This window comes from Kangiella sp. M94 (assembly GCF_054926195.1).
Map to the genome: position 1 here is coordinate 2,703,323 of NZ_CM142903.1, position 57,671 is coordinate 2,760,993.

55 protein-coding genes and 1 riboswitch (2 of these 56 running past the window's edge) are annotated in these 57,671 nt (G+C 43.4%); of the genes, 51 read left to right on the plus strand and 4 right to left on the minus strand.

The features are described 5' to 3' along the window. The 20 genes from ACYTXU_RS12580 to ACYTXU_RS12675 form a co-directional block, all read left to right on the plus strand. Window positions 1-89, plus strand: the 3' portion of a protein-coding gene (locus tag ACYTXU_RS12580; RefSeq protein ID WP_462207127.1) for a hypothetical protein. Its footprint begins 250 nt before the window's first position; 89 of the gene's 339 nt are visible here — the last part of the coding sequence; its start codon lies off the left edge, out of view; it ends in the stop codon at window positions 87-89. Window positions 90-262: 173 nt separating this feature from the next. Beyond that, on the plus strand, window positions 263-649 hold the full coding sequence (locus tag ACYTXU_RS12585; protein ID WP_462207128.1) for a hypothetical protein: 387 nt from the start codon (window positions 263-265) through the stop codon (window positions 647-649). 67 nt (window positions 650-716) lie between these two features. Continuing rightward, on the plus strand, window positions 717-1,190 hold the full coding sequence (locus ACYTXU_RS12590; protein ID WP_462207129.1) for a DUF2269 family protein: 474 nt from the start codon (window positions 717-719) through the stop codon (window positions 1,188-1,190). A 157-nt stretch (window positions 1,191-1,347) separates the two neighbouring features. Then, window positions 1,348-2,472 carry a serine hydrolase domain-containing protein gene (locus ACYTXU_RS12595; RefSeq protein WP_462207130.1) on the plus strand — a complete coding sequence of 375 codons (1,125 nt, stop codon included), beginning with the start codon at window positions 1,348-1,350 and terminating at the stop codon, window positions 2,470-2,472. Window positions 2,473-2,528: 56 nt separating this feature from the next. Further along, complete coding sequence (locus tag ACYTXU_RS12600) at window positions 2,529-3,173, plus strand: DUF2975 domain-containing protein (protein ID WP_462207131.1); 645 nt, start codon at window positions 2,529-2,531, stop codon at window positions 3,171-3,173. Next, the gene (locus ACYTXU_RS12605) at window positions 3,173-3,385 is read left to right on the plus strand and encodes a helix-turn-helix domain-containing protein (RefSeq protein WP_462207132.1); all 213 of its coding nucleotides are present in this window, start codon (window positions 3,173-3,175) and stop codon (window positions 3,383-3,385) included. The genes ACYTXU_RS12600 and ACYTXU_RS12605 overlap by 1 nt, the downstream gene beginning before the upstream one ends. Further along, window positions 3,382-4,689, plus strand: coding sequence for a serine hydrolase domain-containing protein (locus tag ACYTXU_RS12610; protein ID WP_462207133.1), 1,308 nt, complete (start codon window positions 3,382-3,384; stop codon window positions 4,687-4,689). Before ACYTXU_RS12605 ends, ACYTXU_RS12610 begins: the two co-directional genes overlap by 4 nt. 139 nt (window positions 4,690-4,828) lie before the next feature. After that, window positions 4,829-5,890: a serine hydrolase domain-containing protein gene (locus ACYTXU_RS12615; protein ID WP_462207134.1), complete on the plus strand. Its 1,062-nt coding sequence runs from the start codon at window positions 4,829-4,831 to the stop codon at window positions 5,888-5,890. Between the two features lie 71 nt (window positions 5,891-5,961). Next, a complete protein-coding gene (locus ACYTXU_RS12620) occupies window positions 5,962-7,440 on the plus strand; it encodes a serine hydrolase domain-containing protein (protein WP_462207135.1) in 1,479 nt (492 codons plus the stop codon). Next, entirely contained in the window at window positions 7,403-8,527 is a 1,125-nt protein-coding gene (locus ACYTXU_RS12625) for a serine hydrolase domain-containing protein (protein ID WP_462207136.1), read from the plus strand. Before ACYTXU_RS12620 ends, ACYTXU_RS12625 begins: the two co-directional genes overlap by 38 nt. Window positions 8,528-8,883: 356 nt before the next feature. Then, window positions 8,884-9,621 (plus strand): lysostaphin resistance A-like protein, encoded by a 738-nt coding sequence (locus ACYTXU_RS12630; RefSeq protein WP_462207137.1) that lies wholly within the window; start codon window positions 8,884-8,886, stop codon window positions 9,619-9,621. Continuing rightward, complete coding sequence (locus ACYTXU_RS12635; protein ID WP_462207138.1) at window positions 9,618-9,836, plus strand: DUF6500 family protein; 219 nt, start codon at window positions 9,618-9,620, stop codon at window positions 9,834-9,836. Before ACYTXU_RS12630 ends, ACYTXU_RS12635 begins: the two co-directional genes overlap by 4 nt. 143 nt (window positions 9,837-9,979) lie before the next feature. Further along, window positions 9,980-12,136: a catalase/peroxidase HPI gene (katG, locus tag ACYTXU_RS12640; RefSeq protein WP_462207139.1), complete on the plus strand. Its 2,157-nt coding sequence runs from the start codon at window positions 9,980-9,982 to the stop codon at window positions 12,134-12,136. A gap of 164 nt (window positions 12,137-12,300) precedes the next feature. Next, window positions 12,301-12,675, plus strand: a complete 375-nt coding sequence (locus tag ACYTXU_RS12645) for a hypothetical protein (protein ID WP_462207140.1) — start codon at window positions 12,301-12,303, stop codon at window positions 12,673-12,675. Window positions 12,676-12,800: 125 nt separating this feature from the next. Beyond that, on the plus strand, window positions 12,801-14,021 hold the full coding sequence (locus ACYTXU_RS12650; RefSeq protein WP_462207141.1) for a winged helix-turn-helix domain-containing protein: 1,221 nt from the start codon (window positions 12,801-12,803) through the stop codon (window positions 14,019-14,021). Window positions 14,022-14,223: 202 nt separating this feature from the next. Further along, complete coding sequence (locus ACYTXU_RS12655) at window positions 14,224-15,057, plus strand: hypothetical protein (protein WP_462207142.1); 834 nt, start codon at window positions 14,224-14,226, stop codon at window positions 15,055-15,057. A 37-nt stretch (window positions 15,058-15,094) separates the two neighbouring features. Next, a complete protein-coding gene (locus ACYTXU_RS12660; protein WP_462207143.1) occupies window positions 15,095-15,550 on the plus strand; it encodes a cupin domain-containing protein in 456 nt (151 codons plus the stop codon). 65 nt (window positions 15,551-15,615) lie between these two features. Then, a complete protein-coding gene (locus ACYTXU_RS12665) occupies window positions 15,616-16,143 on the plus strand; it encodes a cytochrome b (protein WP_462207144.1) in 528 nt (175 codons plus the stop codon). 13 nt (window positions 16,144-16,156) lie between these two features. Beyond that, window positions 16,157-16,705, plus strand: a complete 549-nt coding sequence (locus ACYTXU_RS12670; RefSeq protein ID WP_462207145.1) for a hypothetical protein — start codon at window positions 16,157-16,159, stop codon at window positions 16,703-16,705. Continuing rightward, window positions 16,698-17,237 carry a hypothetical protein gene (locus tag ACYTXU_RS12675; protein ID WP_462207146.1) on the plus strand — a complete coding sequence of 180 codons (540 nt, stop codon included), beginning with the start codon at window positions 16,698-16,700 and terminating at the stop codon, window positions 17,235-17,237. The genes ACYTXU_RS12670 and ACYTXU_RS12675 overlap by 8 nt, the downstream gene beginning before the upstream one ends. Before the next feature lie 51 nt (window positions 17,238-17,288). Here the strand turns inward: ACYTXU_RS12675 and ACYTXU_RS12680 are convergent, their stop codons facing one another. Beyond that, window positions 17,289-17,933: a hypothetical protein gene (locus ACYTXU_RS12680; protein ID WP_462207147.1), complete on the minus strand. Its 645-nt coding sequence runs from the start codon at window positions 17,931-17,933 to the stop codon at window positions 17,289-17,291. Between the two features lie 561 nt (window positions 17,934-18,494). Between ACYTXU_RS12680 and ACYTXU_RS12685 the strand changes: the two genes are divergently transcribed. The 3 genes from ACYTXU_RS12685 (at window position 18,495) to ACYTXU_RS12695 (ending at window position 21,957) form a co-directional block, all read left to right on the plus strand. Next, window positions 18,495-20,156 carry an RHS repeat domain-containing protein gene (locus ACYTXU_RS12685; protein WP_462207148.1) on the plus strand — a complete coding sequence of 554 codons (1,662 nt, stop codon included), beginning with the start codon at window positions 18,495-18,497 and terminating at the stop codon, window positions 20,154-20,156. Window positions 20,157-20,301: 145 nt separating this feature from the next. Further along, the gene (locus ACYTXU_RS12690) at window positions 20,302-21,291 is read left to right on the plus strand and encodes an OmpA family protein (RefSeq protein WP_462207149.1); all 990 of its coding nucleotides are present in this window, start codon (window positions 20,302-20,304) and stop codon (window positions 21,289-21,291) included. 126 nt (window positions 21,292-21,417) lie between these two features. Beyond that, window positions 21,418-21,957 (plus strand): NADPH-dependent FMN reductase, encoded by a 540-nt coding sequence (locus ACYTXU_RS12695; RefSeq protein ID WP_462207150.1) that lies wholly within the window; start codon window positions 21,418-21,420, stop codon window positions 21,955-21,957. Between the two features lie 71 nt (window positions 21,958-22,028). On the opposite strand, the gene ACYTXU_RS12700 is transcribed toward ACYTXU_RS12695, so the two are convergent. Beyond that, complete coding sequence (locus tag ACYTXU_RS12700) at window positions 22,029-23,510, minus strand: OmpA family protein (protein WP_462207151.1); 1,482 nt, start codon at window positions 23,508-23,510, stop codon at window positions 22,029-22,031. Window positions 23,511-23,551: 41 nt separating this feature from the next. Continuing rightward, on the minus strand, window positions 23,552-25,846 hold the full coding sequence (locus ACYTXU_RS12705; RefSeq protein WP_462207152.1) for an Ig-like domain-containing protein: 2,295 nt from the start codon (window positions 25,844-25,846) through the stop codon (window positions 23,552-23,554). 651 nt (window positions 25,847-26,497) lie between these two features. Here ACYTXU_RS12705 and ACYTXU_RS12710 point away from each other — a divergent pair. The 16 genes from ACYTXU_RS12710 to ACYTXU_RS12785 all read left to right on the plus strand — a co-directional run bounded on the left by ACYTXU_RS12710 (window position 26,498) and on the right by ACYTXU_RS12785 (window position 45,103). Then, window positions 26,498-26,953: a VOC family protein gene (locus ACYTXU_RS12710; protein WP_462207153.1), complete on the plus strand. Its 456-nt coding sequence runs from the start codon at window positions 26,498-26,500 to the stop codon at window positions 26,951-26,953. Between the two features lie 249 nt (window positions 26,954-27,202). Then, entirely contained in the window at window positions 27,203-27,778 is a 576-nt protein-coding gene (locus tag ACYTXU_RS12715) for a DUF1287 domain-containing protein (protein WP_462209433.1), read from the plus strand. Between the two features lie 50 nt (window positions 27,779-27,828). Beyond that, window positions 27,829-28,548: a DUF6920 family protein gene (locus ACYTXU_RS12720; RefSeq protein ID WP_462207154.1), complete on the plus strand. Its 720-nt coding sequence runs from the start codon at window positions 27,829-27,831 to the stop codon at window positions 28,546-28,548. Window positions 28,549-28,633: 85 nt separating this feature from the next. Further along, a complete protein-coding gene (locus tag ACYTXU_RS12725; RefSeq protein WP_462207155.1) occupies window positions 28,634-28,918 on the plus strand; it encodes an encapsulin-associated ferritin-like protein in 285 nt (94 codons plus the stop codon). Window positions 28,919-28,987: 69 nt separating this feature from the next. Next, window positions 28,988-30,163: a GGDEF domain-containing protein gene (locus ACYTXU_RS12730; protein ID WP_462207156.1), complete on the plus strand. Its 1,176-nt coding sequence runs from the start codon at window positions 28,988-28,990 to the stop codon at window positions 30,161-30,163. 24 nt (window positions 30,164-30,187) lie between these two features. Beyond that, a complete protein-coding gene (locus ACYTXU_RS12735; protein ID WP_462207157.1) occupies window positions 30,188-31,594 on the plus strand; it encodes a DUF4041 domain-containing protein in 1,407 nt (468 codons plus the stop codon). Between the two features lie 210 nt (window positions 31,595-31,804). Beyond that, on the plus strand, window positions 31,805-32,596 hold the full coding sequence (locus ACYTXU_RS12740) for a PhzF family phenazine biosynthesis protein (RefSeq protein ID WP_462207158.1): 792 nt from the start codon (window positions 31,805-31,807) through the stop codon (window positions 32,594-32,596). A gap of 197 nt (window positions 32,597-32,793) precedes the next feature. Further along, window positions 32,794-33,243 (plus strand): hypothetical protein, encoded by a 450-nt coding sequence (locus ACYTXU_RS12745; RefSeq protein ID WP_462207159.1) that lies wholly within the window; start codon window positions 32,794-32,796, stop codon window positions 33,241-33,243. Between the two features lie 17 nt (window positions 33,244-33,260). Further along, complete coding sequence (locus ACYTXU_RS12750; protein WP_462207161.1) at window positions 33,261-33,920, plus strand: NADPH-dependent FMN reductase; 660 nt, start codon at window positions 33,261-33,263, stop codon at window positions 33,918-33,920. 153 nt (window positions 33,921-34,073) lie between these two features. Next, entirely contained in the window at window positions 34,074-36,197 is a 2,124-nt protein-coding gene (locus tag ACYTXU_RS12755; RefSeq protein ID WP_462207162.1) for a diguanylate cyclase domain-containing protein, read from the plus strand. Window positions 36,198-36,206: 9 nt separating this feature from the next. Further along, entirely contained in the window at window positions 36,207-38,918 is a 2,712-nt protein-coding gene (locus ACYTXU_RS12760) for a cation-transporting P-type ATPase (RefSeq protein WP_462207164.1), read from the plus strand. Between the two features lie 58 nt (window positions 38,919-38,976). Beyond that, window positions 38,977-40,323 carry a diguanylate cyclase domain-containing protein gene (locus tag ACYTXU_RS12765; RefSeq protein ID WP_462207166.1) on the plus strand — a complete coding sequence of 449 codons (1,347 nt, stop codon included), beginning with the start codon at window positions 38,977-38,979 and terminating at the stop codon, window positions 40,321-40,323. Window positions 40,324-40,426: 103 nt separating this feature from the next. Next, complete coding sequence (locus tag ACYTXU_RS12770) at window positions 40,427-40,945, plus strand: TspO/MBR family protein (protein ID WP_462209435.1); 519 nt, start codon at window positions 40,427-40,429, stop codon at window positions 40,943-40,945. A 60-nt stretch (window positions 40,946-41,005) separates the two neighbouring features. Then, complete coding sequence (locus tag ACYTXU_RS12775; protein ID WP_462207168.1) at window positions 41,006-41,545, plus strand: manganese efflux pump MntP; 540 nt, start codon at window positions 41,006-41,008, stop codon at window positions 41,543-41,545. A gap of 13 nt (window positions 41,546-41,558) precedes the next feature. Next, the gene (locus tag ACYTXU_RS12780) at window positions 41,559-42,779 is read left to right on the plus strand and encodes a hemolysin family protein (protein WP_462207170.1); all 1,221 of its coding nucleotides are present in this window, start codon (window positions 41,559-41,561) and stop codon (window positions 42,777-42,779) included. A 263-nt stretch (window positions 42,780-43,042) separates the two neighbouring features. Continuing rightward, entirely contained in the window at window positions 43,043-45,103 is a 2,061-nt protein-coding gene (locus tag ACYTXU_RS12785; RefSeq protein WP_462207172.1) for a tetratricopeptide repeat-containing diguanylate cyclase, read from the plus strand. A gap of 21 nt (window positions 45,104-45,124) precedes the next feature. Here the strand turns inward: ACYTXU_RS12785 and ACYTXU_RS12790 are convergent, their stop codons facing one another. Then, window positions 45,125-45,781, minus strand: coding sequence for a 2OG-Fe(II) oxygenase (locus tag ACYTXU_RS12790; RefSeq protein WP_462207174.1), 657 nt, complete (start codon window positions 45,779-45,781; stop codon window positions 45,125-45,127). 145 nt (window positions 45,782-45,926) lie between these two features. Between ACYTXU_RS12790 and ACYTXU_RS12795 the strand changes: the two genes are divergently transcribed. From ACYTXU_RS12795 to ACYTXU_RS12850, 12 genes are all read left to right on the plus strand, one after another. Continuing rightward, the gene (locus ACYTXU_RS12795) at window positions 45,927-46,982 is read left to right on the plus strand and encodes a cysteine synthase A (RefSeq protein WP_462207175.1); all 1,056 of its coding nucleotides are present in this window, start codon (window positions 45,927-45,929) and stop codon (window positions 46,980-46,982) included. Beyond that, window positions 46,979-47,368 carry an ACT domain-containing protein gene (locus ACYTXU_RS12800; RefSeq protein ID WP_462207176.1) on the plus strand — a complete coding sequence of 130 codons (390 nt, stop codon included), beginning with the start codon at window positions 46,979-46,981 and terminating at the stop codon, window positions 47,366-47,368. Before ACYTXU_RS12795 ends, ACYTXU_RS12800 begins: the two co-directional genes overlap by 4 nt. 822 nt (window positions 47,369-48,190) lie before the next feature. Next, complete coding sequence (locus tag ACYTXU_RS12805) at window positions 48,191-48,655, plus strand: DUF4870 domain-containing protein (protein ID WP_462207178.1); 465 nt, start codon at window positions 48,191-48,193, stop codon at window positions 48,653-48,655. 174 nt (window positions 48,656-48,829) lie between these two features. Continuing rightward, a riboswitch (TPP riboswitch) is annotated at window positions 48,830-48,965 on the plus strand. A gap of 69 nt (window positions 48,966-49,034) precedes the next feature. Beyond that, window positions 49,035-50,882: a phosphomethylpyrimidine synthase ThiC gene (gene thiC / locus ACYTXU_RS12810; RefSeq protein ID WP_462207179.1), complete on the plus strand. Its 1,848-nt coding sequence runs from the start codon at window positions 49,035-49,037 to the stop codon at window positions 50,880-50,882. 33 nt (window positions 50,883-50,915) lie between these two features. After that, window positions 50,916-51,971 carry a glycine oxidase ThiO gene (gene thiO / locus ACYTXU_RS12815; protein ID WP_462207181.1) on the plus strand — a complete coding sequence of 352 codons (1,056 nt, stop codon included), beginning with the start codon at window positions 50,916-50,918 and terminating at the stop codon, window positions 51,969-51,971. Continuing rightward, entirely contained in the window at window positions 51,955-52,152 is a 198-nt protein-coding gene (thiS, locus tag ACYTXU_RS12820; RefSeq protein ID WP_462207183.1) for a sulfur carrier protein ThiS, read from the plus strand. The genes thiO and thiS overlap by 17 nt, the downstream gene beginning before the upstream one ends. A gap of 505 nt (window positions 52,153-52,657) precedes the next feature. Then, window positions 52,658-53,431, plus strand: coding sequence for a thiazole synthase (locus ACYTXU_RS12825; RefSeq protein ID WP_462207185.1), 774 nt, complete (start codon window positions 52,658-52,660; stop codon window positions 53,429-53,431). Continuing rightward, complete coding sequence (gene thiE, locus ACYTXU_RS12830; RefSeq protein ID WP_462207187.1) at window positions 53,428-54,909, plus strand: thiamine phosphate synthase; 1,482 nt, start codon at window positions 53,428-53,430, stop codon at window positions 54,907-54,909. The genes ACYTXU_RS12825 and thiE overlap by 4 nt, the downstream gene beginning before the upstream one ends. After that, on the plus strand, window positions 54,906-55,271 hold the full coding sequence (locus ACYTXU_RS12835; RefSeq protein ID WP_462207188.1) for a rhodanese-like domain-containing protein: 366 nt from the start codon (window positions 54,906-54,908) through the stop codon (window positions 55,269-55,271). The genes thiE and ACYTXU_RS12835 overlap by 4 nt, the downstream gene beginning before the upstream one ends. An 84-nt stretch (window positions 55,272-55,355) precedes the next feature. Next, window positions 55,356-55,910, plus strand: a complete 555-nt coding sequence (locus tag ACYTXU_RS12840; RefSeq protein ID WP_462207190.1) for a PH domain-containing protein — start codon at window positions 55,356-55,358, stop codon at window positions 55,908-55,910. Beyond that, a complete protein-coding gene (locus ACYTXU_RS12845) occupies window positions 55,900-57,390 on the plus strand; it encodes a PH domain-containing protein (protein ID WP_462207192.1) in 1,491 nt (496 codons plus the stop codon). The genes ACYTXU_RS12840 and ACYTXU_RS12845 overlap by 11 nt, the downstream gene beginning before the upstream one ends. A gap of 205 nt (window positions 57,391-57,595) precedes the next feature. Next, on the plus strand, window positions 57,596-57,671 hold the 5' end (the start) of the coding sequence (locus tag ACYTXU_RS12850; RefSeq protein WP_462207194.1) for a glycine C-acetyltransferase. Its footprint extends 1,121 nt past the window's final position; only the first 76 of its 1,197 coding nucleotides appear in the window; its start codon is at window positions 57,596-57,598; its stop codon lies off the right edge, out of view.

A 57,671-nucleotide genomic window follows, 5' to 3' on the forward strand; every position in this document is an offset into this window, starting at 1 on the left:
CTGCAGTCGTGCCAATAATCTGTTTGGCTATTTTTCATCGTGTGCTACAAGTCAGAGTACGAGTAAGGTTTAACGAGACGAACAACTAAGTATTAGGGTACTTTAAGTAGGATGAACTGGAAGTGCTAACTGGCTTTATGGTGACCATAAATAGAGGCTGGAAAAAAACTGATGCAAATTATTGTAGTGGGCTGTTCGTTAATTTAAATTCGATTGTTTGAGAAATCATACCCATAACTTTAATTAGAAAAAGGAGTCAACCTTGAATAACATATTAAACTCAAAGTACTTGAAAGTACTGCTTTCCTCCATCGTCATTTTTCAATTTTCCGCGTGCTCAGAATCCAGTAATGAGAATGAGGTTAGCGATTCGTCATCGTATGTTTCTTTGCCCACAAACTCATCAAATCCTGTGGAGATAGAAGGGGAAATCACTTTTTGGATGTGGGAAGGTGATGCTGGCTGCTATGGTGAGATAAATTCTGCTGGGAATGTGATTGAGTTATGGTCAGAGGCTGACCTTTGTGTTGATGAAAAAGTCACGGAAGGTGAAGTCAGAACCTTATCAATCATATTTGAACAAGATATGCAGCCTTATTTAAACGTCAATGATAAGCCGGTGTATAGTGTTGTAGGATATGACGGTTAGTTGCTAAATCTGCTCATCGCTACTCATAGAAACTCAAGACACGCGTTAGCCAACACTGAGGATCATCATGTACCTTACAATCAAGTTATTCCACGTTATAGCGGTAATTGCTTTCCTCGGCAATATTGCTACTGGTTTGTTTTGGCACGCTCACGCGGCGCGAACACGGGATCCGAAGTTGCTCGCCCACACCATGGAAGGGATTATCCGAAGTGACCGGTTTTTTACCATGCCCGGGGTCATTGGCATCATTATCACTGGTTTCGCTGCTGCTATATATGGTGGTTTGCCAATTTTAAGAACGGGATGGATCGCATGGGCACTGGCACTATTTGCAGTGTCAGGAGTTGTGTTTATGATTCGTGTCGCGCCATTGCAAAGGCAGCTGTTGGCTTTTGCAGTTGCCGGTGAGCAACTGGGCAGCTTCAATTATTCTCAATACCGAGTCCTTGCCATACGGTGGGAAGTCTGGGGGGCCGTGGCTTTGTTGACGCCTGTTGCCGGCCTGGTTCTTATGGTACTCAAACCAACATTGAGCTGACCCTGATTAAAGTGATACTGATATGATTTCTGTTTCAATCAAGGAACAATTCATTACAAATTAGCTAATAAATATTACGTAAAACATAATAAATCGTTTGAAAAACATACTTTGTTGTTCTAAAGTAGCTGCATGCTACTAGTTACTGAGTATGATAATGACCGCTCGAAGTTTGTATTTTGTTTTACTCTTGTTGTTAGTGTTAGTTGGCTGCACCCCCTCTGATCAAAGCCAGGCAACAGGCGATGAGTTAAGTGTTTCTGCCCCATACCTTTACAGCATTCCTCAGCAAACCGATGACGGATGGCGCACAGCCTCTCTTATCGATCATGGGATAGATCCTGCTCCCATCAATGAGATGATCGCGCGGATATCTGCCGGAGATTACACAGGGATAAGCAGTGTTTTGCTCGTTCATGAGGGCGATCTCTTGCTTGAAGAGTACTTCGGCGAGTTCAATCGCGACAACCTCCACTCAATGCGATCAGCATCAAAAACCATTACCTCAGCCTTAGTTGGAATTGCCATCGATCAAGGTTTTATCAAAAATGTTGATGAGCCGTTGCTGGCTTACTTCCCAGAATATGAGGGTAAGATTGAGAACTGGGATGAGCTGAAGCGGAATATCACACTCGCCCATGTGCTGACTATGACGTCAGGCATTAAGGGTAATGAAGATGCTATGTACCCCACCGATGACTGGATTAAGTTTTACTTTGATCAACCATTAGCCACAACCCCAGGTGAAAAATTCTCGTACGCAACGAGTGGGATAGTTGCGCTTGGCAGTGTCATTACCCGAGCATCAGATCTTCGTATACCTGCTTTTACTGACCTATACCTTTTTGGACCACTTGGTATTACGGATTATAAATGGCCCATAACCAATTCACGAGGAAACCAGGGGCTTGCTATGACCGGTGGCGGTCTTAACTTACGACCAAGGGATATGGCGAAGTTCGGACAACTTTATCTGAATAATGGTGTTTGGAATGGAGAGCGACTGATTTCTGAATCATGGATCCGAGCATCGACTGCTAAGCATGCTACCAGCAACCACCACGGCGAAGACTTTGGATATCTATGGCGGATGATTGATCGAAGCGTTGAAGGTCACAATGTCCGTTCAATAGAAGCCTGGGGCAATGGTGGGCAATTTATTATGGTGTTTCCATCGCTGGAACTGGTGGCAGTTTTCACCGGTGAGAACTATGGACTTTTCCCGGAGATGGAACAGCCATTTGAAATAATAGAGCGCTATGTGTTGCCTGCAATCTTATAGATGTTAAATCGTAACAGAGACAAAAATTTCAACCTTAACTCGAAGGTAATGATCAGATGATAATGACAGCCCGAAGTTTATATTTACTATTAACAATTGCCTTGATTATATCGATGGCAATAGCGATAGGTGCAACTGTGGTTGCCGTTGCCTTGCCTATTCTGAATGAATCACTATTGACGACATGGTCTGTGTATATTGATGTTACACCTACTCAGGTCTTTTCCTATCCGGCATCAAACACAACATGGACAATTGAACCAAGCCAGGGGGTGTTGTCTGTGGGAACCACTGCTTGGGAACTGGGTGTCAGCAGAGCCTTAAACATACTGGTGCTGTGGGGAGTTATAGTTACCATTATCTGCTATTTACGGCGCGTGGTTGGTGATGTTCGAAGTGAAAGACCTTTCAATTTGAATAGCGCTCAATATTTGAAAAAAGCGGGCTATTTATTAATTGCTTTACCGATTTGGTTATTCCTCGAAGTGTTTATTCGATTTTATGTGTTTATGCCTGACGCTACGGATGTTGCGGAGTTTCGGTTTACACATATTCAGGTTTTAACGGAAGGGGATGCGGGAATGAGCATTTATCCTGACTTTAATGTGGGTTTGTTAATAGCAGGTGTTTTCGTTTTGGTGATAGCAAGAGCATTTGAAATTGGGATCGAGCTGCAACGCGATAGTGATGAGATTATCTGATGGCGATTATTGTTAATTTAGACGTAATGATGGCTCGCCGCAAAATGAAGATGAAAGATCTGGCGGAAGCGGTTGGTGTATCGACGACTAACTTGTCGTTGTTAAAAAATGCTCATGTGCGAGGCATTCGATTCGCAACTCTGGAAGCGATATGCAAAGTGCTCGAATGCCAACCGGGTGATATTTTGGAATATAAGGAAGAAGAAGAATGAAATTTCTAGCAGCATTAATTGTAAGTTTAGCTTTGGCAGCTTGTGATCGGTATAAAGTAGAAGAGCTAACTGACATACCACAAGAAGCTAAAGACAGTATCCAAAAAGCAGTGGATGGTGGTCATCGGCCAGGAGTAGTGATTGCTTTAATAAATCCTAATGGCACTTACTTCTATAGTTATGGAAGCGTGGTTGCTGGCGAGAATAAAGAGCTGTCGGCGGACTCGCAGTTTGCCATTGGGTCACTGACTAAATTATTCACAGCCGAAGCTTTGCAACAAATGGTTGAGGATGAAACACTGAGTTATGCAACCAAAGTTAACGAAATCTGGCCTGCTGTAGTTGATGGAAGTGACACTCAGTTATGGCACTTAGCGAGTCATAAAGCGGCGTTACCCAGAAGGATTCCCTTTGAAGCATTAGCAAATAATGATGCGCAATTACTGTTGGCAACTTTGAATCGCAGCCAATCATTACCGGCAGAATACGAGTATTCTAATGCTGGGATGGCGATATTGGCATTATCGCTGGCGAAAGTGAAAGAGACGGATATTGCAACTCTAATGGCGGAGACAATTATCAAGCCATTGGATTTGAAACAAACCAGTTATCAGCCTGACGCGCAACGGTTAGTTGGCATGCATCGAGTCATGGAGCCGGTGAAGCAGTCGAACACGACTACCGTTGATGTCGCGCGAGGAGCAGGTGGACTTTATTCAACAGCGCGTGATTTAGCAAAGTTTATTGAACATCAGATCAACACATCAGAAAATTCGAAGCAGAACACTTATAACAATCTCGGATGGAAAAAATACGAAGATGAAAACTTTGTCAGTTATTACCATGGTGGAGATGGCAATGGTAATCAGGGGTTTGTCGGCTACCGTCCAGATAATAAAGTGGGCATTGTCTTATTAAGCAACTCAAGCGCCGATGATGCATTGCAACAAGTAGCACTGCATTTTCTCGATCCAACGATTGATTTACCCAAGTTTGATAGCCCACCAGCAAGACAATATACCGATGAAGAATTAGCACCTTTTGTCGGCGTGTATTACATAAAAGATGATCTCGAAGGCAATTCATTTACTTTCCAAAATCGTGACGGGCGCATGATTTACATTGAAGAAACTGGTGAGGGTGAGCTGGTTCGTAGAACACGAATGTATGGAATGAATGAGCACCAGTTCAAACTGGCAGAGATACCCTTAACCATTAACTTCTTAATGACCGAGTCAAAAGAATATGATGCAGTCATGAAGTTTCAGGATCAGGAATATTATTTAGTGAAGAAAAAGAAATAGTATCCGATCAACTAAACCTTATTGAGAAATAACGCATCTAACAATGAAGCACAGGGGGAAACTGTGTGGTTCAGGTCGGGGCAACTGAAGACCGGCGTAAAGCTGATGTGAATATTTAAGGTAATAAGGAACTCTAGGAATGAGAAGAATAATAAAATTTATCGGTATTGGGTTGTTGGTAGTGATTGTCATTGCAATGGTCATTGGGCTTCGTCCTTTTATTGACCGAGATGCAGCAGCAGCAAACCCTATTCCGCTCAAAGAAGCACCTTTGCCACAAGAACAAGCTGAAAAAATGAAAGCGTTTATTAAAAACGAAGCCGATGGCATCGATGCGTTTGTAGCTTTGCGTGGTGAAAAGGCCTTAATACAGCATGGAGAAGTGGGTACTCCCATGAATCTGGCTTCTGCCCGAAAGAGTGTGCTGAGTTTGTTGTTTGGCATCGCATCGGATCGCGACCTGATTGATATAGAGCAAACGCTTGCTGAACTGAGCATTGATGAAACTGGCAACCCACTGACAGAAATTGAAAAGCAGGCGACTATCGAACAGCTTTTACAGGCTCGCTCAGGGATTTACCTGCAGTCTGGTGCAGAAACGGTAGAGATAAAGGATGGTCGTCCGGGCCGTGGTCAATATGCTCCCGGAGAGCATTATTTTTATAACAATTGGGACTTTAATGTGTTGGGTACAGTTTTTGAAAAAGAGACTGGGCTGTCTATTGGGGAGGCATTGGAAGTCTGGTTGGCAATACCTTTGGGCATGCAAGATTATAATAAAGAACATGTTTTGTATGATAAGCAGGGTTCCGACTCGGATTTTCGAACCTATCGGATTCATATGAGCGCACGTGATCTTGCACGGTTAGGCGCTTTAGTCGCTCAAGATGGTGTATGGGACGGAAAACAGCTAATTTCAAAGGAATGGATCGAGAAAAGCGTCAAGCCATACTCAGAGACAAACACTTATTTCTATGACGGATTTGGCTATTCATGGTGGCTAAACTCTGAGCTTGATGCTGTGGCAGCCGATGGTTGGGGTGGTCAGTTCATGCTAGTCAATCGCGAGAAAAATCTAATACTGGTTACCCGTCGTGACACAGGCAATTCAATGTTGGGTTTTTTAATCTTTATTGGATTAAAAAAGCAGGGCCATCCAGCAGACATTCAAAAATTATATAAGCTGATGCTGGAAAAATAATTTTTGGATTAAGTTGTTAGAGATAACGAATTAACTTATTCATGATTTAGATTTTAGAAAGGTTAAAGCATATGTCAGGAAAAACTTTAGTGAAAGCAGTCGTTGTATTATTACTGGCAGTCGGAATGGATGCGATGGCTTCTAACACTGCCGAGAATATGACATCAAAAGATAAAATTGCTGAGACAATAGAAAGTAATCTTTTGCCAATACACTATCTGAAAGGTCATGTAACACAAAAATCAATTCCTCAGGTGATGTTACAAGATAAGATTGCGGGAGTAAGCATCGTTTTTATTGATGATGGAAAAATTGCATGGCGTAAAGTATACGGCTATGCGGACTTGGAAGAGGTGGAGAAGGTAACTGCTGCAACTGTTTTCACAGGAGCATCTTTGAGCAAACCGATAGCGGCAATCACAGCATTACAACTAGTAGACCAGAGGCAGCTAGATCTGGATGAGGATGTTAATCGTAAATTAGAGAGCTGGAAAGTTCCGGAAAGTGGATTAACAAAACTACAAAAAGTCACCTTGCGTCACTTGATTGGACATACGGCTGGTGTAATGAATCTCGTGGGGTCTTCATACAGTACCGAAGAGAAGGTTCCAACAGTAGCACAAATGTTGGCAGGAGAAGCGCCTTCTGTCGATCCTGCTATTACAATGAAGACGGAGCCTGGTGAACGATACAAGTATTCCAATCCCGGCTATTACATCATTGAACAACTGATACAAGATGTGACTGACAAGAGTTTCGAAGACGCTGTTGAAGAAGGCGTATTATCGCCAGCAAACATGAAAGACAGTTCTTTTGTACAGCCTATACCGGAGTACTTAAAAAAGAGAAAAGCAATTGGCTATTCGAATGAATTACAACCCTATCCATATAAAATATTTCCATGGAGAGCAGCCGGTGGAATATGGACCACGCCTGATGATTTAGCCAAATTCATAAGTGCGCTGATGAATGACTATCACGAAGGAAGTAACGTGTTGGTATCTAGGGAGATGGCAGAGCAAATATTTGCCAGAACAGACAACAGACTTGGCTTTACAAAGAAGTACAGTGATGAAGGGGAAGACTTAATTTTTGATCACTGGGGAAGCAATGCGGGATTTACTTCCTATATGGTCGGCTCTCTCGAGGATAAACAAGGGTTGGTAGTGATGACCAACAGTGATAATGGCTTTGCACTGATGGCAGCAATATCTAGAGCGGTAGCGCAAGAGTATGACTGGAAATTGCTTAAACCAAAAGTATATGAGCCTGTATCAATAGACGAAGATAGTTTAACAAGGTATATGGGTAAATTCGGCGATGGTAAAGAAGATGGTGAAGTAAGCCAGTTTTCAGTTAAGGGTGGAAAATTTTATCTATCGTCGAAAGGAAAGAACCTAGACCAAGAGTTAATACCAATCGCAAGCAATAAATTTATACTACCATCTGAATATACCACTTATGAATTCATACAAGGCAGAGACGGTTCCATTAAGTGGGTGCGCGTTACTCATGAAAGTGGCTGGAACTATGACCTTATTAAATACTGAGTATCGGCTATTAAAATATGGTCATTGGCTAGCGGTTAGCATGTTAATGATTGCTTTGACTGGGTGTCAAAGCAATCCGCCAGAAATGAAAAAAGAAACTGCTGCCACAGTTGAGGCAGCAAAGCTGGATAGGTTTATTGAAGAGCGAATGGAAACACTTAAGGTTCCGGGTGTTTCCGTTGTGGTTATTAGAGATGGTAACATTACTTACAGGGGAGCTTTTGGAGTAAAAAATACTTCGACTAGAGAAAAAATAACAAACAGAACGATATTTGAAGCGGCATCTCTCTCCAAACCTCTATTTGCTTATTTTGTAATGCTGCAAGTTAAAAAAGGACTGATCGAACTGGATGAACCTTTATATCAATACCATCCGAATAAACACCTTTTAATCGATAGTCGGCATAAACAGATAACGGCACGTATGTTACTAACGCATACTTCAGGATTAGTAAACTGGAGAAAGAATCCGGGTCATGAGTTAGAGGTACTGTTCACCCCAGGGACTCAGTTTCAGTATTCAGGTGAAGGATATGAATATTTAAGAAGAGTGCTTCAGGAGTTGTTGCAAGTCGATGATGATGGTTTGCAAGAATTAGTTGATAAAGAAGTCGTAGAACCAATCGAAGCAGACTTTATGAAGTACACGTGGGATGATGAAATTCTGTCACGAAAAGCATTTGGCCATCGAGAGGGCGTGCCAACGGATAATCACAAACATGACATGAACTTTGGAGCATCCTACAGCTTAAATACATCAGCAGAGGATTATGCGAAATTTCTGATTGCGGTAATGGATCCTCATACTTCTAATATTAAAATGGTAGATGAGTTTCTCGCGATTCAAAATCAGATGCCGAGTGAAGAGGGTGAGATGCATCGCAGCCTTGGCTTTCCCGTTAAGCAGACAGAGAATGGTGTAAGATATTATCACTCTGGAAATAATGGGGATTTCAGAGCTTATTGCCATTTCTATAAGGATAAAGGTTATGGCATCATTATGTTTGGAAATTCAGATAATTTATTCTCGTCCAATTTAGCACAGGAAATTGTAGAGTATCTTGATGATACCTGGTTTTACATGTAAGTCGGATTCATGACCAAAATAAGGACAAAATATGCCAATAAAAAAGTGGGTTATTCAATACTTGATTGCTGTGCCGGTACTGGCGTTAATATTAGGCGGGGTGCAAATGCTGAAAGGAAGAGAGTTCGAGTACGCCCTGGAGTTTGGATTATTGTGGGGTCTAATTACAGCAACGATATTTCTCGCCACTAGAGTCTACTATTATAGAAAGGGACTTTACTGTAAAGTTTGCAATGACTTACCTGAGCCAGACAAATCCCAGAGTGATAAGGAAAGTACATGATGAGGAAATGCGTGACGAGGGGAGTTAACTTTAAGAAATCGCCTGTTCCATAAACTCAGGATTAGCAAGAATCATGATTGGCATAATAATAATAACCATAACCTATTTTGTGCTACGACTAGAGAAACGTAGTTTAAGAGTCCTGGGTTTCAATAAACCACTTCAACGCACGTCAGAGTTTGTCACTGGATTCTTCCTTGCTGGATTTGTTGCAGCAACTCAATATCTGCTCATAGCACATTTCTCCGGTTTTAATTGGGTACTAAACTCCGACCTAAGTTGGAGTCAGATATTGGATAGTATTCGCTGGAATATCAACTCTGTTTTATTTGAAGAGTTACTGTTCAGAGGCTATTTGCTGTACAAGGCGATTGAATGGCTGGGTGCAAGAAAGGGCTGCTTTTTATCTGCTGCAGCATTTGGGATTTATCATTGGTTCTCGTATGGTGTAATTGGGAATCTAGTTCCGATGGTGTATGTTTTTTTGATGACCGGAATGATTGGCCTGATGTTGGCTTATGCCTTTGAACGAACAAAGTCAATTGCCTTACCGATTGCACTCCATTTCGGATGGAATCTGGTCACTATCTTTGTGTTCTCCAATGGACCAATCGGTAAACAATTACTCGTGCCGAGTGTAGAAAACCCAGAAGTAATAAGCGGATATGAACAAGCCCTAGTGAATGTTTTAATACCTATCATCTATGCAGTGATGGTGATTTGGATGCTGGTTTATGGAATGAAACGCTACCGTCATAATGGAAAAGGGATAAAAAGTTTTACAGACTATAAACCTGGAACAATACAATGAGACAGACTTTGAGAAATAAAATAATAGAAGTATGCGAGAAGAAAATACTGACTAAAGGAGATTCTGTTGGTGTTTCTTTTTATGCGTTCTTTGCCAACAAGAACGATGACCCTGAGCTTTTGATGGAGGCAGCAACCTGGTGGATCAGTAAGCACAAGCTGAATCATTTCGAGAAAGCTAAAAAGATTAAGCAGATGGTAGAGGCTGGACTTTAATAGGAACCTTTCTAATCCGATATAAAAAAATGACTAACATCATAGATCGAGTTAATAGATCCTCTGTCAGGTGAGAATAGTCATTTATCTGTGATATAACAAATTACTAAGAGAAATACAGATTGATGGATAAGGAGATAGGTATGTCAGAGAAAAAATGTCCGGTGATGCATGGTAGCGTCACAAAAAGCAATAAGTCCAACACAGAGTGGTGGCCGAATGCCATGAACCTCGATATTTTGCATCAGCATGATAAAAAGACCAATCCGATGGGTGAGGATTTTGATTATCGGGAAGAGGTCAAAAAGCTGGATTTTGCAGCCTTGAAAAAGGATTTGCACAAATTAATGACAAACAGCCAGGATTGGTGGCCAGCAGACTGGGGCCATTATGGTGGTTTGATGATTCGCTTAAGTTGGCACGCAGCAGGGACTTATCGAATTGCCGATGGACGTGGTGGCGCGGCAACTGGTAATCAACGTTTTGCTCCTATTAATTCCTGGCCAGATAACGTGAATCTCGACAAAGCACGTCGTCTGCTTTGGCCCATCAAGAAAAAATACGGTAACAAGCTCAGCTGGGCGGACTTAATCACTTATGCCGGTACCATTGCTTATGAGTCGATGGGGCTTAAAACCTACGGCTTTGCATTTGGTCGTGAGGATATCTGGCACCCGGAAAAAGATACTTATTGGGGTTCGGAGAAAGAATGGCTCGCGCCTAGCGATAATGAAAACAGTCGCTATTCGGGCGAACGCGATTTGGATAACCCATTGGCTGCGGTGATGATGGGTTTGATTTATGTGAATCCAGAGGGTGTGGATGGTAATCCTGATCCTCTTAAAACAGCCGAAGATATTCGCGTGACTTTTAAACGTATGGCCATGGATGATGAGGAAACGGTTGCGTTGACAGCTGGTGGCCATACGGTCGGTAAATGTCATGGTAATGGTGATGAGAAATTACTTAGCCCAGAGCCAGAAGGTGCCGATGTGGAAGATCAGGGTTTGGGCTGGATCAATAAAACCAAGCGCGGCATTGGTCGGGATACACTGACCAGCGGTATTGAAGGTGCCTGGACGACGCATCCGACCAAGTGGGATAACGGCTATTTCGAAATGCTGCTCAATCACGAATGGGAATTGAAGAAGAGCCCGGCTGGCGCATGGCAATGGCAGCCGGTTGATATTAAGGAAGAAGACAAGCCGGTAGATGTTGAAGACGCTTCCATCCGCACAACTCCAATCATGACTGATGCAGATATGGCAATGAAGAAAGATCCTACGTATCGGAAAATATCCGAACGTTTCTACAAGGATCCGGAGTATTTATCCGAAGTGTTCGCGCGCGCCTGGTTTAAACTGACGCACCGCGATATGGGACCAAAAGAGCGATACATAGGTCCGTACGCACCACAAGAAGATTTAATCTGGCAAGATCCTGTACCAGCGGGTAATAAAGATTACGATGTTGCAGTAGTAAAAGAGAAAATTAAATCCAGCGGATTGTCTGTTAGTGACATGGTGGCGACCGCTTGGGACAGCGCTAGAACATTCCGTGGCTCTGACCTTCGCGGTGGTGCCAATGGAGCGCGTATCCGTTTAGCACCACAAAAAGATTGGCAGGGTAATGAGCCTGAACGGTTAGCTAAAGTACTTTCAGTGCTTGAACCGATTGCAAAAGACAGCGGTGCCAGTATAGCCGATGTGATTGTTTTGGCAGGTAATGTTGGCGTTGAAATGGCTATCGAAAAAGCCGGCTTTAATATTGATGTTCCATTCTCGCCAGGACGCGGTGATGCGACTGACGAAATGACGGATGCTGAATCCTTTGAACCACTGGAACCACTTCATGATGGTTACCGCAACTGGGTGAAAAAAGATTATGTTGTCAGCCCAGAAGAGATGCTACTCGATCGGACTCAGCTGATGGGGTTGACTGCACCTGAAATGACGGTCTTAATTGGCGGCATGCGTGTGCTTGGAGTCAATTATGGTAATAGTAAACATGGCGTCTTCACCGAACAGGAAGGCGCTTTGACCAATGACTTCTTCATCAATTTAACTGATATGAATTACACCTGGAAGCCAACCGGAAATAATCTTTACGAGGTGTGCGACCGTAAAACAGGTAAGACAAAATGGACAGCAACTCGAGTAGACCTGGTGTTTGGTTCAAACTCAATCCTGCGTGCTCTAGCTGAAGTTTATGCACAAGACGATAATAAAGAAAGGTTTGTGAATGATTTCGTTAGCGCTTGGACTAAAGTCATGAACGCCGATCGATTTGATTTGGCTTAACAACTAATAGCGGCCCACTGATGTAAATGGTGGGGCGCTTTATTGTTAATCATTATTATAAAGATTCCCCAATTTCTGGAATGATAAAAAGATTCAGGTGCGATATATTCTGTCGTTAACCTATGCAATAACATATAAGAAAAATATCTAAGTAGGAGTAAATCATGAATCTTGATGAAGAACTAGAACAAACGTTCAGTCAATTTTTGTCGGGTGATCAGTCTGAAACTAATCTACGACGTCTTGTCGATAACATTGATGAAAGTGATTTTGAAACACTGATTAATGCCGTACAGGAGCTAGAGGACCCGAGTGAATACTGCAAGGATGACTATGATAATAACACCGTAACAGGTTTCTTTCTTTTTATTGATTTTATTAGCGCTGTAATTATCAATCTTGGTGAAGGGTCAATAGAATCAGTATCGAGATATGATAATTCGAGCCACCCCTATGTGCCTTGGGTTGTGAAGTATGTGCGTGAACCAAGATTTCATGATGAGATTATGGCTAAGTTCGACAAAATATTTGAAGCATGACTTTGATAATCATCTTGAATGCTGCACTATTAACTTGAAGAGTGATTTTAAAATAGCTAAGTAATAGTTAATGAAAATTTTACTATAAGCTGTATTCGTTTATACATTTATCTTATTGAGCAGTGATGACAAGGATTGAAATTAATAAGCCACAAGACTTGGCGCGTTTACGTCGCCTTGCTTTAGCTGCACAAGGGTTGCTTAATGCACGACCCTTTGGCAGCGGTTTAGCTGGAGCTCGTAAGGCGATTAATCACTTAGGGTATGTGCAGATTGATACCATATCAGTCGTTGAGCGGGCCCACCATCATGTATTTCATTCCCGGGTACCTAAGTTTGATCCAGCTATGACCAATCAGATGCTGCACGAAAGGGATATTTTCGAGTATTGGTCGCATGCAGCAGCTTTTTTACCCATGGCGGATTTCCGCTTCTCACTACCATATAAAAATGCTATTAAAAGTGGCCAAACTCATTGGTACAAAAACTGCGATAAGAAACTGATGGCTGAATTACTGGCGCGTATTCGTAGCGACGGGCCATTACGCTCCCGAGATGTAGAAACCAACACAAGGAAGCGTGCGGGTTGGTGGGATTGGAAACCGGCCAAAAAGGCGCTTGAACAGTTGTATATGGAAGGCGAACTGATGGTTAGCGATAGAGAAGGTTTCCAGAAGACTTATGATTTAACCGAACGTGTCCTACCTCCTAACGTTAATACCCAAACACCGAGTAATGAAGAGTTTGCTGTACATATAGTTGATCAACAGTTGCGATGCCATGGGTTTGCATCACTCAAAGGTATGACTTATCAGAGACGCAATACGGAGCTGCGAGAAGCTGTGAAAAAACTGGTAAGTAAAAGGTTAGCGCAAGGCACTTTGCAAGAAGTGCAAATAAGTAACGGTGAAATTTTTCTATTGGAAGCTGGGGCTCTTGATCGTCCTCTTCCCCGGTTGAGTAATCGATTGTTAATACTGTCGCCATTTGATAACAGCGTTATTCAGCGCGAACGGCTGAAGGCACTGTTTCACTATGACTATAAGATAGAATGTTATGTGCCTGAAGCTAAGCGTCAGTATGGTTATTTTAGTCTGCCACTACTTTTTCGTGACCAGTTTATTGGGCGGATGGATTGTAAAGCCCATCGGAAAAACAGTCACCTTGAGATTAAATCGCTACACTGGGAGTCGCATAATTTTTATGAGGATTTGGTAATAACTGCTTTTATAGATGCTATTAAACCATTTTGTCATTTTCAACAGTGCGACTCCGTGTCTTTGACTCAAGTCCAACCAAGCAATTTAAATAACCGATTGAGAAGTGCCTTGAAATCTCTAGAGTGATTGCACGGTTTAACACAAGTATCGCTTCGACTATAACTCTGCATAATCTACCCCCTCCATTTACTAAACTAGCTGTAGATGCATTTATCATTCAATTGGTAAAAAGTTACTCATACCATAAACCAAAAAGCCGATTGGTTATTAGTGCAAGAATAATTTATCTCTATAATGAACGTTAGGGCAGCTAAAGGAAGGAGAAAATATGCCGAAAAAAATTGCTCTGATAACCATTCATGGGATGGGGGATACCAAAAGGGAATACTACACGGGGTTTTACGACCGGATTGAAAAGGAGTTGGGCCCTGAGCTGTGGCAGCAGGTTATTTTCAAACCACTTTATTATCAGGATATTTTGCAAGAACAGCAGGAAACCATTCTGGGTAGAATGCGCGATCAGGTTGATTGGATAAAGCTAAGACGTTTTCTGTTGTATGGGTTTTCGGACGCAGCCAGCCTGGAGTACAAGAAGCGGGTTAAGAATAGTCCCTATTATTTAACGCAGAAAATGATCATGAATGCCATGGATGAGCTTTATGATGAAGTGGAGAATAAAGACATACCGATTATTGTCGCTGCGCAATCGCTCGGTTGTCAGGTGCTATCCAGTTATATTTGGGATGCACAGCGACTCGCCGCATCAGTCGGTATCTGGAGCATGTCTAGAGAGGATGGAATTGTCCGCGACTCACCAAGAGATAGATTCAGGAGAATGAAAAGCCTGCAAAGGTTTTATACTCTCGGTTGCAATATACCGATCTTTGTTGCGGGGCATCATCATATTGAGGCAATAAAAGCACCTAACAATACGTTCAAATGGTATAACTTTTTTGATAAAGATGATGTTCTGGGCTGGCCATTAAAACCATTAAGTCATTCCTATGAGCAAATCGTTGAGGATATGCAGATAAATATTGGCAGAAGCATTTGGTCAAAGCTATTCAGGTCATGGAATCCATTTAGCCATGGCGAATATTGGGAAGATAAGGCTGTTATTAGGCATATAGCTAATAACATTAGGCAGATAATCGAGCAATAATTAAGTATGAGCGATGAATATCGCAAGGAGAAGGGAAATGAATGCACGAAGAATGACAGTAATGGTTTTGACCATTGCGGCCTTAGGTATTGGTGGAGCTTATGCCTTGAGTAGTACAGTAGATAAAGCTACTGGATCAACACATGCAACTAGCTCAGAAATAGCATGGCAGCCAGTTGAGAGGGATGAAATACCGCCAGGCATGGAATTAAAGCGCCTGCACACCAATCCTCACAGCAAAGGTGGCGTTGTAAAACTACGATTTCCTGCTGATTATGTAGAGCCTCAGCATTATCACACCACTGCGGGCCATTCTGTCTATGTTGTCAGTGGGCGTATTGATTACATGGGAGTTATCGCGACAGCCGGAGACTTTATTTACTCGCCCCCCAATGTGGTTCATGGAGTTATTGTCCTGGAGCCAACGGAGATTCTACTTTGGAGTGATGGACCGATGGATTTTCAATTAAGTGAACAAAATAATGAAAAGTGAACTGTGCTATATTTCTACCCTGCAATATATTATGAATAGATAAATTGGGGGGGTAAGCAGTGTCAATGAAAGATAGTCGTGAGCATTATGGTAAGGTAAGTCGGATTTTGCATTGGGGCATGGCGCTGCTGTTGTTGTGGCAATTTTTAAGCGCTGCCTCGCATTTCTTTTTTGATGATACTTCCATCGAAGCCTTTTTCTGGCCAACCCATAAGCCACTGGGTTTTTTACTCTTCATGCTGATCATCATTCGAATCGTCTGGGCTTTGGTGAATGTATCGAGTCGTCCACCGTCAATCAATTGGTTTGCAAGGTTAGGCCATGCCGCACTGTATTTGCTGGTGCTAATAGTTCCTGTGCTAGCGCTTTTGCGTCAATATGGATCAGGGCGATCTTTTGAAGTCTTTGGTATAATAATCTTCAGCGGTTTTGGAGATGAAAAAATTCAGTGGACACTGGATCTTGGCGGTTTGTTGCATGGTGAACTTGGTTGGCTGCTATTAGCATTGACAGTTGGCCATATCCTGATGAGTAGCTATCACAAAAAATCAAAAACAACTAACAATGTAATGCCACGTATGTGGGGTAAGTAATAAGGAAAAAGGAATGAATATTTTTCTAAAGTTAAAGCACTGGCAACTGTTTATACTCTTGTTTGGCGTGATGATATTGAGCCAAGTAATGTTTATAGGGTCAATAAAGCCAGGAGAGCAACCCAATATGATACTGTTTATGGGGCTTTCATTATTTTTGATGCTAATATTTATGAGCTGGTTGTGGGCGATTGCAACAGCTTGTTATGAAGCACTACCAGAACACTTGGCTCAATCACCCAAGGTAATGAAAGTAGGGATTGTTTATGCAGTAATCTATATGACTAGCAGTAGTATGACATTTGAAGAAATGCAGCCCAATGGGATTATGGTAATCCTGCATTTATTAGCAATGGTAGCAATTTTTTATGCGTTAGGATTTACTGCAAAACAACTAATCAAGTTGGAGCAGCAGAAGGAAGTGACTTTTGTAGATTACTCAGGACCATTTTTCTTGTTTTGGTTTTTTCCGTTAGGGGTTTGGTTTATCCAGCCGAAAGTAAACAAGCTGCTTGCTAAAAACAATGAGGAATCTTACAAGAAGAGCGATAATAATGAGTAAAAAAATAAGTAAAGAATTAAAAGACACTGGCGAGTTGGATTTAAACGAGCCAAGCATTGAAGACCTTTATAAACAGCATAAACCTAAACAGTGGAGAGTTTACACGGTGGGGATGTGGTTACTGTTTGCAGCATTTGTAGGCACGTCAATTTTTAATTATTACAACAATGCAGCGCAGGCGAGAAGCATTCTAGAAAGTCATCAAGAGGTGAGTGCACAAGTAGTCGATGTCATTCAGATTCTTGAAGACGGAAGTTATACCGATTATTCTGTCGATTTAGAAGCTTCAATAGATGGAACAAAAAAAACGTTGAATCTGACTATTGCGGAAGATGTGTACGAAGACCAGTATGCCAGTGCGACAGAGATTCCAATTATTTTTGTCAATGACAGCGAATATAATTTAAAAAGTTACTACGAGCGTCGTTCAAATATGTTTTCCAATGTGTGGAGTATACTTTTCGGATATCTAATTGTTTTTATCCTATTGTATTTTGTCAGACACTTTATATTGAAGTTTACTTATAAGTAATCACAAAAACTAAAAAGCGAAAGGGGCAGATTCTGCCCCTTTTTTTATTGGCTAATAATGCTCGTTTAATGCGTCATTGACGATGTTAGCGATTTGGTTGTACTGAGCTTGAGTTAGATCCTCTTTGAGCCCACGGCCATCACTAATTCTGATAGCCCAACCTTTATCGGATTTCACACGAACTTCAATTCCAGAGGTAGAGGTTGAGGTTTCTTTTGAGAATGCTGGAAAATCTGGTATCTCGTAATCGGAATTGCTGTGAGCTGAAAAGCCAGTATTCATATCATCGTATGAGCTCTCAGCAAAGTAGACCGTAACCGACGGGCCATTCCAAGAACAGCCTACTTTAGGACCGTAGGAGGCATTAGCTCTTACGCTTGCCCCAGAAAGTTCTTTACCAAACACCTGGCCAACAGCTGCAATCTGATTACAGAATGCATCGGCATCCACTTCTATTGAAGATGGTTGTTGGGCGGGTTGTTTTACTGGCTGAGTAGCTGCTTGAGCTTGCGGACTAACATTTTCAGAAAGGTCGGTACTATTTTCCTGAACGGGCTGTTCGGTAGTATCTGCATCATTTTGATTGGCTGTATAAAATATGACGCCACCGATGACAATAACCGCAGCAATGATGCCAATAATTGCTGTTAGAGCTATTCCTGCTTGATAACCGGATAGGTTAGAAGATCGTCTCATGTCTAAACTCCTTGTATTTATAACGTCAGCAACCTTGAACATTGAGAATGTGCTGATGATTTATTTCATAGCAAACATTCACGCTAGAGCCATCCTGTGTGAAGCCGCTGTCTAGCCTAGATTGCACAGAAATAATTATTGAGTCAAATTTATGTGCTGCCGATGCATTTAAGGCAAATAGAGTAATTAACTCTGAGTGGCTCTAATGAAAAAGTTGTATTTGGATTGCTGGGTAAGCAACGTACGCTGGTTTGCGAAGCCAATGAGATATTACTAATTTCATTATTAGCTCGCGTAAACTTGCCGATTTAATAGCTAAAGTCGCAGTGACTATATAAAAAAACAGTCAACGCAAGTATGACGGAATACTCATTTTTTGGGGTTGGTCAAAGTTTAGCCATATGTTTTTTGATAGGGTACAGGGTTATTCGTGCTGTCTGATGGCTAATTTTGCTGGCTTTTTTTGGAGGGGAAAAGCTATGTAGTGAATAAGTTAGCGTCTAAGACTATAAGACAAGTCTGACAGAGGAAGTATGGAGAAAATGAAAACTATAGGAGTTTATGATGTTTATCAATCTAATGTCCAAACTATCAGGTTTGGTTTTAATCACTTTGTTATTAACCTCTTGCAGCGACTCTGGCAGCTCTCGCGACGATGGTATCCCAGATCCCGTTGCCCTGAAAGGTGTTTTTGTGGATGGGCCGGTGCAAAATTTACGTTATGAAACGAGCACTCAGTCGGGGTTTACGAATGCTGATGGTGAGTTTCTGTATCTTGAAGGTGAAACGGTTAGTTTTTATGTGGGCGATATTCTCATCGGGAATACAGCTTCTGCGGCGGTGGTGAGTCCTTTTGATTTGGTTGGCATAGAACCGCCAGTTACCGCATTAGAAACTTATCAGCAGCGAAGACAATTTGGTCGCGGTTCACCGTTTGAGCAGGTCGCAAACATTGCGGTATTTTTACAAACATTGGATGGCGATAATGATCTGAGTAACAACATTCAAATCCCTGACGAATTACATGCGCTGGCTACTAGCACAACGCTAGACTTTGAACAGCCTTCGATTGAATTTATCGACGATTTTAACTTACGCGAACTGTTAGCGGCTGGTCGGGCAGAAGACTTGTGGGGTGGTGCTAAGGTGATACGCCAGCCTGGAGCGGCGCTCGATAGCTTGTATGCCGGTTTAAATCTAACGCCCGAAGTCTTTATCATGGAGGATGTGGATCTGGATACCGATAACGATGGTATTGTTAATAGTTCTACCACATACACTTATGATGAGAGTGGAAATCAGATGTTGTGGGAGGACGATAGTAATGCAGACGGCACGATAGATCGGCTCACAACCCGTACCTACGATGCTAACGGCAATCTAACCATGTTGGAAAGAGACAACGATGGGGACGGTGTTGTCGATGATAGGGATACCTATACCTATGATGACAATGGAAACCGGATCATGTGGGAAGAGGACAGCGATGCTGACGGAGTGGCGGATCAGATTCGTAGTTATGACTACGATGCTAACGGCAGCCAAACTTTGATGGAAGTAGACAGCAATGGTGATGGAACATTAAATTACACTCGTAGTTACGAATATGACGACAGAGGTAATCTAGTACTACAAGAAACTGACAGTGGTGCCGATGGCACAGTAAGCCAGCGTATTTCCTACACTTATGACGATAATAATAACCTCATACTAGAAGAGTGGGATAATGAGCCTGATGGTGTGATTGATATTACTTATGCTTACACTCGGGATGATAATGGTAACGTGACATTAAGAGAGTGGGACAAGGATGGCGACGGAGTAGCAGATGATATCCGCGTTTATGAGTATGATTCGAATGGTAACGAAACACTAAGAGAGCTTGATACTGATGGAGATGGCTTTGTTGATTATCGTGTTACCTACGGCTATGACAGTAATGGCAATCGGATCTTGTGGGAGGCAGACACCAATGGCGATGGGGTGGTGAACATTCGCAATACTTATACCTATGATGATAACGGTAACCAAACATACTGGGAAAGAGACATAGATGGTGATGGTGTGGTGGATGAGAGGCGCAACTATAGCTACGATGATAATGGTAATTTGACTTTGAGGGAAGATGATACCAATGGAGATGGGGTGATCGACAACACTCGTACCTATACCTCGGTAATGACTACCTGGTACTTCTTCTGGCATTGGTGGTATGGAGATTAGGCAGTTGCCATTTGACGTGTTGGTATTAGCATCCCAAGAAAGAAACCCATACAGGATTTCCTGTATGGGCCAACTTAAAACTCACCGCGTCATACATAAATTGGTAGAGATTAAATAATGAAAAGTAATCATAAGGAGTAATGATATGAGTCGAATCATAGTAACCATACTCATGTTCTGTTGTGTAGCTACAGGCTTTGCATCAGATGTTGAAGGTGCCAAGGACCATCCGTTGACGGGACGCTTTGAAGGTTCCGACATTATTAAGTACAGCTACACGGATTTTGATGAATATAGTTTTATTGTTGAGCCTCTGACATCTAACAGTCAGCAAGAACATGCAAAGCATATGGATCGCAAGGAAGGAAAGTTAACACGTATTACATACCGAGCTCCGGCTGGGGCTAGTAGCCTGGCGGTGTTCAGAGCTTATCAGGATGTCCTTGCGGAGAATGATTTCACGATAGTTTTCGAATGTAGTGGCAACAGTGGTGAGGACTCTTGCTCTGTTAGGGGTAGCGGTAACAATTTTAAATACGCAGCTCCTGGCTATAGTGTGTTTAACCTTCTTTTTGGTAACGCGCAGAATGATCAAACGCGTTATCTAGTCGCTAAAAAAACACGCCCCGAAGGGAGTGTTTATGTGGTTCTGCATGTGATTCAGAACGGACGCACCAATAGTGCCGAAAATAGCGAACGTGTTTTTGCTCAGCTTGATGTGGTCGAAGAAAAAGCTCAGGAAAGCAAAGTTGTAATGATCAAAGCCAGCGAGATGGCTGAACAAATCGGCCAAACCGGTAAAGTGGCGCTTTATGGATTATTTTTCGACACCAATAAAGCCACGATCAAAACCGATTCGAAACCGACCCTGGATGAGATTGGTAAATTGTTAAAAGAGAATCCTGATCTGAAATTGTTGGTCGTCGGCCATACCGATAATCAAGGGGATTTTGATTACAATATTGATCTATCTAAACGTCGTGCTGAATCAGTGAAGCAAGCTTTAATTAATGATTACGGCATTGCTGCAACACGACTGAAATCTTGGGGTGTTGGCTATACTGCACCGGTGGCAACCAATAACAGCGATCAGGGTCGAGGTAAGAACCGGCGTGTAGAATTGGTAGAGCAGTAAAAGAAGGAATGGTAATGGATTCAATACTTCGAGATTAAGCACGAAAAAAAGGTAACACAAAAGGGGCAGATTCTGCCCCTTTTTTACAACAGAGATTTTGATTAATCGAAACATAAGGACTCGCAGTTGAAAATATTAGCTCTATCAGGAAGTCTGAGGAAATTGTCATACAACACTGCTTTGTTGAAAGCGATGAAAAAGCTGGCCCCGAGTGGAATGGAGGTTGATGTGTTTGAAGGTATGGGGAAGTTGCCACCTTTCAATCCAGATGTTCCTGAAGAAGAGGTTTCGCAAGTTATGGTGCTTAAAGCCGCGCTAGCGAATGCACAAGGATTGTTTATAGCCAGTCCTGAATATGCACATGGTATAAGTGGTGTTATGAAAAACGCACTAGACTGGTTGGTCAGTGGCGAGGAGTTTGTGTCAATGCCAGTGGCAATTCTCAATACTTCGCCGAGATCCAGTCATGCTATCGCAGCCTTACGTGAGGTCACGCAAACCATGTCAGGTGTGATTATAGAAGGCGCATCCATTTCCATTCCCTTGCTTGGCAGTAATCTTGATGAAGACGGTATTGTCAGGCATCCAGTTATTTCAAAATCACTAGTGGATGCGATGGCAAATTTTATGGTTGGAGTTGAGCAGTTATATGGAAAAAGCTGCTAATTAACAGAGTCAAAAAAAGGGAGCGAATGTCGCTCCCTTTTTAATTATCTACTGCTGTTTAGCGCTGTTACTTATTCATAGGTGAATAAGATATTGACGCGTTGGTTTTCCTGTTGCCCTTCGATGGTCGTGTTGTAGGCAACACGTCTGGTTTCACCGAAGCCTTCACTAGTAAAGCGTGAGCTTTCGATGCCGAAGTTGGTGACTAGATAATTAACAACATTCCGCGCTCTTTGACTTGAAAGCTGCATCGATTGTGTGGCTGTTGTGCTTTGTCGATTACTGGCATGACCTTCTACGGTTGCTTTGACATCAGGATGGTGACGCATGAACTGCGCAACCTTTTCGAGTTCGTCATGATATTGGGGTTTCACATTTGCCTGGTTTGTATCGAACTCCATTTGTAAAGCCATGGTCATTCTGTCACCTGCTGGCTCTAGCCCCTTAATATCTTGAGCGCAGGCAATGATGGCATGAATACGTCGATTCAGACGTTTACCTGCATCAGTGCTATTGCTGGCAAGCGGACGAGTAGCGCCTTTACCAATTGCTTTGAGTCGAGCACGTTCAATATTGTGCTCGGTCACCAAGTAATTGACGACATGCTGCGCGCGCTGTTGAGATAGCTCGAGATTTTTTGCCTCCGAGCCAACGCTATCAGTATGTCCCTCGATCACAGCAGTGGTATCAGGGTACTTATTCATAAAGGTACCAACGACGCTGAGTTTTTCTTGGTCATCCAGCTCTATCGAGTCTTGGTTAATATCGAACTGTATGTCGAGAATACTACAGTACTGCTCAGTTGCAGGAACTAAAACCAGAATAGGTTCTGCAACCGGTGTTGGTGGTGCTTTCACTATTTTAGCTGGTGCAGCCGTTTGTCCAAAGCGATACACCAAACCAAGTGAGAGCATATCAATGTCGCCGGTATTACCTACCGCATCGTCAATGCGATAGCGTTCGACCTCAAACCGCATATCAAGGGAGCGGGTCATAGCATATTGAAGACCAAGGCCTACTTTGTAGTTGGTGTCGCTCTCCTCGGGGTTAGGGTTAAGCACATTGACGAGTCCAGTGCCTCTAAACTGATCTTCAGCCTCAGCGTATTGTGCCCCGACTCGGCCAAATACTGAGAACCGTTCAGTAAAAGGTATGGTGCCGACAAGATCGAGATTATAGCCTTCAATCTCAATTGCGCCAGACAGGGTACCTGCCGGTTGTGTGGTTGCGATAAAGTCGTATCCACCCAGGTCAAATTTGCCGAACTCGACAGCTAAAAAGCTATTGAACTGATAGCCACCAAAGAGCTTGTAACCTGTGTCACGTTCATCAGCATCGAATGCTGTTGTGGTAAAGCCTGAACTGAGCAGGCTGCTGGTGATTTTTGCTTTATCGATGTCCGCATAGGACTGACCAATATTACCGCCGATATACCAGCCGGAGTCTTTCCGGTCGGTATGTTTCCAGTCTGAATCCTCTGCTGTAGCAACTTGGCTGGCGGCTGCCGTCAGCACAAACAGACTCAGGAGTCTCGAAATGTTCGAAAATTTCATGTTGTTCTCCAATATGTTCTTATTCATTGTCTCGGCTTTCATTACTGAGCCGGGACATTGATGATGGTGTTAACTACCGTCACCGAAGCATTGAGCGACATTGCTCGACCATCCAGGGTTACGATATCGACATTGCCTGAAGTGGAGAAAGAGACACCGGCAGAAGCTATAATCGTTCCTACCATAGTGCCACCGCCAGCTTCATTAATGGTTGCGGAGCTGCCAACCTGCCAGAAAACATTCTTCGCCTGTGCACCATTGATAAGAACGATGCTCTGAGGAAAGGCTGCGCCGGGGCCACCAACGGTTAGCGTAGTTGCCATTTGGAAAACCCACACAGCATTAGCATCGCCTTGTGCGTCTAGCGTCAGATCGCCACCTTCCATCAAGAAAGAACCACTTTCCGAGGTATAGACCCCAGGAGCGAGTACTTCATTGGCAAGGTTGCCTTTAGGACTGCCAAAAGCAGGATCAGGTCCGCCCGGTAAGCCTGCCAGTGCGTTGAATGCATCAATCGCGTCATTGCGAGCAATAGTGGCAGCGTTGCAATTATCAGCATTAACCGCGCCGGATGTTGGTCCGGTGGTGGAGGTGGTGCAGCTGAAGATGACACCGTTTACTGTGCCGTCATTAGACCCAGTAACGGTATAGACGTCATTGTTGGCGTCGCGGAACCCAGTAATCGAACCGGTGGCTGTTGTAGTAGAGCCAAGGTCACCATTAACGATTGTCAGGATACCTTCGTTAGTCATACCGGCTGTACCGGCAAGCATACCGAATGGTACGGCGCTGTTAAGGTCAACAGGCTGTAGGCATTCATTGGTGGCTGGGCCAACATGGAAATTCCAGACAAAATCTTCAACCATGATATTGGCAGGGACTGCAAGGTCCTTAACACCATTCTCACCACCTTTAACCGTGGCAGTATATTCAACGCCATCGAGCAGGTCGTTTTGGGGAGTAAAGGTTGCAATATCGTTAGCACCATCGAGCACGATAGATTGTGCGGTGATAGTGTTAAGCGGAGTATTGGTTTCGAACACTGTGAATGTCACTGAGTTGATGGTATCCGGATCCATTTGCAGGCCAGATGAAACGTCAAAGGTCACATTAACCGTTGCAGTAGGGCAAACACCAACGTCGCCCAGTATCGGGCTTACGGAATTAACCGTGATGTCCGAAGGTGGTAGAGCAGCGGCACTAGTGGTGAAAGTCCATATATAATCACTGGCAGCAGGCAAGGCGGCTTGATTACCTGCCAGGGCATTGCTTGCTAAGTCTGTCGCAGCAATGGTGATGGTCGCAGTATAGGTAGTGTCTGGTTCGAGCTCTGTGCCAACAGGAGTAAGACTGAAGGTTGCAGTTCTGGAGCCAACTGAGTAGCTGACCACGCCATCAGGGGATACGCAAGGTGCTTCGCAGGTTAGGGTGAAAGTACCCGCATCGGTAATCGAGGTAGGTGCCATGTCCTCTGTGAATGTTGCAGAGATGTTGCTATTAATCGGAACGTCGAGTGTCGGACCTGGATCGCTGGTTTCAGGTGCGGTTATAGTCACTCGTGGTCGTGTCACATCAGCCGTTAAACCGGTGGTAAATGACCAGACAAAAGGGTTAGCCATGGTAAGACCGGTTGATAGGCTCTGCCCTGCAGTGACCGTTGCCGTATAAAGAGTGCTTGGTTCAAGCACAGCATCGGGGCTGAAGGTGGCAATTTGATTGGTAGAATCGAGAGCAACAGAACCTGTTGGGCTGGTGCATGGGGCTTCACAAGTCACGACAAAACTGGCACTGCCAGTAAGCGCTACCATGGGTTCGGTAAAGTTAGCGGTAATACCTGTGATATTTACAGGCACGCCAGTAGCATTATTGATCGGAGCAACAGCAGTCACTCGGGGTCTTGCAGCCGTGGAAAAGGTCCAGACCGTTGCTTGCTCCAAGTTTAACCCTGTCTCAAGGCTTTCTGCCCCATCCACTGTGACAGTGTATAAAGTGTTTTCCTCAAGTTCGGAACCGACAGCTAAGGTGTAAGTTGCAATGGTATTTGATGCATCAAGAGACACAGTGCCATTAGGATTGGCACAGGGTGCAGCACAAGTGACCGTAAAGTTACCGGCAGCAAGAGCTGACATAGGTTCACTAAAAGTAACGGTGATACCAGGAGCAATAGGGGATACTAGGGTCGCATTGTCAGCTGGAGTGAAAGCCGTCACCATTGGGGGTAGGGCTGCAGCCGAGTCTGGTCCCAGGATTTCATCCCGGTCACTACAACCAGCCAGAAATACCAGTGTTAATATTGACCACAGCATATGCGTGGCATGTTTATGGAAAAAATTCATTTTTCACCTCCAAGGTGAAATTGCTGTGTGCAATAAGCACACAGGCGAAGTCTGTTATCCAGAGTCGGATAAGCAACAGTTAGGTCAGCAAAAAGAAAAAGTGGTAAATATGTTTCTGTGGATAAATTAGTCTGAGTCATAATTTTCACCTCCATGGCAAAAATCGACGCGCATAGGCGCAGGCACAACACCAATAACTGGGTCGTGGTAAGGTCTAATTAATCAAATGGTGGTGCTGGCTAGAATGAATAGTCAGAGTCATTGATCGCAAAGCGAAAATCAAACTTCTAACTCGTTGATCGAGTTGATAAAACTTAAGAACGGTAGCGCGTTAAATCTACGCTAGCCGAGGGAAAGATAGAGTCTCTCTTGCTTAGCTAATATCCTCTCATAGTGCTGTACAGTCAATAGCATAGTGGAAGAGTTTACATTTGATTTAGCAAGAAAATGATAACTGGCAAATTAGTAGAGGGCCATATTGATGATAGAAGGAAAGTTAGACTCAAATGGTGAGTAACTACCTTTAGAGTTACTGCTGAAATTTATAATTTAATGTAGTAAAACTTGTAAACTAGGCCTTATAAAAATAGTCTGTAACCAGACACCTCATTTTTATGAGGTAAGAAGTAAGCAAGAGCAAGCAAGGAGGTCATGATGAATCAACTTAACAATACCATTCACGGAGTGTACCCTTATCTAAGAGTAAAAGGCGCTGAGGCTGCTGTTGAGTTTTACACTAAAGTATTCGGCGCAAAGGAAAAGTTTCGACTGATTGATCCAAGCGGCAAGATCGGGCATGTGGAACTTGATTTAGGCAACATTGTTCTGATGGTTTCTGATGAGTTTCCGGAATATGATTGTTATGGCCCGGAAGCACCTGGCAAGACCGGTTTTCTATTACACATTCACTGTGATGATTGTGATGAATTAGCCGCGCGGGCTATTGCCGCTGGAGCTACAGTGATTCGAGAAGCAGCGGATCACTTTTATGGTGAGCGCTCTTGTACGATTCGAGATCCCTTTGGTCATGATTGGATGCTGGGACACGAAATCGAGAAAGTAGAACCGGAAGAAATGCAGCGACGTTATGACGCCATGTTTGAATAATAGTGATTGATAACGAACACCAGAATAAAAGGAGAATAGTATGACAAAGAACAGCAGACATATAACGGCATTTATTATTTCCTATTTCATTACGCGATTAGGGTTTTATCTTTTTGGTTATAATCCTTTTGAGCAAACATCATTCTGGATGGGACTTCTTGTGGACTTCGTTATCTGGGTAACGGTGTTTGTTTTAGTGAGTTGGTTATTAAGTAAATTATTTAAGAGTAAGAAAAGCTCATGAAAAAGATGATTCTTATCATCGGCATTGTAATGCCATGCGTCTTATGGGCAAGCACGCAGAGCAAAGAGTTAGTCGATGCAGCGATTGAGCGAACCCAATATGACATCACTTACGACGGTCGCTACCTGGCCATTGATTACCCTAATGGTGATGTGCCAGCCGACATTGGAGTCTGCACCGATGTCGTGATTCGCTCCTACCGCAAACTGGGAATCGATTTACAGCAGGCTGTGCATGAAGACATGCGTGATAGTTTTGATCAGTACCCATCGAAGCGAATTTGGGGATTGAACACTACGGACAAGAATATTGACCATAGGCGGGTACCAAACTTACAAACATTTTTTGCTCGTCATGGCGAAAGTCTTACGATCAGCCAAAGTGCCGATCATTACCAAGCCGGAGATATGGTTTCATGGATGTTGCCGGGAAATTTACCTCATATCGGCATTGTCACAGACCAAAAGGATGCCAAATCTGGAAACCCTCTGATTGTGCATAACATTGGTGCCGGCCCCAAGTTAGAAGACATGTTGTTCGATTATAAAATCACCGGGCACTACCGCTATTTTCCGGAATAAGAAGTAACGCAGTAAATTTTTAATAATAAAGTCAGCAAGGAGTGAGGAAGATGCAACAGAATCAAGCTTGTGTCGATTTTAGTAAACTGGAATCACTGCCTGCCCCTGTTCAACGATACTTCAGGCATGTATTAACCGATGGACAAACCTACATTAACCAGGTAACCATTAACCAAAGCGGTGTGCTTAGAACTAGTACCGACAAGAATAAATGGTTCTCCTTCCGTGCCCAACACAAAGTTTACCCCCCCAGCAAAAGTTTTGAATGGAACGCACGAGTAATATTGTTCCCTGCCTTATGGATTAGCATACGAGACCGCTATCTTGATGGTGTTGGTTCGGGTCAAATAAAACTATTCTCAATCATCCCAGTAGCCAGTGATGGCGGACACATGGAAATCAATTCAGGCGAGCTGCATCGTTATTTAGCGGAAGGTGTCTGGTATCCCACAGCCCTGTTGCCGGAATCAGGAGTAACCTGGACGGCGATTGACGATGAAAAAGCACTGGCCTCAATAACCGTGAACAACATAACCGTCGCACTGGAGTTTACCTTCAAACAAACAGGCGAAGTGGTGGCTGTTTATACCGATGCCCGTTATGGCCAATTTGAGGGCGGCTATCAACAGAAGCCGTGGGAGGGGCATTTCAAAGACTACCATGAGGTTAATGGCATGAAGGTGCCAAGGTATGGCGAGGTCGGTTGGTGGGTTGATGGGCAATATGAACTAGTCTGGAAAGGCGATATGGTCGGTTTAGAGTATCGATAGTCCTATTCTAAGTAGTATTGGGAAATACTCAGCTTTGTAGTATGGTTTAGCAAATTGGTTCAAATAATTGCTTAAGGAGTCAGTCATGGCGAACGAAGGTTATCACGAACCTTATGAAGAATTATCCGACACCACTAAAGATATGCACCGTGCGATTGTTTCCTTAATGGAAGAATTAGAAGCGGTAAATTGGTATAACCAGCGAATTGACTGCTGCAAAGATGACGAGTTAAAAAAAATATTAGAACATAATCGTGACGAAGAAAAAGAACACGCAGCTATGGTGCTTGAGTGGATTAGACGACGCGATCCTAAATTCGATCAACAGCTAAAAGATTATTTATTTACAGAAGAAGAAATTGGCCATTAATTGAAAAAATTAAGCTTAACCGCGAAGAATAATCTGTGACTTTGCGGCAATACATAAAAAGGCAGACCTTTGTCACAACAAAAAAACAATGACATACATTGGCTAACGGGACAATTTCGTTCCAATAGCGATGAGTTACAGTACCGGGATTCTATTGAGAAAAGTGTCCGCTTTGAAACTCGCTTTGCATTGATTGTGGTAGCGGTGTTGTTTGCTTTGTTTGGCATTACCGACTACAACCTGCTGGGCTTAACCCGCGAATATTATCTCTTGTTAACCATGCGCATCGTAGTGGTTAGCTCATGTTTGATTTTAGCATTTATCATTGGACGTAGTGGCGGTTATTCTCGAAAGGTTTGGCTACATGCTTTACCACTGTGGATAGTCGCGACCGGTATTATTCTTATTGTTCCCTTACGCCCAGAAAGCCTCTCCACCCAAGTCACCGCGATAGTGGTGGCGATCATGGCGTTTTACCTACTGATTCCCAACCTGCTAACTGTGTCAGCGTTAGCGAGCCTATATTTAAGTGTCAGCTTTTTAACAGTAGCCGTGGTTTTTGCGGGATTATCATCCGTAGCTACCGTTACTATCGGACTTTTGATAATGGTAGCAAATATCGTCGGTTACACCGCTTTGCTGCGGATAGAATTTCTGCAACGGAGGCAATTTGCGCTACTTAAAGAGGAACGTGAACAAAACAGACATCTGGAAAAAGAAATAACACAGCGGAAATCCCTGGAAGAGCGATTGCGCACGGCTGCTGAAAGTGATGCGCTAACAGGCGTCGATAACCGAGGGCATTTTATGAAGCGGGCCGAATCACTGTTGCAACGTTCTCAATTTGAAAAAGCACCCTTCAGTCTATTCATGATCGATGTCGATCACTTTAAGCGCGTTAACGACACCTGGGGTCACACCTTCGGCGATCTGATTTTAATTAAAATCGTCGAGGTTTGTCAGCAGTCACTACGACCAAGCGATATTATTGGACGCTTTGGCGGAGAAGAATTTATCGTGGGATTGGCGAACACCAATGCAAGCGAAGCTCAAACCATCGCAGAACGCTTAAAAGAAAGTGTCGCTGCGATAAAGCTAGAAGGCGACATGAGCGATCAGCGCCTAAGTGTCACCATTGGTATTTCTGTCGCCAATGAAGAAGATGATCTCGATGCACTTATAACACGAGCAGATAACATGCTATATGTCGGTAAGCGCGAAGGCAGAAATCGGGTAGTGATTTAAGGATAGTTATTTGGGAGAATCAACTTGGAATATTTGCAAGAAATGTTTACGAATCCTCAAGGGATAGGACTGATAATAGTTCTCATAGCTTCTGTAATTACAGGTCTTGTATGTAGGTACTCTATAAATAAACAAAAGCTGAAATACAGCACTCTTCTCAAAGAAGAAAGGGAAAAGTATCTAAAAGCTATTGAGTCTGAAAGAAATAGATTCGCCCATATAATCTCTGAAGAAGATGAGGTGGACAGACTAAGGAAAGAAGCTGTTAAAATTTCAGAAAAAATAACAGAGTTACGATCGGATTATAAAGAGAAATACATACTTTTTAAAAGTCTAAAGGAAACGTTGTCTATATATGATGAACGCCTAGCCTTTGCTGAACTTGGAGTCTATGAACCGCACTTTGATTACCAAGATAGCGAAAAGTATAAAGAAAAAATTAAAGAGACACGAGAACGACAAAAGAAGATGCTTTCTGATAAAGAAGCTACTATCTGTCCGACAAACTGGCTTGTGGATAATAGTTTATCTAAGGGGAAAACACTAATTAATCGACAGGTTCGTTTGACGATGAGGGCTTTTAACAATGAATGCGAGGCTGCGATTGCTAATACACGCTGGAATAATGTAAAAGCGATGGACAAGAGGATCAGAAAGGCGGCAGAGGCAATTAATAAAGCAAATGCATCAATGGGAATAGAAATCACTGATGAGTACATTAGCTTGAAGTTAGAAGAGCTTTTCCTTACTCATGAATACCGGGAGCAGTTAAAAATCGAAAGGGATGAGAGAGCCCAACGCGCTAGGGAAGAAAGAGAGGAAAAAAGGCTTTTAGCAGAAGTAAAAGAAGCAGAAAAGAAAGAAAGAGAATACCAGAAAATGCTGGCAAGGGCTCGTGATGAGGCTGGCTCAAATATGGCTAATGAGGCCCTTAAGGAAAAAGTAAAAGAGTTGGAGAATAGATTAGCTGAAGCTCATGAACAGAGCGAACGAGCAAGAGCAATGGCGCAGATAACACGTTCAGGTTATGTATATATAATTTCAAATGTAGGCTCATTTGGCGAGGATGTTGTAAAAATAGGTCTCACACGCAGGATAGATCCGGATGATCGTGTTCGTGAACTTGGAGATGCAAGTGTACCGTTTACATTTGACACTCATGCAATGATATATAGTGAGGAAGCACCATCTCTAGAGGCGGCATTACATAATGAATTTGAGGATCGCCGAGTAAATATGGCGAATATGAGAAAAGAGTTTTTCCGAGTTACTCTTGATGAAGTTGAGGCGGCGGTAGAGCGATTGGCGCCAAATGCAAACTTCTTCAAAGATCGTGAGGCGCAAGATTGGCATGAAACAATGGCACGAAGAAATCAGATGCTCGCTGAGGAACAAAATTTAAACAAGGATTACTTCCCGGAGCAAATTTAGATAAGTAGTTTATAACAGTAGGGTGCGTCGTGACGCACCGTTTAGGTCCAAGGATTGTTCAATAGCAGATAGGATGGGTTAGCATTTATGCGTAACCCATCAATGTAGTAAGCGATGGGTTACGCATAAATGCTAACCCATCCTATAAAGAGCCAGAAAACTTTAGACTTACAAACTATAAATTATAAATTAGGTAAGAAGAGGAATTATATGACTGTCGAGATGCATGTGGTTGATGCCTTTACTGGTGAGTTGTTTAAGGGCAATGCTGCGGCGGTGGTTATGACTGATGAGTGGCTTGATGATGATTTGATGTTGTCGATTGCTGCTGAGAATAATCTTTCAGAAACGGCTTTTCTTAAACCTGTTAAAAATAATCATTATGAGATTCGTTGGTTCTCGCCTTTAACCGAGATTGATTTTTGTGGTCATGCGACCATGGCTTCAGCGTTTGTGGTGTTCCTCAAAAATAATGAATTAACAGAGGTGATTTTCAGTGCGGAAGCCGTGGGCGATCTGACGGTCACTCGACAGGCCGATGGCATGATCGATATGAGTTTTCCGAATCGAAAACCGGAGCCGGTCGGCGATGTGCCACAGGCTTTGTTGGATGGCTTGTCAAAGGGTCCTCGTCAGATATTACGCAATGAGCAGGCATATTTTGCAATTTATGATGATGAAGAATCTGTCAGATTGATGGAATACGATAGTGAGCAGCTAAAGCAGTTGGCACCTTATGATGTGGTGGTTTCAGCGCCGGGCAAAGATTATGATTTTGTATCACGCTATTTTTGGCCAGCTAATGGGGGTGATGAAGATCCGGTGACGGGTTCGATTCATGCCGGGCTTGCGCCTTATTGGGCGGAAAAAATGGGTAAGCAGGAGCTGGTTGCTTTTCAGGCCTCGCAGCGCGGTGGTGTGGTCAATTGTAGACTAGTGGGTGATAGGGTGCATGTGGCGGGTAAGGCGGTGTTGTATTTGGAAGGTCAGATCGCCATTTAGCTTAAGTTCAGAAAGCCGAAGGTATGCTTAATATCGAATAGTTAAGGGAAGTAAACCTTTTCTCGTTACTAATCCTCTTGGTAAGTGAGTCTAGTCTCTTTTAACACATTTACAAAAGTCACTGGATCCCGCGGTCTAGCCGCGGGATGACAAAGCAGGGGCTAAATTGATTAGAAAGCTAAACAAAGGAGTTCGTTATGAAGACTAGTAATAAATTAACTGCTGTTGCATTGGGGATGTCTCTGTTATTTGGTAGTGGTATGGCGTTAGCTCATGGCACTGACAAAGAATCTACTCAGGAAGACGCAACCGTTCAGGACAATGCACGCGGGATTGAAAAGTCTGATATTAAGCGTGGTATGAAAGTTGAAAAACAAGCCGCCACCCAAGATGATTCCACCAAGCGCGCAGGCGATCCGATTCCTGATATTGATATTACACTGGACCAGGCACAAAGCGTTTGTCAGGCAGGTTCGGATTGTGATGATGGCAGCGCATCAGCTGAGCATGTGGTACAGCAAAAAGCTGGCGCAAAATTTAAGGCGGGTAAAGCCTTGGCTGAAACCGTAAAGCAAGTAGATGACGGTGGTGATGATGTTGATCATATTGATGAAGACAGCGATGATGACGGTCTGCTGGATCAATAACTCATGCTAGAGACTTTATGAAATATTTACTCTTTCTCGGCACGGTGCGAGACAGCGCACCTCCCAAGCCTGCGCGACTCGGACTTAGAGTCGCCAGGGCCTGTTTAAAACATCTGCAAGCATTCCAGTCGGAACATGACGTGGAACTGATTGATCCCATGGATTATGAACTGGGAGCTCCTTTCAAACCTCAATTTTCCTATGCAGCAGGCCAGGCTCCCAAAGAGCTTGATGAGTTGGCGGATAAAATTAAGAAGGCAGACGGCTATATTATGGTCAGCCCTGAATACAATCACAGCATGAGCCCGGCCTTGTCTCACCTGCTTAATCATTTTGGTAGTTCACTATTTTCCTATAAACCAAGCGTTATCGTGACTTATTCTGCCGGACAATGGGGCGGCGTTCGAGCTGCCATGTCCATGCGCGGAATACTGTCTGAATTAGGTTGTCTGCCAGTCTCAGCCATGACTAATATCCCGAAGGCTCAGGAAGTTTTCGATGAAGACGGTAGTTTCCAGGAGGGGCAGAATCAACAGCGCTGGGATAATTACCTCGCGCGAGGATTTTTGCAATTGGAATGGTGGGCGCAGGCCACTAAACAGCATCGAGCAAAAATCAATCCTGATGAAGTGATCCTGGCTTTTAAAAAGGACCCTTCGCAACGCAATGCACCCTGAAAAGTAATAAAGCAAAAAAGAGTGCATGAAAAATGACCAATCAAATGATATAACTAAGGTCAGGGTTGGAAGCAATCGATATAAAATGGAAAAAAGATAGCCAATAGGGAATTCGATTACGAATAAAAACTATTTGTAAATTATGGGGGCGCTATGGCTAATCTGGACAGACAGACACTTCAATCTCAGCCGGTTAAATCAAGGGATCGTCAGCAAATTAAAAGCTATTCCGAAATAAGGTCATACACCAATACTAGCCTTTTCTTAAGAAAACTATCTATTCTGTTACTAACAAGCATCAGTCTACTAATACTTGTTACTACTTCACCGCAAGCAAAAGCAGAAACCTATCAAGATATCATCCAAAATATTGGACTTAATGGCCGTGTATCACCTCAGATGGTGCTTAACCGGTTAGAGTGGGCAGACGCCATTCCGGATGAGCGCTCACCATTGGAAGAACGAGCAAAATACCAAATGTGGTTGGGAAAATTTGCCGCCCTGTCATCACAAATAGATAAGGCTCGGGATGCACAAAAGAAGCTCGAAGCCTTTGCCAGCGAGAGAAGTTGCGAGGTTTGTGAAGCCGGTGCTCTGATAGTGCGTGGTTATGCGGCAGCAAGAAGCAATAACATTCCAGAACTGGAGCTGGTTGTGAATCGATTGGCTCCATCACAAGACGCCCCATTAATTTATCTTCAACATCTTGAGCTGAAAGCTTATGCCTATAACTCACAATCAATGATCCCAGAAATCATTGAAGTGGCGCTTGAGGCTGCGGAATTAGCCGAGAGTTTAAATAGGCCCTCTGATCATATTCGTGCTCTTAATTATCTAGTATTGGCCAATATTCATCGTCGCGATCTGGATCGAGCGATGAGTCTTGCAACTGAGGCCAATGATAAAGCAAAGCAGATCGATGATATTGAGCAGGTCATTAATACTCGAAGCAACCAGGGCTGGGTCTATGCCCTACAGGGTGACTTTGAAAAGCAAGCCGAATGTCTGAAGGAAGTACTGGAGCTGACGGAAAAACATACCACCGATAAAATCCAGGCATTAACGGTACGAGTCAACTTGTCGCATAATTATCTTGAGCAGGAAAAATTTGAACAGGTTATTGAATACGCCGATCAGGCGATAGAGCTGGCAGATGAAATTGAGCATAAGGTGGGTCGTGCGGTTGCAATGCATAACAAAGCAGCAGCCATAGCATTATCAACCGATAAAGAAGGTGGTATTGCGCTATTAAAAGAAGCTATCGCTCTGGCAGAAGAACAACAATCTAAATCCTATGCGCTGGATATGTACCGTTCTCTAGCTCAATTGTATGAAGAGTTTAATGAGCACGAAAATGCCGTAGAGTCCTACAAGAAAATTATCGAACTTGAATCTGAAATCATAAAGTCAGAACGAGAAGATGCGGTTCAGGCAATGCAGGAACAATACGAAACGGAAAAAAAGAATCGCGAGATTGAGCGACTTTCCTTAGAAAAAGTAGCGGCTGATGCTGAGATTGCGGAAAAGAATGCTCGGCAAAAGCTGTGGATTGCATTAGCCTTTGTATTTTTACTGATAGCAGTCATCCTCGTTCAGTGGCTGCGAACCAGTCGTAAGCGCAATAAAGATTTAGCCGATGATAATGTGCAATTAACTGAGCAAACCGATCGTGATCCGCTAACAGGAGCCTATAATCGTCGTTTTCTGCAAAAGACTATGCAAGAACTTCATCAGAAATTAAAGAATCTTGATCGCCCCGGTCGAGCTGATGACATCATGGGCATTATATTGCTGGATGTGGATTTCTTTAAAAAAGTTAATGATACCTATGGTCATGCGGTTGGTGATGCGGTGTTGGTTGAGATGACTAAGCGTTTTAGAAAGCTGTTGCGCGAACGAGATATGGTGGTGCGCTGGGGTGGAGAAGAGTTTGTGCTGTTGTTGCCGAATATCAATGGTGCTTTATGCAACGTTGCTGATCGGGTGATAAAAAAGATTGGTAAAGAAACCTTTAACTTTGAAGGGCAGCAGTTAAGAATTACTATTTCAGCTGGTTGTGTAACCTGGCCAGCTTTTGAAGAGCAGAGCTGGGAAGAAGCACTGCATCTGGCCGATATGGCTGCCTATCTGTCAAAGTCTGGGGGGCGAAATCGTGCTACCTGCATTACCAGAATTGATAGGGAGGCAAACAATAAAGAGTTGGCTGAAGATTTATTGGAAGCTGAGAAGAAATCCTGGATAGAGCTAACCAGAATAGAAGGACCGCGAGAAGAGTAGTACATCATTATGGAGCGATCAAACGAGATTATCGCCTGGCATACGCTGGATGTGGCAACGGTATTACAAAAGCAGAGTGCCAACGCAAACGGTTTAACCGAGCAGGAAGTCAACATCAGACTGTCCCAATTTGGTGATAACCGCTTACCTGAACCAGCTCGTCGCAGCTGGTTTCTTCGTTTTATGCTCCAGTTTCATAATATGCTTATTTATGTCCTGATCCTATCTGCGCTGATAACGGCGCTGTTAGGTCATTGGGTCGATACGTCCGTGATCTTAGCAGTAGTCTTGATTAATGCGATCATTGGCATTTTACAGGAAGGTAAGGCTGAACGTGCTTTAGATGCCATTAAAAGTATGCTGGCGCTTAAAGCGTCAGTTATGCGTGACGGGGAAAGGAAGACGGTTGCTGCAGAGCAGTTAGTACCCGGTGATATTGTGTTTCTGGAAGCGGGCGATAAAGTCCCGGCGGATTTGCGGTTGATAAAAGCGCATGGACTTAATATTCAGGAAGCCATTTTAACAGGCGAATCATTAGCGGTAGAAAAAGGGACAGAAACCGTAAGTCAACAAGCCACCTTGGGTGATCGTAGTTGTATGGCATTTAGCGGTACAACGGTAACAAGTGGGCAGGGGCAGGGAATAATCACTGCTACTGCGAGCGATACTGAGATTGGCCATATTAGTGGCATGCTTTCGCAGGTTAAAACATTAACGACACCACTGGTAGAGCAGATGGATGTGTTTGCTAAATGGTTAAGCCTAGTCATTGTTACTATTGCAGGGTTAATTTTAGCTTTTGGTTACTGGGTTTTAGAGTATGAGTTTGGTGAATTATTTATTGCGGTGGTGGGTTTAACAGTTGCTGCTATTCCTGAAGGTCTGCCAGCGGTATTAACCATAACACTCGCGGTAGGTGTGCAGGCGATGGCAAAGCGTAATGCCATTGTCAGGCAACTGCCGGCAATTGAAACGCTAGGATCGATTTCCGTTATTTGCACGGATAAGACGGGAACACTAACGCGCAACGAAATGAGCGTTGCGAGTTTTGTAACCGCCGATGGATCACATCAGGTGAGTGGAGAGGGCTATTCGCCACTTGGGGATATCACGGACAGGAAAACAGATGATGACCGATTGAGTCATGCTGGCCTGGTAGCTGCGTTGTGTAATGATTCGCAGATTAAAAAAATACAGGATGACTGGCTAGTAGAAGGTGATCCAATGGAGGGAGCCTTGCTGGCCTTTGCAGGTAAATCGGGGGTGGATGTGTCGCAGACCCAAAAGGAATGGGTGCGAACGGATGTCATTCCATTCGATGCAGCGCATCGTTACATGGCAACCTTAAATCATGATCATAAAGGTAATGCTGCAGTATTTGTTAAAGGGGCACCGGAAAAAATTGTAGAGTTGTGCCATTGCCAGCAAGGCAGGGACAACAGTATGTGTGAGTTGGACCACGACTATTGGCAGAAGCAGGCGGCAATGATTGCCAGCCAGGGACAGCGCGTTTTGGCACTGGCCATGAAGAAGGTTCCAGTAGAACACACTGTGCTGTCGCAAAGTGATGTGGAAAGTGATTTAGTGCTATTAGGTTTGGTGGGTTTAATGGATCCGCCGCGCAGTGAAGCAATAGATGCCGTAGCCGAGTGTTATCGTGCTGGAATTGAAGTCAAAATGATAACCGGTGACCATGCGCTGACCGCTGCCGCAATTGCAAAGAAAATCGGACTGCGCAATACGGATAGAGTCATAACAGGCAGTGAGCTTGATCAGTTAGATGACGTGGGTTTGATTGAAGCTATCAGTAAGGTGGATATCTTTGCTCGTACCAGCCCTGAGCATAAGTTGCGATTAGTTAAAGCCCTGCAAGCGAATGGGGAGGTTGTGGCAATGACCGGTGACGGTGTTAATGATGCACCGGCTTTAAAACGTGCAGATGCGGGCATTGCGATGGGTGTCAAAGGGAGTGAAGCGGCTAAAGAGGCAGCGTCTTTGGTGCTGACAGATGATAACTTTGTGTCCATTGTCTCGGCAATCAGGGAAGGACGTACGGTTTATGATAATACCAAAAAAGTCATTAGCTGGTCGCTGCCGACGAGTACCGGTGAGGCCTTTACCATTGTATTGGCATTAATGTTGAGTATGTCCTTGCCGATTACGGCTGTGCAGATTTTGTGGGTCAATATGATTACGGCGGTGACGCTTGGTATCGCTTTGGCATTTGAGCCGACAGAAGCCAGGACCATGAAGCAATTACCAAGACCCAGGAATAAGGCGCTATTGACTGGAACTTTAGTTTGGCACATTGTATTTGTTACTGTGCTGTTTGTAGCAGGGGTTTTTGGGGTCTACCACTATGCTATTAGTCAGGACTATTCCATTGAGTTAGCAAGAACCATGGCGATGAACACTTTGGTGGTGATGGAAGTCTTTCATTTGTTCTTTATCCGAAATATGTATGGGACTTCATTAACCTGGAAGGCAGTAAAGGGGACCAAAGTTGTCTGGTATGCGGTCCTATTAGTCACGATGGGCCAATTAGCTATAACCTATTTACCGTCTTTGCAGTCAATATTTAAGACGGAAGCGGTGGCTTTCCTGGATGGACTATTGATCATGGTTATTGGTATTGGGGTGTTTACGGTAGCAGAACTTGAGAAACAGATCCGACTGGCTATAAGAAAGGGGCGATCAACCAATAAGGTTTTAGCACAGTAATGTGATATAAAGTTGAGCATATGAATATGATGGCGCGCACGTTACAGAGACGGTGTAGATGAAGAATCAGATTAATGATATCGCAACTAAAGTAGTTGATTTGTTGATGGATGTTGTTTGCGTGGTGGATCTTGAAGGAAACTTCGTTTACATAAACGCCTCTTGCGAAAAGGTCTTTGGTTATACTCCGGAAGAAATGCTGGGAACCAATATGATCAGTTATGTTCACCCTGATGATCGAGAAAAAACCTTAGCAACTGCAACACAAATTATGCGCGGTCATGAAGAGCCTTATTTCGAAAATCGATACCTTAGAAAGGATGGCAGCACCGTGTATATCATGTGGTCAGCACGCTGGTCGGAAAATGATAAGGTCAGAGTTGCAGTAGCGCGAGATATAACTGTCTATAAACGTTATCAGAGAATCCAAAATTCGATATTTAAAATCTCTGAAATGGCGCATCAGGCGAATGATCTTTCCGAACTCTATCAACAAGCTCACGAGAGTATTAGTCGATTTATTGCAGCGGAAAGCTTTATTGTCGCCATCAAAGAGGAAGGCAAAGATACCGTTAATATGCCCTATTGTGTGGATGGGAAATATCAACCGAAAAAGAACATTAAGTTAACCAAAGACTGTGCGCTGGGTGAAGTTATCGACGGTGGTAAAACATTGCTAATAAATTCAAACAGAGAGTCGGCCTTATTAGCCAAAATCAATCATAATAGCGAGTCTGATGATAAAGGGAATTGGGTCGGTGTGCCATTGAAATCGAAAGAAACCGTGTTTGGTGCTTTGGTTATACATGCGGCGGAAAGTTCTGTGTACACAAAGCAGGACGTAAAGCTAATGGAGTTTGTTGGAGAGCAGTTTGCTGCGACTATCGAGCGGAAAGAATATGAGCGGGAGCTACACCACATTGCGAGCCATGATTGGTTAACGGGATTGCCCAACCGACTATTATTTAATGATCGATTGGATGTTGCGATTAAGCGAGCGACTAGAAATAAAGAAAAGTTAGCACTACTCTACATGGACCTGGATGGCTTCAAAGAAGTTAATGATTCACTAGGACACACTAAAGGCGACTTGTTGTTAAGTAAAGTTGCCAACCGGATAAGATCATGTGTACGTGATTCAGATACGGTAGCCAGGATGGGTGGTGATGAGTTTACAGTGCTGTTGACAGAAATTAATCAGGGTGAGGCTATAGACGCTGTGCTCGGAAAAATAAACGAAGTAGTCGAAAAACCCTTTATGCTTGAAGGAAGCAGGGTGAATATTGGAATCAGCATCGGGGTGGCGGTCTATCCAGAAAATGGCTTGGGAAGAGAGCAGCTATTCCGTATTGCTGATAATAAAATGTATGCTGACAAGCATCAGAAAATACAAAGGAAAACATAAGGGAAGAATCAGTTAAATGAATCAAGTTCTACATAATAATAATAATGGAATTAAAATTTTGTCTGAAATAATATAGCGTAATAATAAAACATAGTTGGGGGAAATCATGAGCGAGTTAACTAAAACAAAAGACCTAATAGGGTTATTCGGCTGGTTGATTGTGGTATTTGCAGCAGCGACTGTCGGTGCCATTGCTTCAGTTGATGCAGGAGAGTTTTACGGTCAGCTGGAAAAACCTTCCTGGGCGCCACCTGGCTGGTTGTTTGGACCGGTTTGGACGGTACTTTACGCCTTTATGGGGATTGCAGCCTGGTTAGTATGGCGAGAGCGTTACAATTTAAACGCTTCTTTAAAAAGAATTCATGCCGCTTTGACAGTTTTTATAATGCAGTTGATATTAAATGCATTGTGGAGCTGGGTGTTCTTTAGTTGGAAGCTTGGTGGCTGGGCTTTCGTCGATATTATCCTGCTATGGATATTCATTGGATTTACCCTGGTCGGTTTTTTACGAGTAAAGAAAATGGCTGCGCTTCTGATAGCGCCTTATTTATTATGGGTTTTATTCGCAGCTATTTTGAATTATGCGGTCTGGAAAATGAACCCTGCGTTACTTGGTAGTTAAGTCGCATCTCACAGAAAATATCCTTACAATAAGCGTCAAATAAGCTAACGAAATCAAACGATGTTTGAAGTTATTGTTTTGGCGCTTGCCTTAAGTATGGATGCTTTTGCAGTATCCATTGGCCTTGGTTCAAAACCTGTCACCAGTCATAAAAACCTTGCCATTTGGGCAGCAATTTATTTCGGCTTATTTCAGGGGTTGATGCCACTGGTAGGTTATTTAGGTGGCAAAGGGCTACTGGGCTGGATAGAGATATATGCACCTTGGGTTGCATTTTTATTGCTACTATTTATTGGCGGAAAGATGATTTTTGAGGCTTTTTCAGAAGGTATCGAAGAAGATATTTCACAGATCACCCAACGAGTGATGCTGACATTAGCTATCGCTACCAGCATTGACGCGATGGCTGCCGGGTTTGCTTTGAACCTATTGGCAGTTAATGCGCTACTTGCCTGTATTATTATTGGCGCTGTGACTTGTGTGATGAGTGCCATTGGAGTGTACATTGGTAAGCGTAGCGGCACTTGGCTGGAGAGCAAGGCGGAGTTGCTGGGTGGTGTAGTCTTGATACTTATTGGTATAAAGATTGTGTTAGGCTAAAGAATCCTGATAATTGAAGAAGTTGATCAACTACAAGAACCCAATGATGGATGATATGTTTTCCACTAAAAGAGTTATGGTGTTCCTCTTATTGATGCTACTAGGTGGCTTTGCCTTTTCTGTTGAGGCTGTTCAGGTGGCAAACGAGCAGGAGGCTGTGACCAGCTTTGATTGGGTCCTGTTATGGATTTATATCTTAATCGCTCTGTTGTTTTCGTTTTTATGTTCAGTTGCCGAAGCCGTGCTTTTGAGCATCACTCCTTCCTACATAGAACATCTACAAGAACAAAGACCCAAAAAGGCCAAAGTATTGCGGACATTACGTATTACCAGTGTTGACCGCTCCCTCGCTGCCATTTTAACGCTTAATACAATTGCGCATACCGTAGGTGCCATTGCGGCCGGTGCTCAGGCAACAGTGGTTTTTGGCAGTGGCTGGATAGGAATTTTCTCAGCAATCATGACGCTGGCTATTTTGTTCTTTTCTGAAATTATTCCAAAGACCATTGGCGCTGTTTACTGGAAGCCACTGGCTCCCATCACTGCAGTATTCGTACAGTGGCTGATAAAAATCCTGTATCCCTTAATCTGGGTTTCTGAGGCTATCACCAAGTGGATATCTCACGGTAAGAAACAGCATATTTTCAGTCGTGATGAATTTCTGGCGATGGCCGGTCTTGGGGAAAGAACCGGCGACATTGATGAACATGAGTTCAGGGTGGTTCGTAATTTGTTCCGCTTCCGGCAACTTAGAGCCAAGGACATTATGACACCGCGTACTGTCATGGTGTCGTTGCCGGCCAGCGCAAAAGTTGAAGATGTCTTTCAACAAGTATTGAATATACGCTTTTCGCGAATACCGGTTTATAGCGAAGACAATGATGATATAACCGATTTTGTGTTGAAGGATGATGTCCTTATGACGCAGGCGAAAGAGCATGGCTCCCGAACCTTGTCACATCTTAAGCGTAAGCTCATCTGTGTACTTGGCGAAATGCCATTACCTGATCTTATGGAGGTTTTGCTAAATGAGCGTCAGCATATCGCCTTAGTAGTGGATGAGTATGGGCAAACTTCAGGTCTGGTTACACTTGAGGATTTAGTAGAAACGTTACTGGGTCTGGAAATCATGGATGAGATGGATGAAGTAAAAGACATGCAGATTCTGGCCCGCCAACAGTGGCGTAAGCGGGCGCAGAAACGAGGTTTGATATTGGATGAGGAGAAGGAATAATGGCAATAAAGATAGAAAAGTGACAAAAATTGTCGCTACCTCAATCATTATGTCATTGAATAACAACAGGAAATTAGTAACAGATAGAGGTTTTTACAAGCTATGCTCTGGCGATAACTTATTGTTTATTAATGAGATTGCATCGTAAATGAGCGAAAATTGCACAAGTCACATTTGCATGTAAAAAAAACTGACAGTGTGACCTGTTCCACATTATTCTTTTCTGTTAGTCTATTAATAGGTCAATATTAAAAGGTTTCAACATGGCAGAACGCTATTGTGATGCAAATATGACCGTCTCGATTGTAGATAGTGAAAGGAAATCCATTCGCCAGACGAGGCGAGAATTCATATTCAATAATCTTATTCATCCCTTTTTTATAGGGGCTCTTCTTTATGTGTTGAGCCTCTCAGTAGCTTATGCCATCAATCCAACAAATGAACTCAAGGGTTCTTTTGATGATCAACTTAATACCGAAAAAACGAATCCAGAAGCACAAGAAAAGCCGCGAGAGCTGACAGCCGAACAAAAAGCCTTTGATGATTTTTTGTATAAGCTCGACACTGGTGAAATAGAGCTAACCACCCAACAAGATTTTGATAAGCAATTGGAGAAGTTACAGCAGCTGGTGCCCGCGGATGATGAAGATCGACGCTTAACCAATGTGTACTACCAATGTTTATTGAGTAGCATTTATAGCCCCGAAAAAGGGGTGCAAATAGCAAAGAACATGGTTAGTGATGCCAAGAGGCGGGATGAGCGTCTGGAAGAAGGTATTCTCTATCTGTGCTTAGCAAATTATGAAGACCGAGGGGGCGACACCTCTGAGGCACTACTCAATATTGAAAAGGCAATTGATATTGGTAAAGAAGTTAATGACAAGATTTTGATGGCGGATGGCTATGTTAGCCGTTGCGGCATTCGCTCCTTACTAGGAGAAAATGATTTTGCTTTGAAGGACTGCATAAAAGCAGAAGAGTTATATCGAGAAGAAGGTGTCCTAGATGCCTCTGAAGGACTGATATTTGATATCGGCATTATTTTTAGACGTCTAGGCTTTTTGGAGCGCGCTGAAAAATATTTGAAACGCTCAGAAGAAATTTCCAAACAGGAAAATCTCAGTTATGGATTAATACGAGTCTATCTCCAGCAGGGGTTTATGGAAGAGCAACGCAACAACCCCAAAAAAGCCATTGAGAAATACTTGTCAGCGTTAGAGGTTGCTCAAGACAATAAGATTATTAGTGAAATGGTACCTATCAGGATTGCTTTGGCCGGTGGTTATAATCTGAATGGTGAATATGGCAAAGCAATTCAAGAACTGCAGCTAGCAGAAGAAGCCAGAGAGACGATGGGTAACAGTGGTTACGATGGTATGGCCTCAATGTACTATGGCATAGCATTCAGTCATCTTGAAAAGCCTGAGCAGGCGGAACAATTTTTCAGCAATGCTGAAGAACTTATGCTGTCTGATAACAATAAGCGATATTTGGCGTTGTTATACGAAGCTTGGGCGAAGAGTTATGAACAAACGGGGAACAGTACGCAGGCGCTGGAAAAATACCAAAAGTTCATGCAGTTACAGAAAGAGTTAGATCGACAGCGTTCGGATCAGCAAACTCAAGTACTGCGATTTGAATATGATAGTGAAAAAACCGAAATAGAAAATGAGCGCTTACAGCAGGAACAGAAATTAAAGGATGAGCAACTAGAATCTCTACAAGCTGCGAGGAAGTGGCAAATTCTAGCTATTATTTTAGGTAGCGTGTTAACGGTTGTTCTTGTTTGGTTCTCTTTGAGACAGGTGGCTAATTCACGTAAGTTTAAACAGTTAGCGCATACCGATAGTTTAACCGGTCTTGCGAATCGTCGTCAGATTGAGCGAGCGCTGAAAAAAGAAATGGAAGCTGCTGATGTTGCTGGCAAGCCGCTGAGTATACTGATGTATGATATTGACCACTTTAAAGTCGTCAACGATATTCATGGTCACTCAGTGGGTGATGTGGTTCTGACCAATCTTTCCAACTTCAGCAAAGAACTGCTGCGGGACAACGATGTATTGGGCAGAACCGGCGGTGAGGAATTTCTGGCTGTCTTACCCAATGCCAATTTGGAGCAGGCAATACAGGTTGCCAAGCGTTTACAGCAGGAAGTGGATCTCAAGCAGTACACCGACATTGAAAGCGAATTAAATGCCACCATCAGCGTTGGCGTAACAGAATACAAACATGGAGAGAACATGGATGAGTTCCTACGCCGTGTTGATGAGGCCTTGTATCAGGCCAAAGAGAATGGTCGCAACCGTGTTGAATATGTCATCTGAAAACTAGTGTGACAAAGCAGACTAAAGCGATACCCCTTCATTGATCCGATACCAGCCAGTAAGACTAAAACGGGACTTATTGGCTGGTAACACTTCATGCGGAAACTCTTCACTTAAAAAAATAACTAAGGTACCAAAAGTAGGCACTACTGTTTCTAGTGGTACTTTCTGCCGCTTCCGGTAAATCAAAAGCTCACCACCATCTTCAGGATTCCATTGTGGATTTAAATAAAGCACAGTGGTTAAGCGACGATTAGTGCTGCCGCGAAAAGCATCAAGGTGGCGCTTATAGAATGCGCCTGCTGGGTAGTGGGCGAACATGCATTCATAGTCAAACAGACCTAAAAATAAATGACGGTTTAAACGCAAACGTAACTCTTCAATCCAGGTGAAATATTCCTGAGCAAAAGGGGCGTGAGATTCCAGCCAATGAATATGGTCAGTACGAACAAATTCATTGGTGTGGAAATCTTGCTCGCGTCCTATCCCTGCTGGATCAAACTGATGAGGATTACTCTCGATCAATCCTGTAAACAATTGATTTAAAGTGTCAAGCGGTAAGGCGTTGGGCAAGACAACATAGCCTTGGTCTGTTATCGCATCACAGATACGGGCAAAAATGTCGTCATCAAAGTAGCCTGTAGAGCTGGATGAAATGGACTTTAAAGCTTGGGTCAATGCAGTAAAACCTCCAAAACGGTATGAGGGCTTTATACTCCAAAAAGAGAGTTTTGTGAACAAAATTTACACAGCTTGAAGTCGCAATTGAGGGCTGCGTGATTTAGACTAACTTGTATCAATAAACCGATTTAAGAGCCCAAGTATGAGCTACAAGCAAAATGTTGCAGAGTTGATTGGTAACACCGATTTGTTGAGGATTCCTTCATTGTCAGCATTAACGGGTTGCGAGATTTTGGTGAAGTGTGAGTTCCAGAATCCAGGTGGTTCAATCAAGGATCGGGCAGCTCTGCAAATGGTGCAGGATGCAATTGATAATGGTGAACTAAAGCCAGGCATGACCATCGTGGAAGGTACCGCCGGCAATACTGGAATTGGCTTGGCTGTGGTAGCTAAAGCATTGGGCTTTAAAATGCTAACGGTAATGCCAAAGGGGCAAACTCCGGAAAAGGAGAAGATGATTGCCTTGCATGGCTCTGAACTGATGCTGGTGGATCCTTGTCCCTTCGCTGACCCCAACCATTTTTATCACACCGCAAAACGCCTTGGCGAAGAAAATGAAAATTACTGGTGGGCTAATCAGTTTGAGAATACCAGCAATGCCAAAGCGCATTACCGGCACACAGGGCCTGAGATCTGGCAACAAACCGAAGGTAAAGCAGATATTTTGGTCTCAGTATCAGGAACCGGCGGCACTATTGGCGGTTGTTCTCGTTATTTGAAAGAGCAGAATAAAGATGTGGATGTATGGTCAATCGATCCGGATGGGTCAGGCATATATCATTATCTCAAGACCGGTGAATATAAAGCACAAGGAAGCTCATTTACAGAGGGTATTGGTATTATGCGCACCGTCGCTAATTTTGCACAGGCAAAAATTGATAAGGGTATAACGCTGCCGGATCAGGACTTGGTGACTGTATCGCGAGCAGTGAGAAATCAAGATGGATTAGTGTTGGGTAGTAGCTCGGCATTAAATCTGGCTGGCGCTTTGTTTGCCGCTGCAAAGAGTGGTCCAGGAAAAACCATCGTGACCTTTGCCTGTGATGCGGGTGAACGCTCCTATTCAAAGTTGTGGAATCAAGAATTTTTGGCAGAGAAAGGAATCCGAGAAGACTTGGAAACCATTGAGCAGATGTTCAGCCGTTATAAGAAAACGGATGACAGTGTCATAGTGAATGTTAAAGACGAGGATCGATGATGGATAAAAAACTGCATTTGAAATTATTGGATGCGCATTTTGATGTGCATCGCCTCTTATCAATAATGGAACTGGAAGACTTACAGGGAAGTTGGTTTTTGTCATCAACCGATGAAGAATTATCGCTGGTTTGTGAAGTTATTAATCGTGATTTGCTAAAAGACACTGCCCAGAAAAGTGAGCTTAATTGGCGAGCGATAAGGGTTGAAGGGCCGCTTGATTTTGGCCTAACTGGAGTTATTGCAGGGCTGAGTCAGGTGTTGGCCGATGCAGACATCCCCGTTTTTGTGGTTTCGACTTTCGATACTGACTACCTGCTGGTAAAAGAAAGAAATCTTGCAGAATCGCTGGTAGTGTTGAAGAAAGCGGACTATGTGTTTGTTTGACCAGAAGTAAGAACAAGAGAAATAACAAGTTGATTCGAATGCCAAAGGTTTGCTTCTTATCCCCTTTGATTGAGCTGAGGAATATAGGATGGGTTATACCCAAGGGGGTAGACCCGGCGATAGCCGTAAACCATCAAACAAGCAAACGATGGGTTACGTATAAATGCTGGGTCTGCCCCCTTGGGTAAACCCATCCTATAAGAGCTTTCCGGAAATCACTGAATCGTTAGCAATAAACGTGGGGCATAGAACTTCTCATCTTTTCCATTGGCCACCACAATGATGGAATCGACATGTTTTTATAGGATGGGTTAGACGCCAGTCGTAACCCATCAAAGCAAAACCTCCAATAGCTCATTGGCGGCAAGCGACTAGTACAAAAAAGCACTTCAGGCAAATCGGTCGGCAAAATGGAAAACCAATAGAAATGGATAGTATAGGTAACAGTTAGTGGCACGTTGCCGGATTTTAAAGACAAATCACGGCTGAACAATGAGTTATTCCATTTTGTCGCTAAATAGCAGAAAGTCAAAAAAATGAAAATAATTTATATTTCTTAAATTTCAATAGGTTAAGTGTTGATTTAGAGCTCGCCTGCGAGTCCTGCACAAAATACATGCACAAAACACCTTCTGAGCAAACAATCAAAATCTTTTAATATCAACAACTTAAAGAAATAGCAATAACTAATTGAAAGATGTGATTTATCGTTAATTCCTATCACTCAAAGTAACAATTTGAAATATCACTCTTTGCTAATCTGTATTTGTGCAGCGACGAAGGGTCGTTGTCGTATTGAAGATTTCAGAAGAGGAAAGAGTGATGAACCACGAAGACGATAAAAAAACTGAAGGCACTGGTGACAATAAGCCAGAGCCGGGTGGTGAACATAAAGAGCGAGTCTATGAGGGCGAAGCTGAAGTACTAGGTACTGAAAGCGTCAGAGGTGAAGAGAAAACCTGGTCTATGTTTGCTCACCTTGCTGCCTTTGTAGCTATGGTGCCATTAGTGCCTGTAATCGGCATGGTGCTAGGTCCCTTGGTGGTGTGGTTATTGAAGAAAGACGATATGCCATTGGTTGCAGAGAATGGTAAGCGCGCTCTGAATTTCAATATCACCATGTTTATTGCCTACTGTGCGGCATTAATCCTGTGCATCATCTTGATTGGTATTCCTATTTTATTCGGACTAATCATTTTCCACTTTATTGTCACCATAATGGCGGCTATCAAAGCGAGCGAGGGTGGTGTTTATGACTATCCGTTCTCAATAAAATTAATTCAATAAAGTTAATTCAAAAATACTGAGATACTTATAATAATAAAATGACTCTCCACACGGGGCCCTGGCGACTCTCAAGCTAGGCCCCATTCTCCCCAGCGGCAACCGAAAGGATGCCGTTTTTTTTATACATATTTGTATAAGCCTCTATGATTTTTAAGGGTGAGACATGTATAATTCTTTCTACTCTCGGGGTGCGCTTGGATTTTCAAAGTTGGCTTGTTAGGCTGATTCAATCTAAGGGCTGAGATGCAATGGCAAACCCGTATAACCTGATCTGACTCGCATCGGCGTAGGGAAGAGTAATGTCACAAGCTGACGATCCTCAAAAAAGCTCTGTTATCATTACTTCTTAACGTCATGTCGGTCACAAGTGGAGACTGTAATGGCTAAGAATGATCCGATTGAACTCAATAAGCATAAAATCACCCGCGAGCCTCTGCCGAAATCGCAGAAAATTTACGTGCCTGGTAGTTTGCATAAAGATATTCGCGTACCAATGCGTGAAATCAGTTTGACTAATGGTGAGAAGGTCACTATTTACGACACGTCCGGGCCTTACACCGATCTGAGTATTGATATTGATGTGCGCAAAGGTTTGCAGGAAGTGCGTCGTGACTGGGTGATGGGTCGTGGCGATGTTGAGGAATATCAAGGTCGTGCAGTTAAGCCGATTGATAATGGTTATGAAGATGGTGATAAAGCTTTTGCTACTCATAATCCTGAGCTGCAACGCAAGCCTCTTCGAGCAAAAGCGGGTAAGAATGTCACTCAGCTACATTATGCACGTCAGGGCATAGTGACGCCGGAAATGGAATATGTGTCGATTCGTGAAAATCAAAAGCGCGAAGCCTTATTCGAACAGTTCGCAAGTAAAGAAAGAGAAGCGCGCTTAAAAGGGCAGCCATTCGGTGCTAAAACGCCTGAAAAAATTACTCCTGAATTTGTACGTGATGAAATCGCAGCTGGGCGTGCAATCATTCCTGCCAACATCAATCACACCGAATTAGAGCCAATGATTATTGGTCGTAATTTCTTGGTTAAGATCAATGCAAACATAGGTAACTCTGCCGTAACATCCAGCATCGAAGAAGAAGTTGAAAAGCTGGTGTGGTCGACGCGCTGGGGTGGTGATACCGTGATGGATTTATCGACCGGTAAAAATATTCATGCGACGCGTGATTATATTCTGCGAAATTCACCGGTACCCATTGGTACTGTGCCAATTTATCAGGCATTGGAAAAAGTCGGTGGCGTTGCTGAAGATCTGACCTGGGAAGTATTCAGGGATACTTTAATTGAGCAGGCCGAGCAAGGGGTGGATTACTTTACCATTCATGCCGGAGTCTTGTTGCGCTATGTGCCGCTAACTGCTGACCGTGTAACGGGTATCGTGTCGCGCGGCGGTTCGATTATGGCGAAATGGTGTATTGCACATCATAAAGAGAACTTTCTATACACCCACTTTGAAGAAATTTGCGAAATCATGAAAGCTTATGATGTGAGCTTCTCGCTGGGTGATGGCCTACGTCCGGGTTCATTGGCCGATGCCAACGATGCCGCGCAATTTGGTGAGCTGGAAACGTTAGGTGAATTGACCAAGATTGCCTGGAAACATGATGTTCAGGTGATGATTGAAGGTCCGGGTCACGTGCCGATGCACATGATTAAAGAAAACATGGATAAGCAGTTGGAAGAGTGCCACGAAGCACCTTTCTATACGCTTGGACCATTGACTACCGATATCGCACCGGGCTATGACCATATTACTTCAGGAATTGGTGCGGCCATGATTGGTTGGTTCGGTTGTGCCATGCTTTGTTATGTGACACCCAAAGAGCATTTGGGCTTACCAAATCGTGATGATGTTAAAACGGGCATTATCACCTATAAATTAGCAGCACATGCAGCAGACGTGGCAAAAGGACATCCGGGCGCACGTTACCGCGATGATCAATTATCACAAGCGCGATTTGAATTCCGCTGGGAAGACCAGTTTAATTTAGGTCTTGACCCGGATACAGCGCGAGAATTCCACGATGAAACCTTGCCTAAAGACTCTGCCAAGGTAGCGCACTTCTGCTCTATGTGCGGACCAAAATTCTGTTCCATGAAAATTTCTCAGGATGTCAGAGATTACGCCGAAGAGAAGAAAAAAGTGGAGCAAGGTATGGCAGAAAAGTCAGCAGAATTTAAAAGACAAGGCGCAGAGATTTATGTCGAGGTTAAATAGCCTCGGCTAGTTTACAAGAGAATGGGCAACGCTATGAAGATCGGAATTGTTGGTGCAGGCATTGCAGGTCGTATATTGGCCTGGCAAATGATCAAAAAAGGTTATGAGGTAACACTGTTTGATAAAAACTCACTGAACAGTGAAGCAGCCTGTTCGTTTGCAGCAGCGGGAATTTTATCGCCACTTGCTGAGCTTGAAATGGCCGAGCCCACGATCTTTGAGTTGGGTAGTCGCTCAATGCAGTTATATCCGGAGTTGATCAAAGAACTGGAACATCCCGTCTTCTATCGTCAGATAGGATCATTAGTCACTGCTCACAGTTCTGACAAAGTCGAACTCAATCATTTTCATCGCATGCTAAAACATAAGTTAGATCGTTGTGATGATTATGTGCAAAATATTGCAATAGCCGATAAAGAACCTGAGTTGGCACACATGGGCGATGGCCTGTGGGTGTCCAATGAAGGGCAGCTGGATACCATAGGTTTGCTTAATGTACTGCAACAGGTTTTGCTGAAAAAAGGAGTTGAGTGGAAAGAGCAAGTTGAGGTTCAAGCGATAGAGCCACGACAAATCAAAACCAATACAGAAACTCATGCTTTTGATTGGGTGTTTGACTGTCGAGGCATGGGAGCTAAAAGCCAATTACCGCTACGTGCAGTGCGCGGCGAGCTGCTTTGGTTGCAAGCGCCCGATGTAAAGATAGAACACTTAACCCGACTGGTTCATCCACGTTATCGAATATATATAGTGCCGCGACCGAATAATATTTACCTGCTAGGCGCAACCGAAATTGAAAGCGAAGATTATAGTCCAGTATCCGTTCGCTCATCGCTAGAAGTATTATCCGCAGCTTACAGCCTGCATAAATCATTTGGTGAAGCGCGCATCATCAAACAGGTGGTCAACTGCCGTCCGGCATTACCCGACAACTTGCCGCAAATAGAACTACAAGACGGTATTGGAATTATCAATGGTCTATACCGGCATGGAATTCTGCTAGCGCCAGCAGCAGTTGAAGAAATGATGAAACAGTTTGAGGGAAAAATCGGTACATTCAAAGAGGCAAGCCATGCAGCTAATAGTTAATGATGAAACCATAGAAGTACCAGATAAAATGAGTGTCACAGATTTTATTCAATGGTTTAAGCAGGAAGGAAATTTTGCCATAGCCGTTAATATGGAGTTTGTGCCAAGGTCTTTGTATGCGGAGACAATGTTGAAAGAGGATGATCGGGTGGAAATCGTTTTGCCCATGCAAGGCGGATAAAACAAAAAAATCGTCACAATTACTTTGTAAAAAAACAGTGTCCTGCAAGGTCATTTACTAAAGTAAACTCCCTCTTGAAAACTGTTTTTTGCCGCGTAATTGTTTAGCTTTTTTGCTTTATCGGTGAGTATAGGGCTTTGTTAAAATTGATTATTGTCACAGTCATTTGTCACAAGCAAACTCCTGCTCCAAGAATCAATTTTGCCTCGCCCCAGCTTAGCTTAGACAATTTAACAAGTGCAATAGGTTTGAGATAAGTAGATAGCCGGCCGCGTAATTGTTTAGCTTTTTTGCTTTATCGGGAAGATCGGGGTTTTGTATGATTGCTGGCTGTATTAGCAAGTGACCTATTCCTAGGGGTACCGTTTTGGTTGAAGATTATGACATTACAAAAGACAAATCGTAGGTTGGTGATGAGCGTAGCGAATCCCAACATTTTAAATATATGAAGGATAGTGTTGGGATTCGCTACGCTCATCACCAACCTACGGGAACTGAAAGTAATATGCTAAAAATTGCTGGAAAAGACATTCAAAGCAGATTATTTGTCGGTACGGCTTTATATCCGTCGCCACAGATTATGCTGGATTCGATTAAAGCTTCTGGCGCTGAAATAGTGACTGTGTCGGTGAGACGTCAGGGCTTAGGTGGTGAAAATTTCTGGAAGCAACTGCAGCAGTTGAATTGCCATTGGTTACCGAATACGGCAGGTTGTCATTCGGCCAAGGAAGCGATAACGACTGCTGAAATGGCGCGGGAAATTTTCCAAACCAATTGGATTAAGCTTGAAGTGATTGGTGATGAATACAATCTGCAACCGGATCCGTTTCAATTGGTGGAAGCAACCAAGGAGTTGGTCAAGCGTGGTTTTGAAGTGTTTCCGTACTGCACTGATGATTTGGTGCTGTGTCAGCGTTTGTTGGATGCGGGTTGTAATATTTTAATGCCGTGGGGTGCGCCGATTGGAACGGGGCGTGGCTTAACGGATCCTTATGCATTACAAACGTTGCGTAAGCGCTTGCCAGATGTACCGATGGTTATCGATGCAGGGTTAGGACTTCCGTCTCATGCTGCGCAGGCGATGGAAATGGGCTTTGATGCAGTATTGTTGAATACGGCGATTGCGCAGGCTGAGAATCCGGTGTTAATGGCGACTGCATTTAAAGATGCGGTCAATGCCGGACGTAATGCTTATCAAGCTGGCGCCATGCCACAACGTGATTTGGCAAAACCCAGCACACCAGTTCTTGGCAAACCTTTCTGGCAACAAGAGTCATGAAAACTCAAGGCAAAGCAATTGTCTGGAGTTATGCAGGACTAGATAACTCGGGTATGGCTGGACAGATAGCTGATGTACGGACTATACAGGCATTGGGTGCTCACGCCTGCTGTGTAACCACGGCAGTAACTGCGCAAAACAGCCAGCGTGTTATAGCGATAAATCCTTCCTCAAAAGAGCAGCTACATTCGCAGTTGACAGCTTTAGAAGAACTGGGAAAACCGGATGCAATTAAAGTAGGTTTATTACCCAGCAAAGAGTCACTTGAGTTATTAATCGCTTTTCTTGAACAAGCCGACAAACCTATCAAACTGGTTTTAGATCCAGTGATAGAAAGCTCCTCTGGTACACAGTTTATGCCAGACGAAGTATTAGAACAGTTAAAAGCTTTATTGCCTTTTGTTACGGTGTTCACCCCGAATATTAATGAGCTGGTAAGATTAACGGGCCAGGAAATTAAATCTATAGAAGATATAGAAAGTCAGTCTAAGAAATTATTAGAATTAGGCGTTAGCGCTGTGCTAGTGAAAGGCGGCCATTGGCCTTCGGAACAGGCTTCAGATTTCTTCGTTAATCATAAGCATCAGTTTTGGCTACATAGCGAACGAAAAGAAACGGATAATGTTCGCGGAACGGGTTGTGTTTTATCATCAGCCATAGCAACAGCATTGGCTTTGGATTACTCCGTGGAAGATGCGGTAGTGATTGGTAAGATGGTATTAAATCAGGGATTGAGATACAGCTATCCTGTCAGAGAACAGAAAGGACCGTTAGCGGTACAGTCATGGCCTGCCGAAGAACAGGACATGCCCCGATTAACCAGGCAGTACGCGTTAAGCGAATATCAATTTCCTTCTCTAAGCAACCAGATATTAGGCTTGTATCCTGTGGTTGACAGTGCGCAATGGCTAGAACGATTATTGCCCTTGGGTATTGGTACCATTCAATTACGAGTTAAAGATCTACAGGGTGAAGATTTAGAACATGAAATCATTACCGCAATAGAAACTGGCAAGCAATATGGCGCAAGACTGTTTATCAATGATTATTGGCAGCTGGCGATAAAGCACGGTGCTTTTGGAGTTCATTTAGGACAGGAAGATTTAGATGATGCCAATCTAGCAGAGATAAGTGAAGCAGGCTTGCATTTAGGTATTAGCACTCATTGTTTTTATGAAGTAGCACGTGCTCATGCCATCCAACCCAGCTATTTAGCCTGTGGTCCTGTCTATCATACCGACAGCAAGCAAATGCCATGGATTCCACATGGCATAAACCATCTAAGCTACTGGAAAAAGTTACTCGCATCATATCCATGGATTGCGATTGGTGGAATTAACGAACAAAGAATTCCTGAAGTCGCGGCGACGGGCGTTTCGGGCATTGCAATGATTTCGGCAATCAGCAAGGCAGAAAATCCCGAGCAAACAACACAGCAGATGATGAATTTAATCGAACGGTATAGGCCTGAACTATGACTCAATTTAAGTGGCAAGAATCAGAAGAGGTCCAATTAATCAGCCCTCAGGATTTAAGGCAATGGGTTAGTCAAAGCGATGCTCCTTTGTTGATTGATGTTAGAGATAAAAGCAACCATGTGACAGATAAAGAGCAGTTAGTATCGTTATCAATCAGTCAAAAAGCAGAAGTGGAAAATATTCCGATTACCGAATTCGGCAGTTATATTAATCAATTGGATCCTGATCAACCTTTGGTACTAGTGTGTCAGGTAGGACAGAAGAGCTTTAACGCAGCAAGCCTTTTAATACAGGCAGATTTTTCCTGTGTTTATAGCTTGCATGGCGGTATGGAAGCATTGAAACGAAGCGAAGAGGAATAACAGACTGTAACATTCTGCTACAGTGTTGTATCTTGGTACGCGATATAATTCTACTCATCAAGTAAGCTTTGGGGAAAACCGCTTATGAGCAACGAACAAGAACAACATCAAGACCCAACTACTAATCCGAGCAGCACTCAAGAACAGGCTCAAGATGCGAGTCTTATCGAGCAGTTGCCGGATAACAAACAACGCCTTCATCCAGATTCAATTAAAGTTTCACGAATCACTACCGCAATTGTCAGTCTTATTATTATGCTTTTGCCCAGCGTGGCAGGAATACTCAGCGAGACTTATTTACTCTTAGCAATTGGAGTTGGGGTTGGCTTGCTGATTTTTACCATTGGTTTTATCTGGGCCAGAAAATCTTATGACTATACTTGGTACTGGCTTGCAGATGAGGGGCTGTATATTCAGAGGGGTGTCTGGTGGCGCAAGAAAACACTGGTTCCTTTTAATCGCGTTCAGCATACTGATGTTGCTCAGGGCCCATTAGAGCGCAAGTATAAACTGGGCAAGCTGGTGACCCATACTGCTGGAACGCGTGATGCATCGGTTTCACTAGAAGGCATATTACTTGATACCGCGCATGAGCTGCGCTCAGTGTTGCAAGAGGAAGGCGAAAGTGATGCAGTCTGATTCTAATGCTCATCGGCTTCATAAAATTTCCCCGTTATTTATTCTTTTTGACAATATTAAGAAGCTGATTCTGCCCATATTAGTTGCCCTGCTGGGATCGCGTGGCAACTCGTGGGAGTTATATGCTCTGGGTTTTGCACTGATTATCAGTTTGTTCGCAATTGCTCAGTACCGCTTTTATCGCTATTGGCTGGAAGGCGACAGAATTAGGGTAAAAGAAGGGATTTTCTTTCGCAACGTTCGCCAGGTACCTTACAAAAAAATTCAGAATTTAAATATGGTGCAATCACCTTTGCACCGTTTGTTTGGTGTGGTGAAAGTCCAGCTTGAGTCTGCATCGGGCGGCAAGCCAGAAGCGGTTATAAGCGTCATTGATATGCAGGCGGTTAATTTACTCAAGCAGAAAATTAATGGCGAAGAAGAGCAGCAGGAAAAAGAACAGAGCGAAGAGGGAAAAGACAGTATTCTGAGTTTGCCATTTGGTGAAATCGTTCGCTACGGGATGATCACCAATCGCGGAATTGTAGCGGTCGCGATCTTTTTTGGTTTTGTCATGCAGTTCATGGACAATCAGGTTGAACGATTATTTAAAAGTTATATTTCACAGTTTACACAATGGGTTGATGGCTTAGTTAGCAGTGTTCAGATGGAAAATGACTGGTTGTATTTTACGGTTCTGACTTTGGTTGGCATTATTGCAGCAATACTAGCCCTTTGGCTGCTGTCTATCGCTATGGCCTTGCTTAAGTTCCACGGTTTTGTGTTGATTAAAGCTAAAGATAAATTGCAAGCAACCTTGGGGTTGCTCACTCGTTTGCAAGCGACCATTCCAATGACACGTATCCAGTCGCTAACTATTCATGAGTCTTTACTGCATCGCTGGTTTAAGCGGATTGGTATTACCATAGAAACAGCAGGCGGCGTTAATAATGAGCAGCAGGGCGTCAGTATGAAACAGGTGATACCAGTAGCGCCTAATACCATGCGTGATGAGTTGCTCAAAGAAATTCAAGCTGATGTAGACTGGGGTACAATTGAGTGGAAAGGATTGAATCCGAAAGGCTGGCGTCGCGTGCTTAAAGTCATGCTCATTATTGGTTTGGTGGTTGGATTGCCCACTTTACTTTATTCAATTTATGCTTACCCGGTTTGGCTGCTTATCTGGGGGCTGTACAGCGTCTATTATTCTAAAGCCTATATCCGTACCGCAGGCTACTCACTGAATGATGAAGTGATTGGCTTCAAAGATGGCGTGATCTTTAGTAAGTGTACTTTTGTACGTTTACCGAAAACGCAAACCATAGCCGTTAAAGAAAGTCCTTTTGACCGTCGCCATCGAATGGCAAGTCTGGAAGTCGATACCGCTGGGGCTATGGTCGGAGCACACCATATCAACATCCCTTATATCAATCTCGACGATGCATTGGCAATAAAAAATAGTATCAGTGAGAAGATCAAAGGCACTCAGTTTAAGTGGTAAGAAGTGGCTCCAAATAGCTGAATTTAATACAGTCGGACCTGAGGTTTACCTCTGGTCCAGCTACTCTCCATATGTTCTCCAAACCAGCCGTATAATTTTCATACCATCATAGAGTAAATTTCAGGCATAGATGTTAGAATGGCGGCAGTTTACCAGTTTCAAATTGCCCAAAGCTAGCGGGCATTTAAATTCAAAAGGTTATTTCATGAATCAAGAATTTCTAAAGCATATCCAACACAATATTGATGAAGTTAAAGAGGCAGGCCTCTATAAGAAAGAAA

Bases quoted from the DNA above. Each gene is read 5' to 3' on its own strand.
- thiO (WP_462207181.1), top strand. From the start codon at position 50,916: ATGAAGATCGGAATTGTTGGTGCAGGCATTGCAGGTCGTATATTGGCC.
- ACYTXU_RS12650 (WP_462207141.1), top strand. From the start codon at position 12,801: ATGACAAGGATTGAAATTAATAAGCCACAAGACTTGGCGCGTTTACGT.
- ACYTXU_RS12600 (WP_462207131.1), top strand. From the start codon at position 2,529: ATGATAATGACAGCCCGAAGTTTATATTTACTATTAACAATTGCCTTG.
- ACYTXU_RS12590 (WP_462207129.1), top strand. From the start codon at position 717: ATGTACCTTACAATCAAGTTATTCCACGTTATAGCGGTAATTGCTTTC.
- ACYTXU_RS12725 (WP_462207155.1), top strand. From the start codon at position 28,634: ATGGCGAACGAAGGTTATCACGAACCTTATGAAGAATTATCCGACACC.
- ACYTXU_RS12655 (WP_462207142.1), top strand. From the start codon at position 14,224: ATGCCGAAAAAAATTGCTCTGATAACCATTCATGGGATGGGGGATACC.
- ACYTXU_RS12680 (WP_462207147.1), bottom strand. From the start codon at position 17,933: ATGAGACGATCTTCTAACCTATCCGGTTATCAAGCAGGAATAGCTCTA.
- ACYTXU_RS12740 (WP_462207158.1), top strand. From the start codon at position 31,805: ATGACTGTCGAGATGCATGTGGTTGATGCCTTTACTGGTGAGTTGTTT.
- ACYTXU_RS12670 (WP_462207145.1), top strand. From the start codon at position 16,157: ATGAATATTTTTCTAAAGTTAAAGCACTGGCAACTGTTTATACTCTTG.
- ACYTXU_RS12760 (WP_462207164.1), top strand. From the start codon at position 36,207: ATGGAGCGATCAAACGAGATTATCGCCTGGCATACGCTGGATGTGGCA.
- thiS (WP_462207183.1), top strand. From the start codon at position 51,955: ATGCAGCTAATAGTTAATGATGAAACCATAGAAGTACCAGATAAAATG.
- ACYTXU_RS12675 (WP_462207146.1), top strand. From the start codon at position 16,698: ATGAGTAAAAAAATAAGTAAAGAATTAAAAGACACTGGCGAGTTGGAT.
- ACYTXU_RS12795 (WP_462207175.1), top strand. From the start codon at position 45,927: ATGAGCTACAAGCAAAATGTTGCAGAGTTGATTGGTAACACCGATTTG.
- ACYTXU_RS12595 (WP_462207130.1), top strand. From the start codon at position 1,348: ATGACCGCTCGAAGTTTGTATTTTGTTTTACTCTTGTTGTTAGTGTTA.
- ACYTXU_RS12775 (WP_462207168.1), top strand. From the start codon at position 41,006: ATGTTTGAAGTTATTGTTTTGGCGCTTGCCTTAAGTATGGATGCTTTT.
- ACYTXU_RS12765 (WP_462207166.1), top strand. From the start codon at position 38,977: ATGAAGAATCAGATTAATGATATCGCAACTAAAGTAGTTGATTTGTTG.
- ACYTXU_RS12665 (WP_462207144.1), top strand. From the start codon at position 15,616: ATGAAAGATAGTCGTGAGCATTATGGTAAGGTAAGTCGGATTTTGCAT.
- ACYTXU_RS12615 (WP_462207134.1), top strand. From the start codon at position 4,829: ATGAGAAGAATAATAAAATTTATCGGTATTGGGTTGTTGGTAGTGATT.
- ACYTXU_RS12835 (WP_462207188.1), top strand. From the start codon at position 54,906: ATGACTCAATTTAAGTGGCAAGAATCAGAAGAGGTCCAATTAATCAGC.
- ACYTXU_RS12610 (WP_462207133.1), top strand. From the start codon at position 3,382: ATGAAATTTCTAGCAGCATTAATTGTAAGTTTAGCTTTGGCAGCTTGT.
- ACYTXU_RS12800 (WP_462207176.1), top strand. From the start codon at position 46,979: ATGATGGATAAAAAACTGCATTTGAAATTATTGGATGCGCATTTTGAT.
- ACYTXU_RS12685 (WP_462207148.1), top strand. From the start codon at position 18,495: ATGATGTTTATCAATCTAATGTCCAAACTATCAGGTTTGGTTTTAATC.
- ACYTXU_RS12825 (WP_462207185.1), top strand. From the start codon at position 52,658: ATGCTAAAAATTGCTGGAAAAGACATTCAAAGCAGATTATTTGTCGGT.
- ACYTXU_RS12805 (WP_462207178.1), top strand. From the start codon at position 48,191: ATGAACCACGAAGACGATAAAAAAACTGAAGGCACTGGTGACAATAAG.
- ACYTXU_RS12630 (WP_462207137.1), top strand. From the start codon at position 8,884: ATGATTGGCATAATAATAATAACCATAACCTATTTTGTGCTACGACTA.
- ACYTXU_RS12715 (WP_462209433.1), top strand. From the start codon at position 27,203: ATGATTCTTATCATCGGCATTGTAATGCCATGCGTCTTATGGGCAAGC.
- ACYTXU_RS12720 (WP_462207154.1), top strand. From the start codon at position 27,829: ATGCAACAGAATCAAGCTTGTGTCGATTTTAGTAAACTGGAATCACTG.
- ACYTXU_RS12620 (WP_462207135.1), top strand. From the start codon at position 5,962: ATGTCAGGAAAAACTTTAGTGAAAGCAGTCGTTGTATTATTACTGGCA.
- thiC (WP_462207179.1), top strand. From the start codon at position 49,035: ATGGCTAAGAATGATCCGATTGAACTCAATAAGCATAAAATCACCCGC.
- ACYTXU_RS12660 (WP_462207143.1), top strand. From the start codon at position 15,095: ATGAATGCACGAAGAATGACAGTAATGGTTTTGACCATTGCGGCCTTA.
- ACYTXU_RS12785 (WP_462207172.1), top strand. From the start codon at position 43,043: ATGGCAGAACGCTATTGTGATGCAAATATGACCGTCTCGATTGTAGAT.
- katG (WP_462207139.1), top strand. From the start codon at position 9,980: ATGTCAGAGAAAAAATGTCCGGTGATGCATGGTAGCGTCACAAAAAGC.
- ACYTXU_RS12705 (WP_462207152.1), bottom strand. From the start codon at position 25,846: ATGAATTTTTTCCATAAACATGCCACGCATATGCTGTGGTCAATATTA.
- thiE (WP_462207187.1), top strand. From the start codon at position 53,428: ATGAAAACTCAAGGCAAAGCAATTGTCTGGAGTTATGCAGGACTAGAT.
- ACYTXU_RS12755 (WP_462207162.1), top strand. From the start codon at position 34,074: ATGGCTAATCTGGACAGACAGACACTTCAATCTCAGCCGGTTAAATCA.
- ACYTXU_RS12625 (WP_462207136.1), top strand. From the start codon at position 7,403: ATGAAAGTGGCTGGAACTATGACCTTATTAAATACTGAGTATCGGCTA.
- ACYTXU_RS12635 (WP_462207138.1), top strand. From the start codon at position 9,618: ATGAGACAGACTTTGAGAAATAAAATAATAGAAGTATGCGAGAAGAAA.
- ACYTXU_RS12710 (WP_462207153.1), top strand. From the start codon at position 26,498: ATGATGAATCAACTTAACAATACCATTCACGGAGTGTACCCTTATCTA.
- ACYTXU_RS12750 (WP_462207161.1), top strand. From the start codon at position 33,261: ATGAAATATTTACTCTTTCTCGGCACGGTGCGAGACAGCGCACCTCCC.
- ACYTXU_RS12745 (WP_462207159.1), top strand. From the start codon at position 32,794: ATGAAGACTAGTAATAAATTAACTGCTGTTGCATTGGGGATGTCTCTG.
- ACYTXU_RS12840 (WP_462207190.1), top strand. From the start codon at position 55,356: ATGAGCAACGAACAAGAACAACATCAAGACCCAACTACTAATCCGAGC.
- ACYTXU_RS12700 (WP_462207151.1), bottom strand. From the start codon at position 23,510: ATGAAATTTTCGAACATTTCGAGACTCCTGAGTCTGTTTGTGCTGACG.
- ACYTXU_RS12605 (WP_462207132.1), top strand. From the start codon at position 3,173: ATGGCGATTATTGTTAATTTAGACGTAATGATGGCTCGCCGCAAAATG.
- ACYTXU_RS12845 (WP_462207192.1), top strand. From the start codon at position 55,900: ATGCAGTCTGATTCTAATGCTCATCGGCTTCATAAAATTTCCCCGTTA.
- ACYTXU_RS12645 (WP_462207140.1), top strand. From the start codon at position 12,301: ATGAATCTTGATGAAGAACTAGAACAAACGTTCAGTCAATTTTTGTCG.
- ACYTXU_RS12690 (WP_462207149.1), top strand. From the start codon at position 20,302: ATGAGTCGAATCATAGTAACCATACTCATGTTCTGTTGTGTAGCTACA.